We start from the raw sequence: 57,671 nt of genomic DNA, 5'->3' as shown, positions 1-57,671 counted from the left end.
GATGCTGAAGACCCGATCGCGCAGGGGTTCCAAAGCCGCCACCGCCAACACCATCAGAGTTGTGCCACCGCCCAGCAGGGCCGGCATCGCCCACCGTCGCCAAAAGGGAGTGAACCGCACAGACCACCAATAGAGCAGCAAAATTCCCAGCACCGCCAACTCCACCACCAGCCCAATCCAACCGCCTCGGCTGAAGGTGAGCACCAGACAGGTTCCATTCAGCCCCAACAGCACCACGCCTAAGATTTTTTGGATCCAGCCTTTCCAGGCCAAGATCGCTGCCACACTCAGGGGAACCGAGGCTTCTAGGTAACCGGCTAGCAGATTGGGATTGCCCAAATAGCTGTAGACCCGGGTTGTTTTGCTGAGGGGTGATTCTGGATCAACCCAGGTGGCCAGGGCATCGGCTCCAAAGATCCATTGCCGCAGGCCATAGACACTGGTGGCTAAGGCAGCCAGCAGGTAGACAGTGGTGATGATGGCGCGGCCCCGTTCCAGCCGGGTGACCCGTGCCAGAACGCAGAAGAAGACCAGGTACAAAATCAACTTAGTCCAGCCCACGAAAGCGGCAGCCTGGACGGGCGAAAAGGCCACGGCCACGGTGGCGATCGCCCCATAAAGCAACACCAACAGGTGAATGGGGGTGAACAAGCCGGGCTGATCGCCAGCTTCCGCAGCGGCAACGGGGCGATCGGTCACCGTTAGCAACACCCAAAAAGCGCCGGCCGCCAACAGCAACAGCCCCAGCAAATCCGTTTCGGCAAAGGGAGCCAAGCCAAAAACCGTGGCCGCCAACAGGGCCAGCAGGGTTTCGCCCCAATGCAGCAGCCAGCTACTTTGTCGCCAAGCGCTGAGAGCCCCAATCCAACGACCCAGCCAGCTTGTTTGTCGCCACTGGGTTAAGGCGACTCCAGAGAGGGTGAGGGTTTGCCCGATCGTGTCCCAATGGGTCATGCGAGGAGGTGGCGGCGATGCCTGTGTGGAAAACAGCACATTTAGCCTAGGTCGATCGGGGCCCAATGGCTAGCGATCGCGCCGTTGGCGGTTTTCCCGAATTGGCTCAACGATTCGCGCAACCCTTTGCGTGACCACCAGCACCACTACCAGCATCACTCCCTTGGCTAACCCCTAAGACCAAGCCGGATGGCGCATCAGGGCATTCATCACCCGCACGCCCCGCAGTTGATTGGTGGTGGGCAAATGGCCTCGGGGCGCTGCCAAACTCCAGGTAAATTCACCGGGCCAGCGTGTCCAGTGGTTACCCTGTTTCCAGTTAATTTTGGGCCAGAATTTTTCCCAATCTTGCCCCACACCCAACCAAATTTCGCGCTGAATCGAAAAGCCAAATTTCCCTTCGGAATAGGTGCGCCACAGGCCATCAATCACTTGCAGATCGAGGGCGGGGAAGCGATCGACCTCGGTAAAGTACAGCCATTTGCGTTTGACGGCTTCGGGGCCCGCCAGCTCGCACAATTTTTGGATGGTGATTCGATCAGCCTGATCAAAATCTTCCTCAAGCAACGCCGTTTGAATGGGTTGGTAGTCCACGGTGCATTCCCCGGGCAACTCCACCACCCCATCGGGATAGTAGCCTTCAAGGAAGTTGCGAGCCTGGGGCAAGTCGGCCCGGTTCAATAGTTGGCAGATGCGACCCAGCAGCGGATCGATCGTGTCAATGGCCAAGGGCTGGGGCGATCGATCTTTGGCAAAGTCGATCAGCAAGGCCACGCCATCATCCAGGGCCGCTAACGCCGGAAGGGCGGCCAATTGCTTTTTCAGGTTGCCGCTGTTGAGCGCGGTGGCCAGGGAGTCGAGGGCGGTAGACGGATCAATGACGGCGGACGCAGGGGAATCGCTCATGCCAACCTAGGAAGAACCAGCGTTTTCAAGAAATGGTTGTTAAAGGAAAATTGGCCGGAAATGGCGCATTAGGGACTACGGCGCAAACCCCAAAACCACGAACGGATTGATCGGTTTGCCCAGGCTTCGAGATTGCAAATCATGATTACCAATCGTTGAGCGCTGCTCAGGGATTGGCTTGATCTTGCTGCTTAAGCTTCGGGAGCTTTCGGGAGCTTCGGGATCTATGGTACTGGGTTTCGCGGCCCTTGCCCGATCGCCCCGGTATTCCTCAGCAGCGCCTCTATGGGCCCCTGCATGGGGCTGGTTCAGGCCACAAGCGATCGGGCTTCTAAAGATAGCCATGCTCCGCTAAAAAGTCGGGGGTGATGGCATAGCTCTCCCCCGCGCCGCCGTTCAGGGGGCCCGCTCCCGATCGCAGGAGTTTTTCAACATATTTCCCCAACACGTCCCCTTCCAGGTTAACGGCGGCCCCGGGCTGCAAGTCCTGCAAGGTGGTGTGGGCGTAGGTGTGGGGAATGGCGGCCACCTTGAACCAACGGCCATCGTCCGAACAATCGGCAATCGTCAGGCTGATGCCATCGATCGCGATGCTGCCCTTTTGAACGATGTAGCGTGCGACCCGATCGCTCGCCTGAAAACTCAGTTCCCAGGAGGTGGCCGTGGCGATCGCCGATTCAAACCAGCCGGGCCCGTCCACATGCCCCGTCACGAAGTGGCCGCCAATTTTGCTGCCCACCCGCAACGAAGGTTCCAAGTTCACGCGCTGCACTTGCCCCAGGGTGGTGCGATCGATGGTTTCCGGGGACACAGCCGCCACAAACCCATCGGGCAACAGGGTTTCCACCGTCAAGCACACCCCATTCACCGCCACGCTATCACCCAGTTCCAAACCGGGGACAATCGCCCCGATCGCCTCGGGTTCGCAGGTAATCACCACCCGATCGTTCCCCAGTCGTTCCAGGGTTCCCAGTCCTTGCACCAATCCTGTAAACACCGCTGAGTCCTAATGCCTGATGCCGTTAAAAGCCACTGTTCAAAACTACCGATCAGAACCACTGACCAAAGCTGCGAAGCGCCAGGGCTGGTTGTCAAAACGCTAGTGGCGAAATCCGAGTTCAGAATCGCAGCCGCTAAAATCGCAACCGCTGGCGATGGTTGGCCACCGACAGCACCAGCCCGATCGCCACAAAATTGGTGAGCATTGCCGATCGCCCATAGCTCAACCAGGGCAAGGGAATCCCCGTAATGGGAGCCAGGCCGATCGTCATCCCAATGTTGACCGTAATTTGGAAAATCAACATTCCCAGCACGCCAATCGCGATCGCCGAACCAAAGTTATCTTTCGCGGATTGGGCGATCGACACCAACCGCAAGCAAATAATCCAAAACAGGGCCAGCACCACGATCGAGCCAATAAAACCCAGCTCTTCGCCCACCGCCGCAAAGATGAAGTCTGTGTCCTGCTCGGGAATGAAGTTCAACTGGGTTTGGGTTCCTTTGAACAACCCCTGGCCCCAAAGCTCCCCCGCCCCGATCGCGATCCGCGACTGGATCAAGTGATAGCCCCCACCCATCGGATCCTGATCTGGGTTGAGAAACATGGTGATCCGGGCCTTTTGGTATGGCTTCAAAAAGTCCCAAAAGATTTTGCCCAACCCCCCGGAAGTCAGGTTCACCACGATCGCTCCCAAGCTGCCATAGATGCGCCAGGGCAGACTTTTCCAAGCCGCAAAACCCATCAGGGCCACCCAAGCCAACCAAGCGGGCAAGTAAACGTTAAACAACACGGCGGAAATGACCGGCGACACCAGCAGCGCCAGCCAACCGGGATTGGCATTGCCCCAATACAACATGCTCATGCAAATCGACCCCAGCACCAACGTTGATCCCAAGCTGGGCTGCAAGAACACCAGGGCGGCGGGCACGGCCGTCACCGCTAGCACCTGAAACAAGCGCGGCAGGGTGGAAATGCTTTCTTGGTTGATGGCGCTGGCCAGGGTGATGATTAGCCCCACCTTGGCAAACTCCGAAGGCTGAATATTAAAGTTCCCGATCGTCAGCCAACGTTCTGCCCCCAAGGCCGTTGTCCCAAACAGCATCACCGCAATCAACAGCAGGTTAATGCCGCCATAGATCCACCAGCGCCAACGCTCCACTTCCTCATAGCGCGATCGAGCCAGCCAGAGGGCAATGATTAAACCAATGGCTCCCATCACCAGGTGTTGAATCCAGTTCGTGCCCCCGGAGCTGAGTTCGACGCTGCGGATGCTGATGCCACCAATGACGGTCATCACCGTGACCGCCAGCAGCAACACCCAGTCAATATCAGCCCAGGGTTGAATCAGCGATTTGAGATTCCAGCGACTGGAGCGCAACATGGAAGAAGCCATTGAGTGCAAGCAAAGGGCGAGGATTGGATCAAACAGTAGCGGAGCGATGGCCCGATGGTTCACCGCCAGTCGCCGGTAACGCCCAAACTAGTTCAGGCAAACTAGCTCAGGGCCATTACCGAAACCCGTGCCGCCACGGCCTGGGCGATCGCCTTCAGGGCCTGGGCTGAGGCCGAATCCGGAGCCGACACCACAATAGGTACACCCCGATCGCCCCCTTCCCGCACAGGCATTTCCAAGGGCACACAGCCCAGCAGCGGCACTGCTAATTCTTCCGCTGTCTTTTTGCCTCCACCCGAACCAAATAGGTCGTATTGGCGATCGGGCAGATCCGGCGGAATGAAGTAGCTCATATTTTCCACGATCCCCAACACCGGCACACTGAGCTGCTGAAACATCTTCAGCCCGCGCCGCGCATCAATCAGCGACACCGTTTGGGGCGTGGTCACAATCACCGCCCCCGCCATGGGCACGGCTTGGGCCATGGTCAACTGGGCATCCCCCGTTCCAGGCGGCATATCCACAATTAAGTAGTCCAACTCGCCCCAGTCCACTTGGTACAGGAATTGGCGAATGATGCCGTTCAGCATCGGCCCCCGCCAAATTACCGGTTGATCGGGGTCAATCAAGAAGCCCATGGACACCATCTTCACGCCGTGGTTTTCCGCCGGTTCCAAGATGTCTTGTCCTTGCCCCTGCCCTGGCCGCACCATCACTTCCGCCTGGGTTAAACCCAGCATGGTTGGCACGTTGGGCCCATAAATATCAGCATCAATTAGCCCAACTTTGGCCCCCGACTGGGCCAGGGAAACGGCAATATTCACGGCTACGGTGCTTTTGCCCACGCCGCCCTTGCCGCTGGACACGGCCAGGATATTTTTCACGCCGGAAATCCCCGCGCGATCGGGCAAGGATTTTTGTTGCGGCGTTTCAGCCGTCACTTCCACATCCACCGACTCCACGCCGGGCAGGGTTTTCACCGCCCGCTTGCAGTCATCCACAATAAATTCCCGCAAGGGGCAAGCGGGGGTTGTCAGCACCAGGGTGAACCGCACAGCGCCGCCATCGATGCTGACGTTGCGGATCATGTTCAACTCAACGAGGCTTTTGCGCAGTTCCGGATCTTCCACGGGGCGCAAAATCTCAAGCACGGCTTCGGGACTGAGGGCGGTAGCAGTCATGGGTGAGTGGGAATTCGTTGGCGTAGCTGAGTCGAAAGCTGAGTCTTAATCGGAAGCTGAGGCTAAAAGAGATCCCGAACAGATCCCTCAGAGATCCCGAATTCACTGAAGTTTCCAAAGCTCGGACTACGGGGGCCGATGGTTCGGCCATGGCAGCGAGTCGGGGGGATTCAGGAACTTTTGGGTGATTCTAAGGATTTGTACTCAGAGTTTGTATGTTTTGAAATCTTACCGTTTGCCGGTGGGCTGCTACCGATCGAGCAGAAGGCTCCTTATGTTCTGAATGTCCTGATTGTTCTCAGGGCTTGCAAGATCGAGAGTTGGGGAAATCAGGGGAGGCTCGGTGCTCAGGGGTCTGGGTTGGATTCTAGAAGTTGCTTCTCCATCTGTTTGAGTTCTGTTTGGGTATTGTTTGAGTTCTGTTTGGGTATTGATGGGTATTGATTTGAGTATCTGTTTGAGTCGCTCTCATGGCTCTGGGCGCTCATCAATTTCAAGCTGATCCCCACCTTGATCCCAGTCTTGTTAAGGGAAGTTGGCAGGCAGCGGCTTAGGCGATCGGGGGCGATCGAGCGCTCATACCAACGATTAATTCCGACTCAGCAGCAGGATTACAACAAAATTGTTAAGTTCTACGACTGCTTGGCCGGACTTTTAGGGGCCTCCGGTACGCTAGAGGGTCAATAGCAACCGTGGCACTGGTTGTCGTTTGGGTGAGGAAACTGACCCAACCGCCAGAACCTGTTTTCTACCAAGATCGATCGCCGTCCCCCGTCCCAGGCTGAGGGAGTTCCTAAATTTAGGTCGATCGCGGGCGTTTCCTTTTCCTAAAGCTTCCTAACAAACTGCGTTAGACATTAGCTATGACCGCATTCGCAACCCCCGCCAAGTCATCGATCACCCATCCCGAGGCCAACGGCCAGGCCCAACCCATGGTTGCGGGCGCACCGCCAGCCGACTCCCGTGAACGGGTTGGCCAATGGATGCGCCAAATTCAAGATGAAATTTGCCAGGGACTGACGGCCGCCGATGGGGCGGGTCAGTTCCGTGAAGATGCCTGGGAGCGGCCCGAAGGGGGCGGCGGGCGATCGCGCGTCATCACCAACGGCGGCGTATTTGAGCAAGGCGGAGTCAACTTCTCGGAAGTGTGGGGAACCCAATTGCCCCCTTCGATTTTGACCCAGCGCCCGGAAGCGGCCGGCCATGGCTTCTACGCCACCGGTACTTCCATGGTGCTGCACCCCAAAAGTCCCTACATCCCCACGGTTCACCTCAACTACCGCTACTTTGAAGCGGGCCCCGTGTGGTGGTTTGGAGGCGGCATTGACCTCACCCCCTACTACCCCTTTGTGGAAGATGTGGTGCATTTTCACCAAACCCTGAAGGATGCGTGCGATCGCCACAATCCGCACTACTACGACACCTTCAAGCTCTGGTGCGATGAATATTTCTTCCTGAAGCACCGCAATGAAACCCGTGGGGTTGGCGGCATCTTCTTCGATTACCAAGACGGCACCAACGAACTCTATCGCGGCCCCGATGCCCAGGGCCCCGCCGCCCAACACAGCAAGCAAGTGGGCGTGCCGGCTCAGCGCAATTGGGAAGAGTTGTTCGGCTTCGTGCAAGATTGCGGCCGAGCGTTCCTACCGGCCTACGTGCCGATCGTTGAGCGTCGTCAGTCCCAGGAATATGGCGATCGGGAGCGAAATTTCCAGCTTTATCGTCGGGGACGGTACGTTGAGTTTAACTTGGTGTACGATCGCGGCACGATCTTCGGGCTGCAAACCAACGGTCGCACAGAGTCAATTTTGATGTCTTTGCCGCCACTCGTGCGTTGGGAATATGGCTACCAGCCCGACCCCAACACGCGGGAAGCGAGTCTCTATGAGATCTTCCTGAAGCCGCAGGATTGGCTCAATGCACCCCCTCAAGTGCCTGGACTTGCCTAGCAGCTTGGGGAAAACGGCACTCCGAGACCACTTAAGTCTCCTGGGGTGCCGTGATACAATCCGAAGGAGACTTACCTGTCGAGCGCTGCTTCCGATTGCGTGGTGCTCGTAGCCGGTGCGATCAAATCGAAGCATCAAGCCCCCAGCTTTGTTTCGATCTCCGTGTCCTGACCGGGATCGTTCTTTGCACGTCCACTGGCCCCCGAGTTTGGGTATGGTCATGAAGTGCTTGCCGATCCGCCGCTGTCCTCAACACGATCTGTCGGCCAGCCCCCTTCCTAGTCCCCCAAGAGCGAACAATCCATCATGGAGCAGAAGACCCACACGACCAAAGATGGCACGACGGTAATTGTTCTCACCCCTGAAGGACGGCTGGACATTACGACAGCCTGGCAATTTCGCCTCAAACTGCAAGAATGTATTTCTAAGCTGAGTCCTCATATCGTCGTGAATCTCAGCAAGGTCAACTTCATTGACAGTTCTGGCCTCACCTCGCTCGTTGCCGGGATGCGGGATGCCGATAAGGAAAAAGGCAGTTTTCGCCTCTGTCAGGTACACCCCGAAGCCAAGCTGGTTTTCGAGGTCACCATGATGGATTCCGTATTTGAAATTTTTGATAGTGAAGACCAAGCCCTTGAGGGCACTCCTCGCACGATCGCTAGCTAGGCCTTCACCCTAGCGCGCCATCTGCCCGTTGCAATTAGGTTGTTATCAAACAAAAGGGGCGATCGCCTCCTAGGCAGCGCAAGCCCCGGGCTGCCCGATCGGGAACAGCCAACCTTTCAGCTAGCGCATAGCATCACCCACCACAAGCACTGGAAGATGAGTCCTATGGATCTTCCGGTGCTTGCGGTTTATGGGCCGAATTGGGTACTTTTTGCCTCCGGCCACTGCTCGCGCCACTCTTCGCGCCACTATCTGGCAACTATCTGGCAACTATTCACAACCATTGCCATTGCCCACGGTTCCAGAGCTTGACTGAGGCTGCCCAGTGACGTGACGGATTCGATCGACCCGCCCAGTCACGATCCAAGAGCCATGATAAGGGGGATGATCAAATATTGCAGGACAGTCGCAGTCTTTAAGAATTTTTAACGGCCAGACCTGTGCTAAGCCCTCGGGCAAGGATGAGAATAGGTAAAAGTTCAGTATTGCCCGCTACTAAGCAACAGCCATAGATAAATTTGGTGCGTTACAGTAGGGTGCATTTGAATCGAGCCATACCGAACCATCCGAATCGATCGCCAAGAGGGCCTTCTATATGCTGCAAACGAAACTGCGTTACTCGATCGACGAGATCCGAGACGAAGCCCGCCATCTCGTGGAAACGGGAAACGTGGATCGTCATCAGCCCCTCTATGTCCTCTGCCAATTTATTCCGCCTCGGGAATGGACTTGTGTGGAGTTTGAGCTAGAGCGGTGTGACTATCTACTCCGGGACTGCGTGGGAGACCTGCTCAGTCACGAAGAATGGACTAACGATTAAGACCAGCAGCCCCATCAAGCGCACATTAATTGGCTTGCCAAACCCTAAGCGATCGCGTGAGATGACGTGGGCGCTGTTACCCATCAAATTTTCAACTTTCGCTCGCCAGATCAAACAATCAACTGCCGATCGGCTGAGGCACATAAATTCTCCCACTGCGATTCATCCAGACCTATTCGGATTCAGCTTCATTGAGACTCACCCAAAGATCTAAGCAGTCCTAATCAGGTCTAGTTAACTCCGGTTGAATTTATTGCATTGATTAATTTGACTTAATTTATCAATCAATGGATTGAACGGAACATCGATCGATGAATCTCCATGGATATCTGAAACCACGCTGAAGTAATTTAGACTGCCAAACGGCACAACTGTTGACCAGGCAAGGAGCTGACGTTCCTTGCCTGTTTATGTTTAAACTGTTTTACTAAAATATTTTCAGAAAAACTTCTACTACAGCCCTTATCTCGATTACTAAGCACAGTTGTCTGTAGGGTGGGCAGTGCCCACCGAACCGTTGATTCATGGCATTTGCGATATGACGTGCCAATTATTTTAGGTAAAGGCTGTATCTAATTTTAGTTTTTAGATGGCTAAGTTTTTAGATTTTGAAGAGAGCTTAAGCAAGAAAATTTGCAGAAAATAATTTACAGAAAATAATCCATAACAGGAAAATCAAATAAGAAAACAAGGAGCAAAAGCCCCTTGTTTTATCAGCGATCGATCAGTTGTATTTGGTTGTGTATTTAGTTGCTGTGTTGACTTGCTTTTGAGAGTCGAAGGTTTCAGTTTTGAGACTCAAACCGAAGGCTCAGGCAAACGCCTTAAACCACTTGTTCAATTTCGGCAATTTCGGGGATCACTTCCTTCAGACGACGCTCAATGCCCATCCGCAGGGTCATGGCCGAGCTGGGACAAGAACCACAAGCACCTTGGAGACGCAGCTTGACAACGGGCCCGTCAATTTCAACAAGCTGAACGTTGCCGCCGTCAGCCATCAGGTAGGGGCGCAGTTCATCAAGGGTGGTTTCGACGTTTTCAACAGTGAGGGGTAGGGTCATGGCGAGCGTTCTGGATTTAGCAAAACGGATGAGGATTTTCCTTGGAGGGATGACCTCAGGGCGGGCGATGGATAGGTCGCTGGATCGTGCGATCGCCCGTCCTTTAGTGTATCGCCTGACTTGCTTACTTTTACAACAGGCAAGTTGCTAAATCTGGTTCATGCTCCCGAGTCGTGCTCTTGAGTCATGCCCGCAATTTGACAGGATTTCAGTTCATGGAGAATCGCTCACGGCCAGTTGCCCGGGCCGCTCGTTCGTGGCTGTTCGTTCGTGGCTGTTTGCTCGTGGCTGTTAGCGCACCAAAATCGTGAAGGTCAAGGGAGGAAGCTCCGTTTCGCCCACTTGGGCCACGGACAACCGGTAGCGATCGCCCGGTTTGACGTTCCGCATGGACAGGCGCAGGAGGCCTTCCCCAGCCGCTTGCACGGAGGCCTGCGGGCCGTGGAGGGTGGCAGTGCCCGTGCCGGGAAGCCGGAGGGTGAGGTTCAAGGCAGGGCGATCGGCTTGGGGGATGTAGTGGGCCTCAATTCGCAAAGCACCACCGTCAGCTAGCCATTCTTGGGTGACCTGGGGGGTTTTGGCGCTGAGTTCGAGGGTCAGGCGGTTCAGCAGTTCCCGCGCGGCCAACAGGGCAATGGTCATTTGCTGCTGGGGGTTGGCGCGATCATATTCCACATATTCCATGGGAAAACGATTGGCAGCACCGGTACGCACGGCCGTTGCCCAGCGCAACACGACGGAGGCTTGGGCATTCAGCAGGCGATCTTGGTCGGGAAATAGCTCATCCACGGCTTGCATGAGGGCTACGCCTTCTTTGAGAGCCTGGGCGGCAACGGTTTGACAAGCGGCTAAGAGTCGTTCGGCCAAGTCCGCTGGCAGGTTCGTGGGCAGGTTGAGCTGCTGGAACTGCCGTAGCCAGGGATTTTGGGGAACTTGGGCGATCGAGGGCGCGTCCTCGTAAGTGTCGCGATAATCTAGCGCCGCTTCAGACGACTCCCAAGGAAACAGGGGAGGGCGCTGGGAGGCTTCTAGAATCAACCGCTGTTTCAGCAGGGCGTGATAGCGCTGGTCAACGACGGGCATTGCATCAAGTTCGAGCATAGGATTCGCAACCGATAAATCGCTGGGAGATAGCGATCGCGCTGGTGCGGGGTTGATCGCCGGATCCGCAAGGGCAGAAAAGTCACCCTCTAGGAGGTCAGCGGGATCGAAGGCATGGGCAGCGAGGGCCTGTTCGATCGCCTGATCAATCTCGATCGGCTCAAGCTGGGTTGCCCCAAGTTCAATCGGCTCAGGCGATCGGGACTGATCAGGGGTGGTTGTGGGGTCGAGTTCCTTGGCCACATCCAATAACTGGCCCAAGAGCTGCGCTTGCAACGCACCGGGAACGCTATCTAAGTTGCTATTCATCTGTCCCCCTCCTCGTTCCGGACTCTGTGCGATTACGAATTTCCCAAGCGGTTTCCAGCAACTTGAACCATAGCTTTTGCACTTGAGAAGCGCTGATTCCCATCGCTTGGGCTACGGTTCGATCGTCTGATCCCGCGCGTTTTAGCTCCACCAATTTGGTAATTTCCGGGCCCAGTTGATTGAGCAAACTTTCCCATTGACGAGGGGTTAAGCCTAAATCGCGCTCCAAATCCACATCAAGCCACTGGTGAACCAATTCCCAACGGTGGAGCAAGGCAAAGCGAATGAGGTGATATTTGAAACGTTGTTGTAAGTAATCGCGCTGACGAGCATCCAGCCCCAACACCTTTTCAATTTCGCTGGCGGATAAGTCTTTTAATCGCAGCACCAAATAGTTAACGCATTCCTCTTGGTTGCGATCGCGCAGATAAGCAATTAATTCATCCACAACCGCCTGGCGCAGGGCCCCATCCATCACATCGGTGGATTCCTTGGCGCTGATTCGATCGCGCACCTGCTGCACCGATGCATCATCCCAGGAGTAGCCCTCACCGCTATCACTGGCGCTTTCGGCGGCCTGATCCATGTCGATCGAAGTTTCCGGGGGCTGTTGACGGGCAAAGGTTTGGGCCCGCAACACAATTAACTGCTGCGATCGTCCACCGGGCAACGGAATCCGGCGCTTGGCGTAGCGCTCCACAAACGCCATATATTCCGCCAACTCCAGCCGTACCCGAGGGGTGTAGTCCGGGGGCAACTGGTTTTCGCGCCGAAAGGCCCCCAGCGCCTCCACGTAAAATCCCTGGAGGAAATCCTCGATCGCCAACAGCCGCGCTTGATAGCTCGTGCGCGATCGGGCTGGGGAAATGTATCGGTAAATGATGGCGCTGAGGGTACTGTGCAACTCGGCTCGGCCGCGTTGGGATCCCAATTGGTAATAGCGCAAATTCTGTTGCAATCGGTGACGAGCCAGGCTGTGGGCCCAACCCAACACATCCCCGGAAGACTGGATCCGACGACTTTCAGTACAGATGCGATCGACTTCCGCCGCAATTCGATCGGCCACCGCTGTACAAACCGCCTCTGGAGCCGTCGTTCCTGACCGCAACTCCCGCTGCAATAAATCGATCGTCGATTCCACGCCCCTACAACTCTCGTCTGATGCCAACATTACAACCGACCATTGCGACTGATGCCACCCCAAGACTCCGGAGATGTCCTACGGAACGGTTTACCATGACAAGCATAATCGACTCAGCGATGACCACCACGAGCGATTACGCTGCCTGTGCGATCGGTAACCCCAATTAGCCCCCAACAACTTGCCACAAAATCCGCAGGTACAATGCTTGCGGCCGAGCGCAACGATGGTTGTGGCACGAGCGATCGTTGCTAGGACTGTTACTAGGGCGATTGCCAAAGCCGCCGCCCGCCCTGCCTAGCTTGACCGTCATTTTTCGTCTTTTTCATTGAACCTATGGATATTGAAAGCCAAATTCAAATTCTGATCGACAATGCTCCCCAAGACGGTCAAACTCCCGAAATCGTTGCCGCGATCGCCCCAGCATTGATCTACTTCGCCAACCAACTGAGTCGCGAAGACTACTACATCCTACAAACCCTGAATGGCGATTGGGTGCGCGTCACCCTCGGGAACCGCCGCGAACAGGGAATCGAGAAAAATGTGGTCTACGCCTTTCCCACCTTGCAAGACGCAGCCCGCGGCCCCATGCCCACCAAAGATCCCAACTTGATGGCCGCCCCGTTTCCCGTCACGCATATCCTGTTTCAACTGATGGCAATGGAAACGATCGATAGCCTCGTGTTTTTCGACATCCCCGGTGATGTGATGCAGGGCATTGAAGTGACCCGAGAAGCCTTTCAGGAAACCGTTCGCAACCTCTTTTCCCAAGTTCAACAGTGGCAAGAAGGCGACATGATTCCCAATCCGCTGCCCAATAGCGCCACAACGATCCCTTCAGATTTTGCATAGAATTTACATAGAAAGCGTTGAGCCAGTTCTACGATCCAGACTCATCAGTTCACAGTAGTAATTGATGACCATTGATTGGGATTCAGTCCAATCAATCCCCAACGATCACCCGATCAGTCTCTAGTCAATCATGCGATCTTTTGCACTCATCTAGCCCCTTGTTGCCCCTTTCACAGGCATCCTCAAAACAGAAGGAGGATGAGTCTTGACGAAGTAATTGAGTGATCAACATTATTTCTGTCTCTCCTCCACTTCAGGAAAGAGCAGGAGTTACGGCACAAGCAGGCTGGCAATTTCCATTCGAGTCTTAAAAACAACAAGAGTCACCTCAGTGTTAACCATTGAGGTGACTTTCGTATTATTTGTGGCGATTGACTCATTGCCAGCGACTGTGACTCGCAATGACTAACAGTTGTAGTGGCAAGTCATTACTGCGAACGACGATCGCAGACTGTCACTTTAAGAAATCACCATGAATTATTGTTGTGGGTTATCAACAGGCTCAGAAGTCAATCATGACTACGAAGGGCGCAGAAAACTGCTGACTTTACTAACACCAAGCCTGAAGATTACAACACCTTAGACCACTGAGGATGCAGCAAAGGCAACTGCCAAAGTTAGCCCCAGGAATAAGACAGCGGCCCCACCCAGTTGTGCGTAGCGGCGCTGTTCCCAGAAGGTGGGGTAATGCGCGTAGTACATCTTCGGCTCTTTGGCGTAGTTGTTCAGTTGGCCGGTTTCGTTAACGGTGGTGTACATGGCACTGCTCCGAAGGATGTGGGGGCTGTTTGTTGCCCTGTGTTTCACAGTGTAACACTATGTAAACTTTTCTTGCAACATACTTGACGAAAATTATTTTATTTTCCTCATTCGGAGCTAAAAGCCTTGGTGGTCATCAGTCCAGCCCTCGGATCAATCCACATTTCATCGTTTAATCGGCACATGCGTTAATAACGATTTAAAAATCACTACAGATTGCTTGCTTTAGGCCCGATCGCGCCCGGGGGCGGAAACGCAAGGCTATACTCGTTTTTGAGCGGGGATCGTCCTTGTCCAGTTCTTCAGCCCCCGTTCATCGCTTCCTATGTCCTCCCCGATCGCCCCGTGGCCCGATCGCCCTTGCCGCTTTGCCGTCATCAGCGATTTACATGTCGCTTTGCCCCACACGGTTTGGGATCATCCGAGTCGATTTCACTTGGTGGAGGTGGCGATTCCGGCCCTGGAGCAAATCCTGGAGCGACTGGAGCTACTAAATTTAGATTTCCTGTTGTTGCCTGGTGACCTGACTCAACATGGCGAGCCAGAAAATCATCAGTGGTTGGTGCAACGGCTGAAACAGTTGCCCTATCCGGTTTATGTGGTTCCGGGCAACCATGATTTTCCTGCCCAATCGAGTTACCCACGCATCACGACCCTGCCGGAGTTTGTGACGCTGTATCGGGACTTTGGCTATGGGGATTCTCCGCAGCCCTATTACATTCAAGAGTTGTTGCCCGGCCTGAAGCTGATTGGTCTGAATTCCAATCAACTTGCAGAAGATGGCAAGGAAATTGTTGGGGCGATCGATGCGGAGCAAATGGACTGGCTCGATCGCACCCTCGCCCAGCTCAACCCGCAGGATCTGACCCTGGTGATGGTGCATCACAATGTGGTGGAGCATTTGCCGGAACAGGCAACTCACCCCCTGGGCAGTCGCTACATGCTCCAAAATGCGATCGAACTGCGCCAAAAGCTGCGATCGGCCGGGATCCAGTTAGTTTTTACGGGCCATCTCCATGTGCAGGACATTGCCGAAGCTGACGGCCTCTATGACATCACCACCGGCTCCTTAGTCAGTTACCCCCATCCATTCCGCTTGGTCACCTTGCGGCGCGATCGCGCGGGTCATCCTTGGTTGGAGGTGGAATCGGGCCGCGTGAAGTCTGTTCCCGGTTGGGAAGATTTGCCCGCCCTTTCTCGGCAGTGGATGGGCGATCGGAGTCCGCCGTTTATGTTGAAAATGTTGATGTATGGCGGTTTGGGGCTGTCGCAAGACGAAGCGCTCTTGCTGGCTCCCCAGTTACGGAATTTCTGGGCCGATGTGGCCAATGGGGACACACTCTTTGAGTTTCAGCAATTGCCCCCGATCGTACGGGACTATTGCCAACAATTTGGGGCGATCGGCCCCGACGGCTCGATCGCACGCATCGACAACCACATCGCCCTGCGCCTCTAGAAACATCAAACCCAGCCAGCCATCTTCAAGGCAACGGCTCGCCCTGTCCTCATCCCCCAAAAGCAGACCAGGGGCCCACAAAAACAGACAAGGGGCTTAAGCCCCTTGCCCCCGCGCGATCGTTGGCTATTCAATGCCAAATTCCGCGCCCTCAGCTTTTTCATCACTGCAAGCCAATCGCCCCACAGTGCAAATCATGCAGCGCCGGTTACACAGTCTCAGCCACGCCGCAGCGCCGCCGCATCCTAAACCGCAGCCACCAACGGCTCCGAAGCCGACGGCCGACGATTAATCACCTGGTCAATCAGGCCATAGTCCTGGGCTTCTCCAGCCGACATGAAGAAATCACGTTCCGTGTCCTCTTCAATGCGGCTCAGGGGTTGACCCGTGTGATCCGCCAGGCAACGGTTGAGATTGGCCTTGTGATACAGAATTTCCTTAGCTTGGATTTCGATATCCGTTGCTTGGCCCTGTGCGCCGCCCAAGGGTTGGTGAATCATAATTCGGGAGTTCGGCAAGCTCATCCGTTTGCCCTTTTCACCGGCACTGAGCAAAAACGCTCCCATGCTGGCCGCCAGACCAACGCAGATGGTGCAAACGCTCGGGCGGATGTGATTCATCGTGTCATAGATGCCCATGCCAGCCGTCACCGAACCCCCAGGGGAGTTGATGTACAGGTAGATATCCTGTTCGGGATCTTCCGCGTCAAGGAACAGGAGCTGCGCCACGATCGAGTTGGCCACATCCGCATCGATCGCCGTTCCCAAAAACACAATGCGCTCCCGCAGCAACCGGGAATAAATATCAAAAGCGCGTTCGCCGCGGCCAGATTGTTCGATAACAGTCGGGATCATGCGCGTCCTATGGCTTGTGAATGACCTGAAACAACCTTGATTCTAGCGAGTTGCGCCAAATACCTTCTAGGGGTCTCGATACGGGTCTCCGCCCTCAGGTCTGCTCGATCGCGATGGAGCCTAGGCTGAACAGGCTAGTCGCCCATTTCACGCTCTCGATTCTGAGCAAGGTCGATCGACGCTCAATAGGCTGATCCACCATTCCCCGGCGATTTTTCAGCCAGCCAGAGCACAAGATCAGCAACGCTACGCCAAAAACCCAGAGACAAAAAAATCCAGAGACAAAAAAAGGGGTGGTGTGTCAATCACACTCACCCAATGAACCGTTGTCGTAAAAAGAGAGTTAGAGCAGGAAAAGAGAGTTAGAGCAGGGTCTGTGGAGATTGTCAGAGATGTCAGACAGAGATGGCACGCTGCGGAGACCCCAAAGGGGTGACTTTTTTGTTTCGTCCGCAAGCGCGTGAATGCAATGGAGTTTTTAGCCCTTATTGCGTTTTCAGCACTTTCATAACTTTAAGGGTATGCGAAAACCCCTAGCTGTCTGTAAAGCTAGGATGAACTTTCGCCCATTCCGTATGAACCTTTGGTAAAGAATTACTAGGCTCCAAGGACAAGGGCTGAATTGAGTTGGGTTGAGTTGAATGGGGCTGAGAGGTTGACCCAGCATTGCAACTGGTTAAACGACTTCTCGCCCAGCGTTTACCCCATCTGTTTTTTATCCGTGTCTGACTGTCTGACTATCTAACCGTCTGGCTATCTGCTATTCGCGGTCTGCTTTTTTCGTGACTGGCTTATTTTCGGCCAGCTTTACACGCCAAAGCAGAGTTGATCGTTTCCCGCCACTTGGTTCGCCCGTGGAGGTGATCCAACTTTTGGCGATCGGGGCTGACCAGGCGGGGGGATGCCAGTATTTTGCCGGTTGAACTCTGATTTGGAAAGGGCGGGGGTCAGTTTTTTGATCGCCACAGGGCGATCGCCCGGATCACCCCCAGCCCACTCCTCTCGTTGAACTAACTAATTAATTCAATGAGTCGCTCGCAAACGATTCGCGAACTATTCGCTGATGGCTCCTACCGCTCCCGAATAGATGGCTCCGCGCGGTGCATCCAAGGTCACGATCGCCCCGTCACGAATGGCATCGGTAGCCCCATCCACACCCACAATCACGGGAATGCCTAACCGCTGGGCGATAGTGGCGGCGTGCCCCGTCAGGCTGCCATCTTCGGTAATCACGCCACCGGCACGGCGAATCGCTTCAATGCAATCAACACTGGTAGCAGGAGCCACAAGGATTTCGCCCGCTTCCAGGGAGTTGGCATCCATCAGGTTTTTCACCACCCGGGCCCGACCGCTAACGGAGCTTTGGCCAATGCCACGGCCACGGCCCAACACGGAGGTCACCACTTCTACTTTGATCAAGTCTGTGGAACCGGAAATGCCTTGCAACGTACCGGCGGTCATCACCACCAAATCCCCTTCGCGCAGAACGTACTGTTCTTGGGCCAGCCCGATCGCCGCTTGCAGGGTTTGGGTGGGAGATGGCAAATCCAACACCATCAGCGGCCGCACTCCCCACACCAATTGCAATTGGCGGGCGATGTTGACATGGGGCGTAACGGCCAAAATTGGCGTACTAGGACGGAATTTAGAAACGTTGCGGGCGGTGGCTCCGGACTTGGTGAGGGTTACGATCGCCGCTGCATCCAACTGGGCCGCAATGTCCCCAACAGCCTTGGAAATCGCATTCGGGATCGATCGCCCAGCACTTTCCAAATCGAACTGGAATTTCTCCTGTTCAATCCGCACGGCAATCCGAGCCATGGTGGCCACGGCTTCCACGGGATATTGACCCACAGCGGTTTCGTTGGACAGCATCACCGCATCAGTACCGTCCAAAATGGCATTCGCCACGTCGGAAATTTCCGCACGGGTGGGCCGCGGGTTGCTGACCATGCTGTCGAGCATCTGGGTGGCCGTAATGATCGGGATGCCTAGACGATTAGCCGTGCGAATCAAGCGCTTTTGCAGAACGGGCACGTCTTCGGCGGGCAGTTCAACCCCCAGATCGCCCCGCGCCACCATCACCCCGTTACAAAGGGAGAGGATGGCCTCCATCTGCTCGATCGCCTCGTGCTTTTCGATTTTGGCGATCACGGGCACGTTTTTGCCCCGGCTGGCAATCATTTCGCGGATTTCCAGCACGTCTTGGGGATTGCGCACAAAGCTCAACGCCACCCAATCGACCCCTTGATCGAGGCCGAACATCAAATCTTCTTTATCCTTGTCGGTCAAAGCCTTGATCGACAGGTAAACCCCGGGAAAGTTCACGCCCTTGTTGTTCGAGAGGCGGCCGCCAACAATGGTGCGGCAGTGGAGATCGCCCTTGGCTCGATCGACCCGTTCCACGACCATTTCCACGCGCCCATCATCGAGCAAAATCGTGGCATTTTCAGGAACTTCTTCCGCCAGCAAATCGTAAGTGACGGAGCTTGCGTCCTGAGTGCCCACCACTTCCCGGCTGGTGAGCACGAAGGGATCGCCCTTTTGCAACACAATTGACCCTTCAGCAAATTTGCCGAGCCGAATTTTCGGGCCCTGAAGGTCTTGCAGAATCGCCACCGGCTGATTCAGCTCAAAGGAGATTTGCCGAATCAGCTTAATGTTGGACTGGTGGTCGGCATGGCTGCCATGGGAGAAGTTGAGGCGAAGCGTCGTGGCACCGGCTTCAATGAGCGATCGCAACACATCGGGCGTGTTAGTGGCGGGGCCAATGGTGGCGACGATTTTGGTGCGGCGCAAGGGCTGTGGCGAGTCCATGAATGTCTCGAAACGTTGCGGGTACTACGATACCATCGATGGAGTCCTCTCTCTGCTATGGGCCATGCGATCGACCTGGGACTGCTTGCTAGAGAACGTGGGTGAGTGGTACGGCTCCTTTGCCACGGTGGATGACCAAGGACAACTCCTCAGCGATCGCCCCAGCATCACCAGCATTACCCCCCTCGAAGGCGGCAAAACTATCTATCAACGGGTGCGCCAATTTGCCCCCACGGCCGATGGACAGTTTCCCGAAATCGAAACCGCTGCCCCCGTTCAAGATTTAGAACTCACCTACAGCAACCTGGGGCGAGGCTTCTTAGCCCTCGAAACCGGCGCATTTTCCCAAGGTTCCATGCAATTAGGGCCCTTTTCCGAATTTGGGGCCGAGTTGGGATTGGTGGCTCGGCCCTTGCGGGTGCGGGTCGTGATTCGCTACGACAAGGCGGCGCAGTTAATGCCCCTTTCCCTGATTCGGGAAACCCTGGATCCTATGCCAACCCTGCCGCCGGGGGAGCCGCTCACGCCTGAAGCGCTGTTAACCGCGCTGCCAGGGGTTTGGCAAGGACAGTGGGTGACGGTCTATCCCGATTTTCAGCCGGCCCAAACAGGCATGTCGCACTTGGAAGTTCGGCGATCGGGCGATCGGCTGGTGCAAACACTCAAGTTCGGGAATCAGGCGATCGGCTCTGACGCGGCGATCGTGGGGAATCGGCTGGAGTTCCGCGCAGGCAACAGCACAGTGCTCCTGCTGCCCAACGGGATTTCGGCCACCTTTCCCACGCAACTCAATTATCGACAGCCGCTCTTTTTGGAGGCCGGTTGGCTAATCAACCCCAATCTGCGCCAACGACTGATCCGCAGCTACGATGCCCAAGGAGCCTGGGCTAGCCTAACTCTGGTGACTGAAGAGCGCGTCGCCTAAGTTGCCCCAACAACCCTGGCCCAGTGACGAGGCGCGATCGAACGCCATATCTGGCTAGGGCGTTGGTGCAGGGCTGGACTGGGCTGGGCGTTGGGCGGGCCCCTGAGTTCGTTTCAACTCTTCTCGCAAAATTTGACGATAGGCACTGGGCAGCAAACGGGTCATGCGGTTGGTTTCAATGCCGTAGCCCAAACTAGTCCAAGTCCCGGACAAACGGCGCAACACTCGATCGAGCTGGCCCTGGCGCAAGGCCTGACGCAAATCGATCCCCCAAGCAGCCCGATCGTTCAGCCAGCGATAGACTACCCAATCCTGATAAACCGGCTCGAAACTGTAGCGGCCCAAAACGCCCCAACTGTGGCGATCGGGGTGATAGGCCTTCGCCTTTTCAAACCAGGTGCGATCGAGCATTTGATAGCGACCCGCCGCCGTGGAGCAATTGCCCATATTGGGCCCCAGCAAAATCGTCACGCATTCCTGGGGATGCTGGCTCAGGTTCCGAACCCGTCGGCCGCCGTAAAGCATTGCGTAAGGATCACGGCCATTCGCCTCGCTCACGGAAATTGTCCGCATCAAGGCCCGCAGGTAAGGGTCTCCGCCTTGCATGGCCAGAGGTGGAATGGCCACGCCTTCGCTCAGCTTCAAGGCTGGGCCCAAATAATTTGCCCCCGATGGCGACAACTCCGACAGGTTCAAGCCCAACCACAACAGGGTAATGGCACTGCCCGCCGCGATCGCCCCGTTGACCAAAGATCCCCAAAAGGTCGTCGATCCCTCTGCTGGTGAGGGTGCGGGCAACTTGGGTGGCAACTCGGTAGGCGAACTGTTGGCATGGTCAAGCATGGGCCAGAAGCCGGATAGAGCACCGGAGGCAAGGGGGCAAAATTGGGCGATCGGGAAACTGAGCCTGAATCGACGAACGGTCTGGTTTTGATCGATACCTGAGTCCACCGCTCCCCTCAGGCACATTCTAAAGCCCGATCTTCCAGCAGGCTGAGGGGAATCACCCCACAACACCCTTGTCCACCTCAGCTTCATCCATGCAGGAATTGGCGCACTGTGGCTAGGTAAGTTTCCGGATCCTCCAGCATTGGAAAATGCCCCGTGGCTGTCAGCTCGCGGTAGGTAATGCGAGGGTTGAGTGCAGCGGCCTGCTGTCCCAAACGCGGCGGAATAATTTGATCAAACTGTCCCGCCACCAACAGGGTCGGCACAGGCAAGGCCGCAAAGGCAGCGGGCATCTCTTCCACGGCTCGCAGGCTAACGGAGGTGAAGATCGTGCCCAGGGCCGCCGCGCGATCGGCCTGAGTAAAGTCCTCCAGGAAAGCACGCTGCTCCGAGATCGGAATGGAGCGGTGCAAAAATCGCGCCATGAACAGTTGTGGCGCTAGGGGTAAGCGAGACAGCCAAGGGGGGCGAAATTGCACCACATAGCCCCCAAACCGGTAAAAGGCCGCAAAGGCCGCCGCGTCATATTCAAAAATGCCGCTACAGGTCAGGATGGCTTGCCGAATCCGATCGGGCGATTGCCGCATCAGCAACACGGCCACCGAAGCCCCCATTGAGTGGGCATTGAGATACACCGGCTCCGTGATGCCCAGGCGATCGAGCAGCGCGATCAAATCTTCCCCATAGGCTTCCAACCAGTAGTCAGGAGAATCGGCCGGGGGGTGGTCTTGGGGTAAGCGCGATCGACCAAATCCCCGCAGGTCATAAATCAGCGCATCGAAGCGATCGCTCAGGGCCGCCGCAGTCGATCGCCAATAGCGCCCGGAGCCGCCCCAGCCATGCAAAAACACCATAATGGGCCGACCAGTTGGGGTCGTTGCGCCCCCCTGTCGGATCCACTCGTAATAATGCGCTGTTCCGCGCACCTCCACATAGGCCATGGTTGCAGAGCAGCAAAGAAGGTTAATGCAAAAAGGTTAGTAGATCACAAGATCAAACTTCGAGATCGGGTGCCAAGCCCCAAACATCAGGCTCGATCGAGCCATTAGCCCAATGAGCTGAGCTAGTTCCAGTCCTAGGCAGGCTAGGCAGACTCCGGCTTCGGCAGCGACGACGGGTGCAACAACAACTCCGCAGTCGATCGATGCTCCACCATATGCCGCGTAATCAGACAGCGGGTCAAATCCTTCCGCGACGGCACTTCATACATCACATCCAGCATCAGCTCTTCCACAATGCTGCGCAGGGCCCTCGCCCCCGTTCGCCGTCGATAGGCCTCCTGGGCGATCGCCCGCACCGCATCCGGCTCAAACGTCAATTGCACATTATCCATCCGCAGCAGCTTTTGATATTGCTTCACCAGCGCATTACGCGGCTGCGTCAGGATCGCAATCAGCGCCTCCTCATCCAACGGCTCCACCACCGCCAGCACCGGCACCCGCCCAATAAACTCTGGAATCATCCCGAACTTCACCAGATCTTCCGGTTCCAGGTGGCGCAAGGTATCCGCCGTGCGTTGCTCCCGGGATTGGGTTTCGCCCGCTCGCACAAAGCCCATCGACTTCTTGCCCGTGCGCTGCTCCACCACCTTCTCCAAACCAACAAACGCCCCACCGCAAATGAACAAAATATTGCTGGTGTCGATTTGGATGCAGTCCTGGTAAGGATGCTTACGGCCCCCCTGAGGCGGCACATTCGCCACCGTCCCTTCCAACATTTTCAGCAGGGCCTGTTGCACCCCCTCCCCAGATACGTCGCGCGTAATGGAGGGGTTTTCGCTCTTGCGGGCCACCTTATCAATTTCGTCAATGTAGATAATGCCGCGCTGGGCTTCCTCCACGTCAAAATCCGCCACCTGCAACAGACGCAGCAGAATATTTTCCACATCTTCCCCAACGTAGCCCGCCTCCGTCAGGGTTGTGGCATCGGCCACTGCAAAGGGCACATCCAAAATTTTGGCTAAGGTCTGAGCCAGCAGCGTCTTGCCACACCCCGTGGGACCCATCAGCAAAATATTGGACTTTTGGAGTTCCACCCCATCATCCAAAGCGGGCGCACTAGGATTACTGGGGCTTGCTGCGGATCCCTGACCATTTTCGGCTTCCTGCAAGCAGGCTAACCGTTTGTAGTGGTTATAAACCGCCACTGACAAGACTTTTTTGGCTTCGTCTTGGCCAATAACATGGTCATCGAGGTATTTCTTGATTTCCCGGGGCTTCAGCACCCGATGGGGTGTAGTGCGGGGAGTGCGGGTGCGCGTCCGCTCAGCCGGTTCAGGACGAGGCGGCGCTTGGGTTGCCGTGCCACCGTTGAAGAGTTCTTCGTCCAAAATCTCATTGCACAGATCTACGCACTCATCGCAGATATAGACTCCCGGCCCAGCAATAAGCTTGCGGACTTGCTCTTGGGACTTGCCACAAAACGAACACTTGAGATGGGAGTCAAATTTCGACATACAGGTTGCCCCTCGAAGTCGCGCACTCGTTACCGCATTTGCCCATGGCATTGGCTCATGGCAAAGGGGTGCTGCGCTGGTAGTGAATCAAGATCTGGCTGATGGCAGATTTGCAAAGTCCCTGGCTCCACCCGTAAACCGGTGGAACCCTTGACAGAACCTGAGTTCCGCCTCAGGGGCGATCGCACGAACATTTCCGCTGGCCAAGCGCTGGCTTTGGGCGCGTGGTCACCCTAATGGTCACAATGCGAGAGCAAACATCTAACCAGAGGATACCTTTTTCCATTATGCCTCAAGCACTCCGCAAGCCGTTGAAAACCTGGCAAAGGCACGCCGAACGATCGCGCTGCCCTGAAGTTTTCAGGATCCCGATCGCCCCCACCCCCATAATCCCGATCGTCAATGGAAGCACCACACAAGCGCCCCCACCCAGAAAAGCAACCAAAACAAAAGAGCAAGTGCATGGGTAACACTTACTCTTTTGAAAATGGCTTCATTTGGATTGTGCTGGCTCCCACAAACGGGTTCAGCCAAGCACTGTTTCTAAAGTTGCCCTCGAACAAGCTGGGCTAGCCAATCGGAGATTGCTGCCCAGCTTGATTGGCCACTACACCGTCATTTCAACGCGGCAGTGGGGTTGCAACTTAGAACTTGAAGACAGTCCGCAACACGCCCAACACAGCAGTGTCGTTGTCGTTGTCGTTGTTGGGATCGGTCACCACAATCACGCCAGGAGTGATCGAGATGTTGTCGTTAACCGCAAACTTGTACAGAGCTTCGATGTGCCAGGAATTGTCATCATCTTCGCCACCGACAGTGTTGTCGGCGTTGTACAGGTTAGGCTGTTGACCCACAATCAGAGCGCCCACGCTGCCTTCCTTGAACAGGTCGGGGAACGCGAAGGTCAAAGCCCAGTTGAACAGGTCAGCGTTGCCATCGCCGTTGTCTTCAGCGTTAGCAAACGTCCAGCCGGCCCAGCCGCTCAGCACGAAGTTCTTGCTCAGCTTCGCGGTGGTTTGCACGCCCACGTTGTGAGCGGTGGTGGGGTCGCGGAAGGGGTTGTCGCCCAGGAAGCTACCGGTACCACCGGTCAAGCTCGGACGGGTGCGAGCATCGGTGCTGTGGTAAGCGTAGGCATACAGCAGACCGATATCCCAAGTCTTGCTGGGGGAGTAGTACAAGCTCGCAGCAGCGCTGTAGCTACCGTCGAACAAACCAGCACCGGTTTGGGGATCGTTGGCTTCGCTGGCCAGGTAGCTGGCGGCAAAGCGGAAACGTTCGCCCTTGTAGTTCACACCGATACCAGCGCCTTGGGGCTGGCGGAACAAGGGGTTGTAGCGACCGAAGCGCGACAGAGCGCCATCAGCCGAGGATTCCAACAGGGGGTTGGCGGTGTAGTGGATATCGTCGATGTCCAGACCGGTCGTACCCACGAAGGCGCGCCAGGTGTTGGCGCTGTTCAGGGGGAAGCGGTAGTACAACTCATCCAGGATGAAGTTGTTGCTGGTGTTCGATTCCCAAGCCAAACGAGCCATGTTGGTCTCGCTGCTGTAGTAACGAGGCACGTTACCCACTTGCAGACGGGTGCGCAGCAAGTCCTTACCAGTGAAGCTGGTGTTGAAGTTCAAGCGCACGCGGTGCGAGAAGGTGGCGTTGTCTGCTTCGTCGTTGTCGTCATCACCAACAATATCCGACAGGCCAGCAGCCACGGCCATCACCACTTCACCGGTCAGCTTGGTGGTGGTGGAGAATTGGTTAGCTTCCAGCTCGGAGGTGCGGGCTTCGAGAGCATCCACGCGACCGCGCAGGGCAGCCAATTCAGCCGCGAATTCTTCTTGCAGCTTCTGCAGCTTGCGCAGATCTTCCTTGGTGGCCAGGGGATCGGTAGCAGCCTTGATCAGGTCGTTGATCCGATCGAGGCAAGCGTTCAAACCGGCGGCAAACTCGTAGCGGCTCAAGGGGCGGTTGCCCTTGAAGGTGCCGTCCGGATAACCGGCGATGCAACCATAGCGCTCAACCAGCGATTGCAGCGCTTGGAAAGCCCAGTCAGTGGGTTGCACGTCGGACAATTGCGACACGGAGGTCACTTGGTCCATGCTGGCGAGATCGTCTTGCAGGCCAAGCTCGATCGCCGAAGGGCTAGCGTCAATATTGGTTTGGGTCGTTGCTTCACCGGCAAAAGCGCCTTGAGCGAGCAACAGCGAGAGGCCAGCAGCAGCCGGGCTCAGGCGCAGTGCATTCCAGAACAGTTTCATTCGCGTTTCCTCACACCGATACCAGTGAAAGTGTTACTGAGTCAGTACACTTCCTGTGGCGATTATAGATCGAACCGACAAGAGGCGGAACCGAGTCTTGGAAAAGATTCTCGAAAATTACGGTTAAGGAGGGTCTGAAACCCCTGATTTCACGAGCGATCGGGAAGATCAGGAGGATTCGATCAAGTTCGATCAAATCCAGTCAAATTTGATGGCATCTCAAGTTTTTGGCATCTTTTGGATCCAAGCGAACCGGAGAGCTACCCCCCAAAATTGGGTGCAACTAGCAAAAGGGCTGTAAATCTTCGCGGCGAATGGCCACAATTCCCGGTCTGGGCGGTCGGTTGCGATGACCCTCCGGCCAATTGGAGCCGATCGGAACAGTGCGCCGCTGCATAAAAGGCGTACCATCGGTGGCCATCACCGCCAGTTCCACCACTTGAGTGGCATCCTGGCGACGAGTACCGCCAAATTCGCCAGGGTGTTGCACCGAAATCAGTAGGGTGGCGCGATCGGGCAAAAAGCAAGGCCCCGTTAGTTCCGTTTCCATAGGCCCATAGGCAAAGGGAATTGCCAAACCGGCCGCTGGCCCGCGCGTTGGCAACCACCAAAGGGAATTGTTGCCATAGATAGCCCTGAGATTCGATTGGCTCAGGGGCTGGCCTTGGGAGTCGCGGCGATTGGCAGGAACCGGACGATTTTGTTTATCGCCGCTCATGTCCGTCACCATCCAGAGATCGCCCCCCGGGTCAAAGGCCAAATTATCGGGATTGGCAAACCCCAAACCTCCGGCCGCCGGTTCCCCACCTGTGGCGATCAACTGCCAGCGGAAGGTGAGGGCCGCCGGATCCTGATCAGTTTCCACCAGGCGAGCAACCCAGCCATACTCATAGGCTCCTTCCCCTTGGGGCCCCACAAAGACGCGGCGATCGGGGCCACCGTCCAGACTGTTGGTGGAACCGGAGGTGAAGGCAATTAGCACCGAGCCATCGGCCGCCAATTCCGTATCCTCCGGCCGAGCCGTGCAAGTGGCTCCGGCTGCATTGGCTGCAAAGTGGGCATCAATTAAAATTGCGCCTTGGCGTTCTGCGGGTGTGCCTTCATATAGGTCTCCGAGGGTGGCAAATTTCGCCTTGAAGGCTAGGGCCACCGCATCATCTCGCACCCAGGTAATGCCACCCGCCGGCCGCTGGGGCAAGGTGACCATTCCCCCGACGCAATGGCTGGGCAAAACCGGATCCACTGGCGTATCCGGGGCTAAGGGGATCCAACGCCCTGTCCCGTCGGGATCAAACTGGGCCGCGTAAAGCATTCCTTCCTGAAGCAGTTGGGAGTTGCGTTTGTCTTGGGGGTTGCGCACCCGGCCCTGGCTCACGAATTTGTAGATGTGGCCACCCCGTCGATCGCACCCGGAATAGATTGCTAAGGGGCGATCGGGGACAACTCGCAGGGCCACCGCTTCGTGGCGAAACCGTCCCAGCCAGGTGTGTTTGGTTCCGTAGTCCTGAGGTTTTTTGGGGTCAATTTCCACCATCCAGCCATATTTATTGCCCGCCAGACCCAACAGGCTGCCACAGCCCATGAAGTCGTCGGTGTCCATCTTGAATCGGAGTGTTTCAGGGGCAAAGGAACTGCCATCCGCGTGAACTGGCTCCACCACCACGTCTTGAAAGTTTTCTTCGGCGCTGAAAACCGTTCCCCAAGGAGAAGTGCCACCCGCACAGTTGGCAAAAGTGCCAATGATTCGATCGCCCAGTTGGTCGTTGTAGCCCCGCATGGTGGCCTTTCGGAAAATGGCCGTGGCGGGGCCCGTGGCTTGCAGGTAGTGCCCGTCAGTTAGTCCCGAAAGGCCTGTCACTCGCCGTTCTCGGCGGGACGGTTGCCGCCGCCAGCGCCCGGTGCGATCGCGCTGAATACTGATGACCCCGATCCCTAAGTCTTCCAGGGCGGCGGTGGCAATTTGCCGCAGGGCCTCGCGGAGGGGATCTGCGGGGGCCAGTCGCCCCCAATCCAGGCCTTGACCACCGGCATGGGCTAGGGCACGGGTCACCGGCTCGATCGGGAGCGATCGCCCCATCACCGTTTCGTAGGCCTCTAACCAAGGCTTGGCGCAAACATATTCAAAATTGACCACCAAATCTCCCCGATCGGGATCGGTGGCCACGAATCCCAGGTAGTCGTTGTTGTAGCCCACATGGCCGTTTCCAAGGCGATCGCCCCAAACCGCCAACAGGTCATAGGTAAATCCCTCAGGCAGCACCAAATTATCCTGCACCGTAAACGTGCGGTGGCTGGCAATTTGCTCCGCGATCGAGGCTCCTTCAAAATCCAAAGGAATTGCAAAGGGAATGGGCTGAAACTTCGCAGCGATCGCCTGGCGCAATGCACTTGCAGTTCCCGGATTTGCCCAAACTTTTTGCCAGTCCAGGGCCACCGCAGAACCAGCACCCAGGCCCAACAACCCCAGAAAATTCCGCCGCTTCATCGTTTGAAAACGGAGTCTGAAACCCCGCCCTTTAGGACTTGTTAGAATGTAGTTGGCCGCTGGGCTAGCGGTGTCAGTCTGTGGAGTGACCGTAAGACCCGAAAAGCAAGTCTCGGAAGGCGCGTGCTATGAAGCAGAAAACCCAAATCGGGAGACTCGGGAATGCTTGTCCGCTTACGGCGAGAAGGATGACAATTCCCCCCCTATCATTAGCCCCCGAAACAATCTACATGCCTGATTAATCTACTCAATTGCAATTGCACAACAGAATCCGTTGCGAGTGCCACTGTTTCAGGGCAGATGGGCCGTTGCGTTGGAACAATCAACCATTCCCAACGCAAAAACCGAAGGAACAACACAACAAAGCGCTGTCACCTTCGGTAATTGTCGAGTTCTAGAGTTCTGTTCAGCCTAGAAATTACAAAAGCACTGGCATTAATACTAGGGCTTAGTACGCACGCTCACGGGGCCATTCACCAACACCTGGCAAGCCAAACGGTAATTGTCGGGCTTCTTGCGAAGGGTGCGATTTTCAAAATCCGTCCGATCGGACAAATTTTCTATCCCTTCCACAATTTCGACAACGCAGGTGGCACATTGGCCATAGCCACCGCAGTTCATCATTTTGCCGTACAGCTTATAGATATCAATGCCGTTCTCGATCGCCTTGATTCGCAGGTTGGAACCGGTGGCGGCGATTACGTCCTTGTTTTCGTTAACGAAGTGAATAGTGCCCATAGGGTGTTGGGAAAGGGACTCGCTGACAGGGCGTAGCTCAGGGGGAATTGTGGGTCTTTGCTGAAAACTGGGAACTCGTGTGGTGGGCAGGGCGATCGAGAAGGGATAAAAACCACGACCGATGCCACTGCTTTGCCCAAACACAGGTGCAGTGCTGCAAGCAAGGGACACAACAGATGCAGCAACAGATGCAACAAGCGCAATGAAAGCAAAGGCAATCGGTGAAAGATTGCAAGATCATTGCAAGATGTTGCAGTTTGTTGAGCTACCCCAGTTTAATGCGAGTGCCTCAGGAGCAATCGTGGCAGAGAGTCGAAAAAACCGACCTCGGCCCGATCGCCCCCCAAAACGCAAGACCGCTCAAAGCAGGCCATTCTAGTTCGATCAATCCCGGCCGACCAAGCCCCCTACGGAGTAGCAGGGCCCGTCGGTGCATCGACCAGTTCAGGCAGTTGAATCGGTTCCGGAACCGGTTGAATCGTACCCGGCGGCAGGTTGCTGACGGCACGGTTGAGGGCGGCCAACGCGCGGTTGTAGCCAATAATCGCAATCAGCACGTTACCCCGCGCCCGGGTGAGGCGGGTTTCTGCGTTGAGTCGATCGGTCTGTGTGCCCACGCCGGCCTGGAACCGGAGCCGCGCCAAGCGCACTTCCTCTTGGGCTGACTCGATCGCCTTGAGGGAAGTTTGAATGTTTTCGGCGTTGGCTTGCAGGTTGGAGTAGGCCACTTCCACTTCAAACCGAATTCGATCGCGCGCCCGACCCACACCGTTTTCGGCCTGCTCGATCGCCACCGACTCCTGACGCGCCTGGGCCCGCGCCGCGCCGCCATCAAACAGCGTCCATTGCAACTGCAAGCCCGTGGAATAGCCGCTGACCAAGCTGAAGTCGTCATCGGGCTGAATCACATCCAGCAACTCATAGCGAGCAAAGGCACTGAGCTGGGGCCCCAACTGAGACAACCGGGCCCGCCGTTGGGCGCTGTTCAGTTCTCGCTGGGCCAGTTGCTGTTCAATTTCTGCCCGGTTGCGATAGGCCAGCACGATGCTGTCTTCGAGGGGCAGCGTCCATTCACCCGCCTTGGCGATCGGGTCAGCGGTTTGGATGTCGATCGCCTCCGGCAAACTCAACAGCCGGGCCAGTTCCCGGCGGCGCTGGGTTTGTCGATCGCGCGTTTGCACCACCAACTGGCGATCGTTGGCCAATTCCACTTCCGCTTGCAGCACCTCAAACCGCGTTCCCAACCCAGCCTTTTCCAAAGCTTGGGCATCCTTCACGCTTTGCTCCCGAAACTTGACCGCCGATTGGTCAATTTTGAGCTGCTCGTTTTCCTGCTGTAGCCGGTAGTAGCTATCGGTGATGTCGCGCCGCAAATCCTCAAAGGTGGCTTCGAGGGACAACTCAGTGGCTCGCAACTGAGCTTGGGCGGCGGCAATGTTCGCGGGCCGCAGTCCCGAAGTGTAGATGTTGTAGCTCAGTTCCAGAGCGCTGCTCCAGGTGAACTGATCTTGGGTGTCAATATCTACCTGGCCCCCAAAGTTGCCAACACGGCGAGCGGTTCGGTTTTGCAACAACAGATTCAAACGACTGCCGGCCGTGAGCGAATCCGTGAGGGAGGAGGAGAACCGCAATTGGGGATAGTTAGCGGCGATCGCCTGGCGCAGTTGGGCCCGGCTGCTTTCGATGCTGAGGTAGGCCTGGCGCAGGTCTCGGTTATTGCGACGGCCAATTTCTAGGGCCTGCTCAAGGGTAATCGGCTGGGTCAGCAGGATCCGCACTTCTTCCGGCAGGGTGGGAAATTGCAGCGGGTTTGGATCAGATTCCAGCCGTTGGATCACCAGCTCATCCGCTTCTGTGTTGCCTTCAGGCCGATCGCCCAAGGAACCAGGCGCTGAGGGCACATTTCCGAACGGATCGGGATTACTGGAACTATCATTCGCCTGGGCCACGGGAGCTGAGTCTCCCCCGATCGACTCGGAAGCGTCGGCCCTGGGGGAGGCTGCTGCAAGCGCTTGCTCTTGACCGGCTTGCTCTTGACCGGCTTGCTCTTGGCTGGCTGATTCTTGGGCGATCGACTCCTGATGACGCTCGGCAGCGATCGGAACTGCGGTGGCCACCACACCCACAGCCGGCTTGGCCGGTTTAGCTGGCTTCGGCAAATTCAGCGAATTAACAGGCGAATGAGGCGATTCAGCGGATTCAGCAGATTCCGAACCAGTCGCGGCGGCTGAATCCGGTGGCGAAGTAGGGGACTTGTCGGCTATGACATGATCAGCTTCAGCCAAGGTGGCGGCCGCATCCACTTCCACCGACTCGGCGCGGGCGGCATCCGCCCACAGACAACACAACGCGACGGTAACCCCTAAACCCGTGGCGATCGCTCGATGGGCAATCTTCATAACCAAAACTTGCTTCGCTCCTCACGCCTAAAACCGGCTGTTTTGACGGCTGCCACTGGTGCAAAGTTCGTAAATTACTCAATTACTCGCCTATTGCTCGCATCGTCACCAGCAGACGCTGCCAACTCCCGAAAGTTCGGGGCCCGAAAGTTCAGGGATTGATTACTCCCTGTGGGGGTTGCCAGCGTCGGTTGGATGGCCTTGCGCAGTGGATACTCGATCGAACTGAGATCAAACTGAGAATCGACCCAGGATCGAATCGAGGTTGTGCCTCAAAAAGCATACTGGTTAGTCTAGCGGCTGGCCTACAGAATCGGCCGGCTCGCTCCCCCGAGTCCCCAAACTCCTACGCCAGCAAATCACTGGGCGCTTGGGGGGCGATCGCTTGGGGCCAAGCGGCGGCCACCGCTTGTTCAATCACCGCTTCAGCACTGGTGACAATCACGATCGGGACTTGCAGCCGATCGCTCACCTCCTGCACCGTCATATCGTCCAAAAAGCGCTGTTCACCATGGCGCAACATCAGCGACGGCAGCAGCAACGCATCCCCCAAATCTTGGCCCGCCAACTTTTGCACCAAATCCTGGCCCGTCAGCAAGCCGGTAACGGTCATGGTTTGGCCCCAATAATCTGAATTTAGGGCCGCCAATTGCACCGTTAGCCCCGAAATTTGATTGAGCTGGCGCACCAAACCACTGAAGGGCCGCTCCACCGTGTTCCCCACCACCCAGGTGAGGCAACGGGGAAAGGGGGTTTCACGCACCGGGTTCGCCGCCAGGGCCCGCTCAAACTGATCCACAAACAGCCGAATGGAACCCACGCCGTTGTCGATTTGCGGAAAATCTTCGTACTCGACCATTTCCGGCAAATCCTGACCCGCAATCAGAAACCACTCATCGGCTAACCAAACAAAGGTGGAACCGAGGGTTTGGCGAAAGGTTTGTTGGAGCGATCGCACCTGGGCAATAACTTCGCAGGCTTTGGCGGGGGTAACGGGCTGTAGCTCATCATCGGCCGGGCGGAATTGCGTTAGCCCCGCTGGCACGATCGCCACGGAGGTGACCGTTGGGCGATGGGGTTCCACTTCGTCTTGGTCGCCATCTAGATCATCGTCTAGCTCGTTGGGGTCTTGATCATCCCAAGCGGCCCGATCGAACCCATCGGCCCCATCCCACTGATCATCCCCATCGGCCTGATCTTCCTCTGAATCCCAATCCGTCAAGCCCATGGGCTGCGATCGCGGATCGAACACATTTGGATCGAAAACATCTGGATCGACAACATTCGGATTAACAACATTTGGGTCAGACAGATCCGACTCTGCCGCTTCTGAACCGTCGAGGCGATCGATCACCGCCACCCGATCGCGCTCAGATTCGATCGCCCCCAAATCGGCCCCAGGCGATCGCCCCGCCAACAACGTCACATTTTCGGAAATGGCCCAGCCACCCCCGATCGCGGCTTGGTCAGCCAGGGCCGGCATAGCCCGCCGACTGGGCCCGGCTTGGCCCGCAGGCGATCCATAAAAGCCGGCCAAATCATGAATGGTTCGCTCCAAATGCACCCCATCATTAATGCCAGGACAGAGCACCACTTGAGCATGGATTTGCAAGCGCCGATCGCGAAACCAAGCTAACTGGTTCATGATCTCGCCCGCCCGAGGATTTTTCAGCAGGCGCGATCGCACCTCTGGCTCCGTGGAATGCACCGAAACAAACAAAGGCGACAACCGCAGCCGCTCGATGCGATCCCATTCCCGCTGCGTCAAATTGGTGAGGGTGAGATAGGAGCCATAGAGAAAACTCAACCGATAATCATCATCTTTGTAATAAAGCGATGCGCGTTTACCGGGTGGCTGCTGATCAATAAAACAAAAGGGACAGCGGTTATTGCACTGAATCAGTCCATCAAACAGGGCCGCCTCAAATTCCAAGCCCAACTCGTCGTCATAGTCCTTTTCAATTTCAACCAGGTGGGTGCGATCGTGCTGATCCAACACTTCCAACTCCAACACCTCATCGGCACAGAGGAAGTTGTAATCAATCAAATCTCGGGGTTTTTGGCCATTGATGGCCACCAACCGATCGCCCACTTCAAACCCCACCTCCTGGGCAATTGATCCAGGCAACACTCGCGTAATTTTGGCCGGTCGCACCGCTGCTTCGCTCATCCCCACGCTCCTGAATAGACAACTGGCCAGGCGGTCACCAATCGTGTTTTCCTTGGGCACAACCGGCCAAAATACAGACACCCAATGGCGATTGTGCTGGGGCGATCGGGCCTATGCTGTTGATTCCCAAGCCTTGAACCCCACTGGGCAAGGCCAAGGCGGCTTTGGTGGCCGTTGATTGCTCGTAACCACTCTACCAACTGTTGATTAACCCTATGCCCGCCGCATCCGCTTCCGGCATTCAGCCCACTCTGGAATTCATTCCACCCAACTACACCCCTTGGGTGCATCGGTTGGCGCGTTGGATCTTTCCTTGGTTGATTCGCCAACAGGGCATCGCAAAACTCCATACGGAAAATGCTGAAACGTTGGCGGAACTGTTTCGCGACTTCCAGGCGGGCAAACTCCGCTTTATTTTGGCTTTTCGGCATCCCAGCACCAATGACCCGTTCGTGATGTCCCACTTGCTGTGGGAGGCAGTGCCCCAGGCAGCGCGCGATCGGGGCATTCGGCTGCCGGATTGGCCGCACACGCACTTTATCTACGATCGGGGCATTCCCCTTTGGGCGGGGGATGCGGTGGCCTGGATGTTTTCCCACTTGGGCGGCACATCAATGCAGCGGGGCAAGCTCGATCGCCCCGGGCTAAAAACGGCTCGCGATCTGTTGCTGAACGGGCGGTTTCCGCTGGCGGCGGCCCCGGAAGGCGCAACCAACAGCCACAGCGAAGTGGTTAGCCCCCTGGAGCCGGGCGTGGCCCAAATGGCCTTTTGGACGGTGGAGGATTTGCGATCGGCCGGGCGATCGGAACGGGTGGCCATTGTCCCGATCGGGATTCAATACACCTACCTTTCGCCCCCTTGGGCCGAGATCGATCGGCTCATCGACACGATCGAAACCAGCCTTGGCCTCACGAATCCCCTGAAAACCACCGCCCCCACCAGCCCCGAAGAAGGTCGCTACTTGCGGTTATACCTGTTGGGCGATCGGCTTTTGGACTTGGTGGAACAGTTTTATCAAACCTTCTATCAACAAACCCTCCCGATCGTGGACTTGCCCGACCCCAACGAACGCATGGGCCAACGGCTGAAAAATCTCTTGGATACGGCATTACGGGTGGGAGAAGCCTATTTTGGCGTAACCAACACTGGCACGGTTGAAGAGCGTTGCCGGCGGTTGGAACAGGCCGGCTGGGATCGGATCTACTGCGATGATGGGCGATCGCGCTGCCCAGTGGAGCGCGGTTTGGCCAACTGGGTGGCCGCCGAAGCCACCATCCGAATGCAACACATGCGCCTAGTGGAACGGTTCACCGCCGTCACGGGCCGCTATGTGCGCGAAAAACCCACCGCCGAACGGTTTGCGGAAACCCTACTGATTTTGTGGCGCGTCACCACCTGGATTCAGGGAGACGACACCAGCAAGCCCCCGCAACTGGGCAAACAAGCGGTTTGGTTACGGGTTGCTGACCCGATTTGGGTGAGCGATCGCGCAGCGGACTACAAAGCCAATCGCCGCGCCACCCTGCAATCCGTCACCCAGGAAATTCACCAATCCCTCAAAAACCTAATCGCCTAGCCGGGTCACCTTCAACCGGACTTTTCCTGGTTCGCCGCTGTCCGACGAGCCAGGAAGCGTTCGGAAATGACGATCACGGCGAAAATGGCCTCAGATGCCAAGAAATTGCACATCTTCGTATAAGTCCAGCACCGCAATTTCCAAATTCCAGCCCACTATTTGGAATCGATCGGCTGGGCCAAATTGCTCCGTTTCCCAGATGCCGAATGAATTTTTCTGGCGCACTTCCACTTGCATTGGATCTTGGGCAATTAAAAGATAAGTTTTTAGGGTTTCTAGTTGCTGATAGTCTTCAAATTTAGCTCCCCGATCGAACCGCTCCGTGGAAGGGGATAGCACTTCAGCAATCAATGAGGGATAGCACTTCATATATCGATTGTCCCGATCGCGTGGATCGCAAGTAACGAACACATCAGGGTAGTAGAAAAAATCATGATTTCGCCCCACTTTCACGTTGCCTGAGTGGACGAAGCAGCCTTGCCCCTTCAGGCGCGATCGCAGCAGGCTCACCAGCGCTAGGCTGATCAAGTCATGAACATCACTTCCACCGGCCATGGCATATACCAAGCCCGATCGATATTCATGGCGCATGGGGCTATTGGCTTCTAGGTTGAGATATTCCTCGGGGCTGAAGAAAATTGGCATTGGATCAGTTCACTTCGCTGAGTTGGACAGCCCTATTGTGGAGGTCGGGAACTTTTTTGATGCTCTAACTCTTGGATAGCCAACCACCAGTAATAATTCTCAGAATATCTTCCTTCTTTTCCAAAACGCTTCTTTGCAACCAATTTTTCTGCGGCTTGTTCATCACCTTCCAACATCGAGATTAGCTTTCGTTTTAAATTATCACTTGCTTCACCCCTAGTTTGTACTTGCTGAATTAGTTGTGATTTTTCAGATAACAGATTTTTGGCTGGAGATCTTGGTGAAATAACTCGCCTCAGTAGCATTAAAAGAATGATCGCACCGATCATAGTAAGCAGTATCAAGATCATTAGATAGCTCTATGGTTCTTGTTCCAAGGTGCTGAAAATTTCCGCCAAAATGCTGTTAGAAAATAGCAGACCATCCGGTTCTGCAAGAGCAAGCCGATCGCCCGATCGCACCACCCAACCCTCCGCCACAAATCGATCGAGGCATTGCAACACCCGATCGACCCAAACCGTGCCAAATTCTCGGCGCAGGGGTTCCAAGGCCAAACCCTCCGCCAACCGCAACCCCAACATCAGCGTTTCTGCCAATCGATCGGGCGCAGATTGAGGTGAAGCGGGTGGTTCAATTGCGCCGTTGTTCAGCCAATCGTAGTAAGCAGCTCGGGTGCGGGGCCGGCCAAAGCGCTGCCCGGCCACGTAGCTGGTGGCTCCCATCCCAAAACCGTAGTAGGGGCGATTTTCCCAGTAGGTGCGGTTGTGGCGACACTGAAAGCCCGACTGGGCATAGTTGGAAACTTCGTAGTGCTGAAAACCCGCTGCCTGGAGGGTTTGGGAAGCCATCCGATACATTTGAGCCGTTTGTTCATCGGAGGGTAGGGGCCGATCGCCCGGTTGGTAGCGCCGATCGAACACGGTTTGCGGCTCAATGATCAGGTCATAAACCGACAGGTGCGCCGGGCCACAGGCCACAGCCCGATCGAGGGACGCTTGCCACTGATCGATCGACTGATTGGGTAATCCCGAGATCAGATCTAGGCTCCAATTTTTGACCCCCGCCGACTGCAAAAGGGCCACGGCCTGTTCAATATCTTGGACTCCATGCGATCGGCCGCAGGCGGCTAACAATTCCGACTGAAAGGCTTGCACCCCCAGGCTAATGCGGTTGACCCCGGCCGCCAAAAAGCCCGCCAACCAGGCGCGATCGAACGTGCCCGGATCGAGTTCCATGGAAATTTCCACTTGGGGAGCCAACCCAAAGCGGCGATCGAGCAGTTGCAAGAGCCGATCGACCTGTTCGGGGGCCAGCAGGGACGGCGTGCCGCCCCCAAAAAAGACGGTTTCCAAGGGCGGTTGGTCTGCGGCGGCGCGATCGGCCCCAAGGGTGATTTCCCGCTCCAAGGCTGCCAAGTATTCAATGATTTGGGCGCTGTTGCGACCTGTGGCGGGTTCCGGTGGTTGGTCGGGGCGATCGCGGAAGGTTTTGAACTCCCCCACCACGGAAATGGGGAAATCGCAATAAAAGCAACGCCGCCGACAAAAGGGAATGTGCAAATAGGCGGCCCGGGGCGGGGACAGGGCCAGGGCGACGGGATGACTCATGGGATTCTGTCGGCGTTTCGGGTCGGTGTTTTGGGTCGCTGTTGCCGGTTAGCTCGATCGGCTTATGGAAATCGGCTGGCGCGATCGCGTGCCTTAGCTCGTTCGATTCGCTGGCCCGATTTGCTGGCTTGATTTGCTGGCTCGATCGGTTAACCGCCCTGGGTTTCAGCCAAAGCCACCAAGTCACGGGGCTATAATACTCATCAAATTCTGTCAAGAATTGGGCGCAATCGTTCTAAATCGCCGCCCATGGGCGGCCGATCAAGGACTAGCAACCACCGCGACCAATCCCAATTCGACTCAGCCCCCACCCACCGAAGAGCCTGCAATTAGCCACCGCGATCGTTCCTGCATCCACCGCCTGCAAGCAATGCTCTGAGCAATGGTCGCGATGACTCGGGCGATCGTCCACTCGATCGATGACCATGATTGACACCGTAATTATCCTTTCATTTCTGATCGCCGGTGCGGGCATTGGCTTTTTCGGCATTGACTTTTTGCCCGCCCAAACCCTGGCCCAAGTCACCAACCGCGAAGGTCTCAGCTTTGCCACGGGTGGTTTTGGGGCCCTAATTGGCTTGGTGCTGGGACTGGCTTGCCAAACCACCTACCGACGCATTGAAAACCAGGTGCGCCAAATGCCACCCGATCGGCTGCTGACCCGATCGGGTGGGGTGGTGTTGGGGCTGTTGATGGCCAACTTGATGTTGGCTCCTTTATATCTGCTGCCGTTTCCTTGGGAGCTGGCCTTCATCAAACCCCTCGTGGCGGTGTTGGGCAGTGTGCTGTTTGCGGTCACGGGCGTATCGCTGGCCGACACCCACGGGCGATCGTTCCTGCGGTTAATTAACCCCAACAGCGTTGAATCCATCCTGGTCAGTGAAGGAACCCTGGCTCCGGCGGCCGCCAAGGTGGTGGACACCAGTTGCATCATTGACGGCCGGCTGACGGCCCTGCTGGAAACCAAATTCATTGAAGGGCGCTTGATTGTGCCCCAGTTTGTGTTGCAGGAATTGCAGCGCATTGCCGATTCCGCCAGCGACCAAAAGCGATCGCGCGGGCGGCGGGGTCTGGATATTTTGCAGCAAATGCGTGAGGCCTATCCCGATCGGCTCACGATCCATTCCGCCGACTACGAAGACATCACCACCGTTGATGCCAAACTGGTGCGGCTGGCCCAAGAAATCAACGGCGCACTGCTGACCACGGACTACAACCTGAATAAGGTGGCCACGGTGCAAAACGTCCCGGTCTTGAATGTCAATGACCTGGCTGATGCCCTGCGCCCCGCCTACCTGCCCGGCGACAGCATTGAGCTAAAAATTGTTCGGGAAGGCAAGGAACCGGCCCAAGGGGTGGGCTATCTCAGCGATGGGACGATGGTGGTGGTTGAAGATGGCAACTCCTATTTGGGCGGTGAATTGCGGGTGGTGGTCACCAGCGCCCTGCAAACTTCCGCCGGGCGGATGATTTTTGCCAAACCCGAAGCCGCCGTTTCATAGGCATTTCATAGGCCATTGCATCTAGGCCATTGCATCAAGGTTAGGCAGCGGTTCGGATCCAGAACAAAGCAACAAGGAACATGGCAACGTTAACGGATTGGACGGTGGGGCTAACTCGGCGGCGGTTGCTGTGGGCCTTGGGGGGACTGTCGATCGCGGCGATCGGGGGTTGTGGGCGATCGGGCAGCACGGGCGGTGGCGGGCGATCGCAACTGGTCACCAGCATCCTCAGCGAACCCAAAACCTTCAACTACGCCATTAACGAAGAATCGCCCAACATTTTCGGCATCACCTACGAAGGCCTGGTAGAAGAAGATCCAGAAACCGGCAAGGTGGAACCGGCCCTGGCCGCAGGCTGGGAAATGAGCAACAACGGTCAGCGGATCGTTGTCACCCTGCGATCGGGGTTGCGTTGGTCGGACGGTGCACCCCTCACTGCCGATGATGTGTCCTTCACCTTCAATGAAGTCTTCTTCAATGAAGCAATTCCCACGGGTATTCGAGACGTGTTGCGGGTGGGCCAAAGCAATGCGCTGCCCCAAGTGAAAATGCTGGGCCCGCTCCAGGTGGAATTCAGCGTTCCGGAACCCTTTGCTCCCTTTTTGCGGAGTTTGGGCGTGGGCATTTTGCCCGCCCATCGCCTGCGCCCCACTCTCAAAACCAAGGGAACCGACGGCCGTCCGCAATTTTTGACCACTTGGGGCGTGGACACTCCGCCCAGCCAAATTGTTGGCAATGGCCCCTACCGACTCAAGGAATATGTCACCAGTCAACGGCTGGTGTTTGAGCGCAATCCCCACTATTGGCGCAAGGGGCCAAACAATGCGCCCCAGCCCTACATCGAAGAGTGGGTTTGGCAAATTGTGGAATCCCAAGACACCTCCCTCTTGCAGTTTCGATCGGGCGGTTTGGACTCGATCAGCGTCACCGCCGACTATTTTTCCCTGCTGAAGCGGGAGGAAAAACGCGGCAACTTCACGATTTACAACGCTGGCCCCACCTTAACCACTTCGTTTATCTGCTTCAACTTGAACAAAGGCCAACGGGACGGCAAACCTCTCGTTGATCCGGTCAAGTCTGCTTGGTTTAATGATTTGCAATTTCGGCAGGCGGTGGCCCACGGGATCGATCGCCAAACCATGATCGACAGCATCTTTCGGGGGCTGGGGCAACTGCAACATTCCCCGATCGCCAGCCAAAGCCCCTATTACCTCTCGCCGGAACAGGGGCTGCTGACCTATGGTTTCAACCCGGAGCGATCGCGCCAACTGCTGACCGAGGCCGGCTTCCAAAATCGCAACGGTGAATTATTCGACTCGGCCGGCAACCGAGTGCGCTTCACCCTGATCACCAACGCAGGCAACAAAATTCGCGAAGCCATGGGCGCACAAATCGCCCAAGACCTAGCCAAACTGGGAATGAAGGTTGATCTTCAGCCGATCGCCTTTGGCAGCTTGGTTTCCAAACTCTCCGATAGTTTGGATTGGGAATGCCATTTGCTGGGATTTACCGGCGGTGTTGAACCCCACGGCGGTTCCAATGTGTGGCGGGTCACGGGCCGGCTCCATGCCTTTAACCAAACGCCGGATCCCGGTAAGCAACTGGTGGGTCAGGAATTTGCCCCCTGGGAATTGGAGATCGATCGCCTCTATGCCCAAGCCTCCCAGGAGCTAGATGAAACCAAGCGCCGCGCCCTTTACGCCCGCACCCAGCAGTTAACCCAGCAATATCTTCCCTTCATCCACCTGATCACGCCCTATTCTCTGGTGGCCGTGCGAAACACGCTCCAAGGGCTAAAGGTGAATGCCCTCGGCGGCGCATTCTGGAATATTCACGAGTTGCAGCTCGATCGGGAAGCTTGAGCAGGTCTCTGAGCAGCCGCAACTAGCCACCCTGTGTGCCCCAGCGATCAACGCAGACAAACGCAGACAAACACAGACAAGGAGCTAAAGCCCCTTGCCCCCACGACTGATGATTGGACTGATGATTGGGGTGCTTGGGCCAAAGCCCCCTGGTTTTCACGCATCAGCCACCCAAGTCCACCGTAATCGGTGAATCCTGGCGCACGGTGGCTGCTTCTCGATGCATCAGGGCCTCCCCTTCTCCGGGCGGCTCCAGCCCGATCGCCCGCAGATCCGCATCCACCATGATCTTGACCAATTCCTCAAAGGTCACTGACGGTTCCCAGCCCAGCTTTTCCTTCGCCCGGCCCGCATCCCCAATCAACAGATCCACTTCAGCCGGCCGCAAGTAGCGCGGGTCAAACTCCACAAACTGCTGCCAGTCCAAATTCACATAGCCAAAGGCCACATCCAAAAACTCCCGGATCGAGTGGGTTTCATTGGTGGCCACCACATAGTCATCGGGTTGTTCCTGCTGCAACATCAGCCACATGGCCCGCACGTAGTCCTTGGCATAGCCCCAATCGCGCTTGGAATCGAGATTACCCATAAAGATTTTCTTTTGGGTTCCGGCCAAAATTCGCGATAGGGCCCGCGTAATCTTGCGGGTCACGAAGGTTTCACCCCGACGAGGCGACTCGTGGTTAAACAAAATGCCATTGCAGGCAAACAGCCCGTAGGACTCGCGGTAGTTCACCGTTTGCCAATGGGCATAGACCTTGGCGCAGGCGTAGGGACTGCGGGGATAAAACGGGGTTGTTTCCTTTTGGGGAACCTCCAGCACCTTGCCGAACATTTCGGAAGAGCCAGCTTGGTAATAGCGAATTTCTTGGCCGGTGCGTTGTTGGGTTTCGCGCAAGGCCTCCAAAATTCGCAAGGTTCCCAGCCCTACGGCATCCACGGTATATTCCGGCTCGTCAAAGCTCACCCGCACATGGGACTGGGCCCCCAGGTTATAGACTTCGTGGGGCTGAATTTTGTCGAGGATCCGGCGGAGGGTGGAGCCATCGCACAGATCGCCGTAGTGCAGAAACAGCCGCACACCTTCGTTGTGGGGATCTTCGTAGAGGTGATCGATCCGATCGGTGTTGAAGGTGGAGGTGCGGCGGATGATGCCGTGAACTTCATAGCCCTTTTGGAGCAGCAGTTCCGACAGATAGGAGCCGTCTTGGCCGGTAATGCCGGTGATTAGGGCGCGCTTGGGTTGCGTCATTAGGGACAGGGTTTACGACTGAAGGGAGGTTGGGATCGTCTGGGCTGGGCGATCGAACCTGAAGGGAGAACAGCACCGCAACCCAAGCGCGATCGAACCGTCGCCATTATCCATGACGATCGAGCAAGGCCGCCACCAACCGCAGGGCATCGTTGCGGGCGATCGTTGCGGGCGATCGTTGCGGGTCATTGCTCATGGATCGAGGACGCTAGGGCCTAGTAAGCGCCGTTCTCCTTGGTGGCCACCACCACCCAGAGGGTCTTTAACACGATCCAAGTATCAAGCCAAAGGTTCCGAGCGCTGGCATAGTACACATCGATCGAAATGCGGCGATCGTAGGGAATATCGTTGCGTCCCGACACTTGCCATAGTCCAGTAATTCCCGGCTTCACGGTCAGCACCTTATGGATGTGACGACCATACATGGGCAATTCTTCGGGAACCAACGGCCGCGGCCCCACCACACTCATATCCCCCAGCAATACATTTAAAAACTGGGGGAACTCGTCCAAGCTGGTCACCCGCAAAAAGCGACCAATCCAGGTGATGCGGGGGTCGCGCTTGAGCTTGCAGGTGGCGGCATATTCGGCCTGCAGGGCGGGATCTTTGGCAATCATGGCGGCTAGCATTTCATCGGCGTTCACCACCATGGTGCGAAATTTGATGCACCGAAAACGGCGAAAGTTTTTGCCGACGCGACTTTGGGTATAAAAAACGGGGCCGGGCGAACTGAAGGCCACAAGGGCAATCAGCAGCAGATACAGCGGCGAAAAAACAATCAGTACAAACAGGGAAAAAACGATGTCAAACAGTCGTTTAACAAAGTCCGCATTCAGGTTGCTGATAACGGCAGGCCCGAGGCTTCGACGGGAGGTCGATCGCCCGGCCCGGCTGGCAACGGAAGGACTCTTAGCCAGCATGACACTCCTTCAAGTTTGTTCACACCACACCTGAGCCTAATGATAAGGCTTGGTTCCGAAAGTCCGGCCCGGACAATACGCTTCAAGAACTGACTACCGGGGCGATCGAGCCAATTCCGGCGGCTAATTCTCGGCAGCCAGGGCCGCCAACCAGGGCTGAATCTGCAAGTCATATTGGCCTGCCTGTTCCGGGGGATACCAACCCTGTTCGATTTTGGCCAGAATTTGCGGCAGGGCGGCTAAAAATTCGGGCGATCGGAGGTTGGGATGCACCGTCCAAGCATCGGTGGACGGCAGCACCGCCCGCCACCAGGGGCCCAGTTCCAGCCGTTTGGAAACCATTAATTCCCAGGAATCCAGGCGACCGCGCCCGGTGGTTCCATACAAGGCAGTGCGCAGGGCGGTGGGGAGCTGATCGAACCAGGGCCGGGGCGATCGATGCCACAAAATGGGCCAGGGCAAGAGTTGGTCAAACCGGCGGCGATCGATCAAAAAGGCGCGGCTGCTGAAGAATTTGAAGCGATAAAACCCATCGGGGTCTTGGGTGAAGGGTTTGACCTGATGCATGGCATCGGCCGGCGGCCCCGTCAGTGGCCGCACAGACATCACATCGGGCCGAGCCTTGAGCAGTTCCACCCCTTCGGAAATCCAATCATGGCCGGGCTTTTGATAAAGCATCATGTCGCTGTCGAAGTGCAGCAGGTAGTCACCCGCGATCGCTTCGAGGGCGTAGAGGCTGCCAAAAATGGGGTAGCCCTTCCAATTGTGGGTGTGGGGCAGGGGCCAACCGAAGTGCTTGCGGTAAACCTGGGGCCGTTGGCCATAGTCCATGTCTGCGAGCCGATCGACAATGCCGCGATCGAGCAGTTCTTGGCAGGCGGCCCGCAATTGCTCGATCGTCCCCAGGCCCGGCCGCTGCACCTTATCGCCAGACAGGGGAGCCGTATCCACAAACAGCACCCGCTCCACAAAGGGAAAGTTGCAACTCCGAACCAGGTGCGGAATGGTGTGCATCATGAATGGCAAGTCCGTGCGGGCCACCATGATCGACAGGGAACAAGAGGGAACAGCCACCGCGATCGCAACTCCTCAGCTCAAGGTTATGAATTCAATTGATGAATTCAATCTATGAATTCGGCCAATTCCACCCTACTTCGATCGCCCCGGCCGTCAATCAGCCGACTTTCTGCAACTGATCCAGCCGTTCCAACACTTCCGCGCTGTGAACCACCGGCCGCACCTTCAAGAATCGATCGCGCAGCATCCCTTCCGGGTCGATCAGATAGGTATGGCGCATGGACATGGGATTCATCCAGGAACCATAGGCCCGGCTGACGGCCCCGTCGGTGTCTGCCAACAGGGGAAAACGCAACCCCTCCGCATCACAGAATTCCGCGTGGCTGTCCACATCATCGGCGCTGACTCCCAAAATTTGGGTGTTACGGGCTTGATATTGGGGCAAGTCGCGCTGGAACCGCTGGGCCTCGATCGTGCAGCCGGAGGTGAAATCCTTGGGGTAGAAATACAACACCACCCACTGACCTCGGTAATCTTGCAGCGAAATCATGCCATCGCCGCTGTTGCTGGGCAGGGTGAAATCGGGAGCCGGGGCATTCAAGGCCGGCTGAGGGCCACCCAAGGCCCAGGCGGCATTGGGGCCAACAAACCACAGCACCAGGGCGATCGCCCCAGCCAAGCAACCCACCAACGCGCGATCGAGCCAATGGCGCACCCGAGCCAAAGACCCCGAGGGAGCCAAACGGTGTGAAAGCAACATCAAACAAGCCTCCTCAGACCTGAGTTTCGGAATTGGGGTTAATCAATGGTTTTGATGCTTGGGGTCGATCGCAGTTTTGGACTAAACCTCAAACTCCGCGCCCCTGATGGCCAAGTCGCTGGTGGTGCGACGCACGGCCACGTAGCTGCCCAAGAGGCCCACGGAACAGCCAAACCCTACCAAAATCGAAAGCAACAATAGCAAGTCAGAACCCGTGAGGGGCAAGTCTCGGGCCAGCAGTTGCACCAATCCCAAGCGGCTGTTCAGCAAGGAACCGAGGGCCTGTTGCAAGGCCATGACGGCCAAACTGGCGATCGAGGCTCCCTGGACTCCAAAAACGGCCCCTTGGAGAATAAAGGGTAGATAGATCCACACAGGGGTTGCCCCCACCAGTTGAGCAATTTCAATTTCCTGACGACGGGCGGCCACCACCAACCGAATGGCGGTGATGATCGTGGCGATCGCAGCGGAAACCAACAGGACGATCGTACCCGTGGCCACCACCTTCAGCCCCCAGTCCAGTTCCCGCAGCCGCACCACCACTTCCGCCGCATACCGGGCCGCATCTACGCCGGGCAATTGGGCAATGGTGGCCGCCAGTTGGGGAGTCAGCTCGGCCTGGGCTGCTTGGGCTTTTAGCTCGTCGGTGAGGGGGTTGCCTTCCAACTGTTGGGTGGCGCGGGCAATATCCGAAATGCCCAAATCCCGAACCAGGTCTTGCCAGGCCTGATCTTTCGGAATCACTTGCACGGCCACCACGCCTTCGAGCTGGGCGATCGATCGGGCAACGGCGGCGGTTTGGGCCCCGGGTTGCAAATACACGCAAATTTCGAGCTGGCTCCCCAGTTTGGCCAGGGCCCGATCGAGATACCAAGTGCCCTGCAAGCTAATGCCAAACAAAAACAAGGACACCGCCACCGTACCCACGGCGGCCCAGTTCATCCAGCCGCCCCGTCGCAGGCCTTGCCGGGTTTCTTGCCACAGATACAGCCAAGGGATGGCCGTCCGATCGCCCATGGGGGTTGCCTTCGCCTCCGACTCGCCTCTGAACCATCATAATCAGAGAAATGGCGGTCTCGACTCCTGGCCAGACTTCTGGCCCCATTCATTTCACACCCTCGAAAGTTGCCCGTGACCCACTCTGCGCCCCAATCCACACCCAACTCCACACCAAACACGCCCAAGCACACCCCAGCTACCGCTATGACCAACGCCGCTGATTCTGAACTCCAGTCCCAAAACCAGCCTGCGGCCGAGTTGGGTACAGGGGAAAATGGGCGATCGATCCTGATTTGCCAAAACGTTCACTGCTACCGCAATCGATCGGGAGCCGTGCTGGCCGCTTTCCAGAGCGCCGCCTTGCCAGCAGGGGTCACCGTCACCGCCAGCGATTGCCATGGCCAGTGCCACTTGGGCCCCAGTGTGCGAATTGTGCCCGATGAAACTTGGTATGCCCGGGTCGAGCCAGCGGATGTGTCCAGGATTGTGGAGGAACATCTGCGGCAAAATCACCCGGTCTCAGATTTGCTGAATCCTCGCTTACATATGGATTACAGCGCCTATTACGGCCAAGCAAGCTACGGTCAAACCGAGGCCGCCTCCTGAGCGTTGGTCAAAGGGCCCATTCCAAATCACGATCAAAAAATTCACCCCCCAACTCTCCAAGCAAACAGGGGAGAAGGGAGGTGAAGGTTAATCAACGGTCTGAAGGGACTTCAAGTCCTTAATTACAGCAATTACAGCGACTGGCGCACCAAAACTCAATCGTTTCAGCCTCGCGCCAGCCGATGGCGACGACCCCTAGGCTTCAGCCGGAGGCAGATCCAACCGCAACGAATCCAAAACGCTTTGGACATTGCTGGTGGCATAGCCCACTTCGAGGGGGAACTTGGCTTGCAAAACGGCAAGCACCCGATCGAGCTGACCTTCAAGCTGGCGATCGTTGCGAATCAGCTTCCGCAGCCGATCCTTAACGGCCGGCAGAATCGGCCCCGTGTCTTTACCCTCAGAGGCTTCGAGGGCATGGGTACGGAACAGATCCAGGCGATCGATCTTTTGCGTCCGCAACAGGTCTTGCAATTCATAGCAAGCCCGATCGGTAAACTCTTGGGTCACATATTCCAAGACCACCGGTTGCAAGCCAAACATGGCCCCACCGGCCGCGCCACGCTCAATCAGCGATCGCCGGCCCAGGGATTCCAACGCTTCGATTAATTCCGGTTGCGAGAACGGAATCGAAATTTTGTCGCGCAGTTGGCTCAAAGACAGAGGTTGCTGTTCGATCGCCAACCAATAAACAATCGCCCGTTCAATATCCGACAGGCGATCAAACTGGCGTTGCAACAAATCGCGAATATCCCCAAACACCAGGGTCGATTGCTTCAAAAATTCCGACACCCGACCGCCAAACAGTTCTTGAATCGTGGTCGAAGCAATCTTCAAGGTGAGCGGGTTTCCCCGATACAAATCAATCAACTCCTTCCAGAGTTTTTCCTCTTGCAAGCCCTTGTCGCGGAAAATTTCACCCGCTTCATCGGGGCCCAACGCGCCCAACTGCGACACCCGCACCGGCAGCGTATTGCCCTCTAGGCGAGCCACCTCACGGGGCTTTTCGGAACTGGTGAGCAGCAAGCAGCTTTGGTGCGACTCTTCGCCCACCCGGCGCAGCAATTCACCATAGTCCTCAAACCCGTCGCGGTACTGTCCGGAGATATCCCCTTGGCGCAGTACCGACTCCACCCCATCCAGCACCAACAAGCAGCGGTGTTGACGCAGATAGTCAATCAACAACGTAATGCGGTTGTGGGCACTGTCGGGCAAATAGGTTTGGCGCTTGCGAGACAGGGTTTGCACCAACCGGCCAATCACCTCGCGGGGCGAAACCCCATGGCGGAGCGATCGCCAAATGATGAACTCAAACTCGTCTTGCTCTTCGAGCGATCGAGCCAAACGTACCGCCAACGCCGTCTTACCGATCCCCGCGATCCCCAGCAAGGCCACCACACGGCAGTGATCTTGAGAAATCCAGGTTTGCAGGGCAGTCAGCTCCTGCGCACGACCATAGAAAGCCGAAATATCCGGCGCTTCTCCCCAGTCATACTGCGGCGGCAACTCGCCCACTTCCACTTCGGGGGTGACCGGAATTGCCACGATCGGCCCTTGCGTTTGGCGGGTTTGATACTGAGACACCAAAATCTGCTGAAGCTTGGCCAATTTTCCTGGCCCAGCACCAGCAATATGAAACTTTTTATACACTTCACCCAAGCGCTTACGGGCCGCTTCTGGGCGGATTCCTAGGCGTTGGGCAATGGCATTCATCGGCTCACCATTGATGGCTGCGGCCAGCACATCCAGCTCGGTATTCGAGACACTATGCTCCTTCGCAATTTGTCTCAAAAAGTCTTGAGGAATCAATTCACCAATCTCTCTGTACTAAACAATCTTCGGCCTTCATCTTAGCCTCGAAAATGTATTTCTTATATGAATATTTTCTAGACATGAGTTCGTAGCTATCAGGGGAGAGTGGGATAAGCTCTCGCATCTCGCACGGTGGAATATTGCGTTTTCAAGATACTTGTGCCTCCCAGGCAGGTTTTACCCTGCTCTGGCCAAGGAGTCTTGGAATTCAGGGTTTTCTGAACATGAGTTTATGGGCATTCACTACAAGGGTGGATGGGGTCGCAATCACTCTGCAAATAGCAGGCAGGGAGGCACCCCAAACACCACCCCAAACCCGACTCAGAAATGAACGAAGATCGACGGCGCACCCTGCGCCCAAAAACTTGCCCGGGAACTCGCCCAAGAACTTGCCCGAAAACTTGCCCGAGAACGCGCCCGAAAACTTGCCCGAAAACTTGCCCGGGAACGCGCCCGAGAACTTGCCTCAAAATTTGCCCGAAAATTTGACCCGACTGGGATCCCTAAGCTCGATAGAATGGGGGGTGCTAGCAACGCCGCTGTGTTTCGCCGAGTTTTCAGGTCTTTGCGTGGATCTAGATCGAGTCTTTAAACATCCTAAGCCAATCATTGGAGTCGTCCATTTGTTGCCGCTGCCGAGTTCTGCGCGGTGGGGACTGAGCCTGAAGGCAGTTATTGAGCGCGCTGAACAGGAAGCAGTGGCGCTGGCTGCCGGTGGGGTGAATGCGATTTTGGTGGAAAATTTTTTTGATGCCCCTTTTCCGAAAGATGCGGTTGATCCGGCGGTGGTGAGTGCCATGACGCTGGTGGTTCACCATTTACAAAATTTGGTGACTTTACCGATCGGGGTAAATGTGTTGCGCAATGATGCCCATTCGGCCATTGCGATCGCATCTTGCGCCGGGGCGCACTTCATTCGGGTCAATGTGCTGTCGGGGGTGATGGCCACCGATCAGGGATTGATTGAAGGCCAGGCCCACCAGCTCCTGCGTTACCGGCGAGAACTGGGCAGTGATGTCAAGATTTTGGCGGATGTGTTGGTGAAACATGCTCGCCCGATCGGGTCGCCCAACTTAACGGTGGCGGTGCAGGACACGATCGAACGTGGCTTGGCCGATGGGGCCATTTTGTCGGGCTGGGCCACTGGTAGCCCGCCAAACATCGAAGATTTGGAATTAGCCAAGGCTGCGGCGGGAGATACGCCGATCTTTGTGGGCAGCGGGGCTAATTATGACAATGTGGCGCAACTGCTGGAAGTGGCGGATGGGGTGATTGTGGCCAGCTCCCTGAAGCGGCGAGGCCGGCGGGATTTGCCGATCGACCCGAACCGGGTTAGCCAGTTTGTGGAGGTGGCGCGGCGGGGCCGACCGGCTCCGGCGATCGTTGTCCCTACGCCTACACCCATGAGCTGATGAGTTGCACCCATGAGTTAGCACCCATGGGTACTAACTCAAAGGCTCAAGCCTAATTAATCGGTACTAATCAGTTAATCAGTCCAGGGTTATGGCTTGGGCGGCAATGCAATGGCGGGGGCCAGTTGAAACCCGGCGATCGCCCCTTGCAAAATGGCTTGGCGCGATCGCTGGCGCAAGCTTTCCACTGCAATGAGATACGTATCCTGGCCTTCGGTGGTGGCTGCCACCTGCACCGGGCTTTGGGGACTGGCATAAAGCTGCCAAGTGCGCCCGCCCACCTGCCGAGATCCTTGGGCGGTCAAGGGCACGGTCAGCCCCAACCGTCGCAAGGCTTGGGGGCCGGTTTCGCCCACCACCCACATGAAGCTGATTCGGCCTTCATTCGGTTCTGTTTCGGGCGATCGCCACAGGTTGGTCAAGATCGAATCTCGCTGCCAGCCCAAGGGGACGAGCGATCGAACTCGAGTGCCCCACACCGCGATCGCGTGCAGGGCAGGAATCATCGGCACTTGGGGCATAAATTGCACCTGAGCCGCACAACGCCCATCGGGAGCTTGGTTTGGATCGCGCAAAAAATCGCGAACCAGGCGGTTGGCGCAATCACTGCTGGCAAAGGCCCCATGGCCCAACCCGGGAAAGGTGTAGTGATAGGCGTGGGACAGGCTGGCTGCCACCTGATTGCCAAAGGGTGGTGGCGTGACCGGATCTAAGTTGCCCGACAGCAACAGGGTGGGAATGTTGGTGCGCACGGGGCGGTTGGCTTCGGGGCCCAAGGTGGGGACTGGCCAGAGGCGGCAACTGTCTAGAAATTCTTGTGGATCGGTGCTGAGGGAGCGCAATTCCGGCAGAATGCTGCCCAAGTCGGTGGTTCCGGGGGTGGTGAATCCGGCTTCTTCAGCACAAAGCACCGATTGTTGCATTCCGTCGGCTAGGGGGCTGAACCAATCGGACGCTAGCTCCGTGAGGGAAGACCAGTCGCCCGATCGCATTTCGCGCAGCCATTCCGGGAGTTGCGGAATTAGGCTGCTGTCGTAGAGCGCTGAAATGACCAGGTTAACCAGCCCATCGCCGTCGATCGCCACGGTGCGCCAAAATTGCTCACCATTGGCGGCCAGGCCTCGGCCCGATCGCCCCGCTTGCAATTGCGCATCCACATAGGCGATCGCGTCAAAGCCTTCGGTGGTGATGGGCTGGCGCTCCAGTTGGGCCACCACGGCTTGGAAGGTTTCTTGCAGGCGGGGATATTCCCGCTGGCAAACGGGCGATCGTCGGCATTGTTCAAACAGTTGCCGCAGGGCCCGATCGTGACTGCGCAAGGATTCAGTGATGTAGTTGGTGTTTAGGGGAACCACCGCATCTAAGATCACGCTTCGCAGTCGATCGGGATGGCGCTTCATCAGGTGTTGACCCAGCATTGTCCCGTAGGACACCCCATAGAAATTGAAGCGGCCATAGCCCAGGGCAGACATCACCAGCGGAATATCGTCAGCATTTTCCCAACTGTTATAGGCTCCCAGGTCTATCCCCTGGCCCAAGAGTCGATCGCGACAGGCTCCATAGGCCGCCAAGGTTTTTTGGTTGATGGTTTCCTCACTGAGCTGGGGCAGTTGGGGCGCAATCTGTCGATCGACCTCGTAGATTTCTTGGCAAAACAAATAGGGCTGGGAAAATTGCGTGCCCCGTTGCTCAATCAGCACCAAGTCCCGATCGCTCAGGCCCGGCGTGGCGGCGATGGCTTCCCACCAAGGTTCCAGCAGCATCAGGGTGGAACCACCGGGCCCCCCTTGGGCCATCACCAGCGGATCCGGTTGGGCCTGGGGGCGATCGCTGCGAATTTGGGCCACGGCCAGGCGAATCGTGGGCCCCGTGGGGTTGGCGTGGCGCTCCGGCACGGTCACAAAGCCACAGCGCAACCGATCGCCCAACCGAGCCAAGGCCTCGGTGCGCAGCAGCGATGGGCAAGGGGCCGCTTCAAATTGACCGATGGGCAAGGGGGGTGACGTAAGGGCAAGGGCAACCGATGGGGAAGGGGGGCGGTTTCCGGCCACAACGCCCAGGGGCAACCCCGTGGAAAAACCATCCCCCAAAAGGGTTACCGCCATGGCACAGCCTGTCACCATCACCCACCGTTGCCACCAACGCCCCCTCCGCCCGATGACCATCACAGTTTCTTAAGAAAAATAAAAATTTTGTAGCAAGGTGCGATCGATAGCTTAACCGATGGTGGGCGATCGACATATCCCTTTACAGATCCGGGTTTTGGGCGTTGAAACGGGTGTAAAACAAATCCCGACTTTTTTAATCGGGATTGTTTGCAGGCCCCTTGTAACCCGTGATACGCTTTCTGCATTCGATGGGATACTCCCTAATCCCGTTGCCGCAAAACAGGAGCGAAACCGCCCCATGACTGGAGTTCTCGATACCCGCCGCACCGCCACCGAATCGCCCGATCATCAGCACAGCCACCCAGCCGATGGCCACCATAGCCACAGCGGCCACTTTACGCACCTGAAGTGCAAAGAATGTGGTGCTGAATACGAAGCCACCGCCATGCATGTGTGCGAGTTGTGCTTTGGCCCGCTGGAAGTGAAGTATGACTACGAGGCGATCGCCCGCAACGTATCGCGCGAAAAGATCGCGGCCGGCCCGAACTCCATCTGGCGCTACAAAGATTTTCTGCCCGTAGGCAGCGACCCGATCGACGTGGGCACGGGCATGACTCCCCTTGTGAAGGCTAACCGCCTGGCTCGTCGTTTGGGTCTCAAGAACCTCTATATCAAGAACGACGCGGTGAACATGCCCACCTTGAGTTTCAAGGATCGGGTGGTGTCCGTGGCCCTGACCCGCGCTCGCGAGCTGGGCTTCACTACGGTTTCCTGCGCCAGCACCGGCAACTTGGCTAACTCCACAGCGGCGATCGCAGCCCACGCGGGTTTGGAATGCTGCGTGTTCATTCCCGCTGACCTGGAATCGGGCAAGGTGTTGGGCACGTTGATCTATAACCCCACCGTGATGGCGGTGCGTGGTAACTATGACCAAGTGAACCGTCTTTGCTCGGAAGTGGCCAACAGCTACGGCTGGGGCTTCGTGAACATCAACTTGCGTCCTTACTACTCCGAAGGCTCCAAGACCTTGGGCTTTGAGGTGGCGGAACAGTTGGGTTGGCAACTGCCGGATCACATTGTGGCTCCGTTGGCTTCTGGCTCCCTGTTCACGAAAATCCATAAGGGCTTCCAAGAGCTGATCGCCACGGGCTTGGTGGAATCGAAGCCCGTGAAGTGTAGCGGGGCCCAGGCGGAGGGTTGCAACCCGATCGCCACGGCCTTCAAGGAAGAGCGGGACTTTATTGCCCCCGTGAAACCCAACACGATCGCCAAGTCGATCGCGATCGGGAACCCCGCTGATGGGATCTATGCGGTGGAGCAAGCCCGCAAAACCGGCGGCCACATTGAAACCGCCACCGACGAGGAAATCGTGGAAGGCATCAAGCTGCTGGCGGAAACCGAAGGCATCTTCACGGAAACCGCTGGCGGTACGACGATCGCCGTCTTGAAGAAATTGGTGGAAGCGGGCAAGATTAACCCCGACGAAACCACGGTGGTCTACATCACCGGCAACGGTCTGAAAACCCAAGAGGCGGTTCAAAGCCATGCGGGTCAACCGTTGGAAATTGATCCGAAGCTGGATAGCTTTGAGCGTGCTTGGGATCGGGCCCGCACGCTCGATCGCCTGGAGTGGCAACAGGTTTTGGTCTAGGGATTTTCCCAAAAACCGGGTGATTCGCGGCTTGGGTTGTGAATCACCCCCACCGCGCGGGAGTTGGTCACGCGCTCATGGCTCTTGCCCATGGGGAGCCTGTCCACTGACCGGGCCAGCCCAAGCGGCGGCCGACCGAACCCCACCACCGAATCCCACTGGGGTGAGGTTAGGAGGCTAGGGCCAATCTCGGGCGATTCGTGCCTACTGTTGGCGGGCTTGCTTTTGACTGTTGTTGATTGTTCGCAATCACGATTCGCCGTCACGATTCGCAATCACGATTCGATGATTGATTCGATCGCCTGCCCTTTTTTTTGCGTTGTTCTGAGTTTCTGAATCTGCACGACCATGGCCATTAAAGTTTTGATTCCTACCCCGCTGCAAAAATTCACCGAGGATCGGGCCGAAATCGAATGCAGCGGCGACACGATCGACGCGCTGATCAATTCCCTGGAAGAAAGCTGTCCAGGAATTAAGGAGCGCATTTGCGATGAGCAAGGCAAACTCCGCCGCTTCCTGAATGTCTACGTGAACAGCGAAGACATCCGCTTCCTGGATGGCCAAGCCACCAGCCTGGCCGACGGCGATGAGGTGAGCATCGTGCCGGCCGTCGCGGGCGGTTGAACCAAGGCTGCGGTTGATTCCTCGGAATTCCCGTTGGCAGCTTCCTAGCTTTTCAGTTTTTTCAGTCTTTGGAGAAAGTCGGGCGATCGCCCTAGCGCATCAATTGGGGCGATCGGGATCCGATAGACTTCACTAAATTTGCGGCAACACGAGGGAACCCTAGCGGTATCCTCGTTTTTTCTTTTGGTTTGGCTGGGGGTCAGGCGCTGAACCTGCCCCCCAATCGATCGCCCCAATATCGCCCCCATTTAGGAAATTAGGGACTCATGGGGCAAGACTTACCCGATCGAGACCGTTTCCGTTTGGGGATTGCGCTTCCCTTCCGTTTGCAGGGCCGCCGCCAACCGGTTGAGGGCGCTGACGTAGGCTTGGGCGGAAGCCACCACGATATCGGTGTTGGCCGAATGGCCCGAAAACACCGTGTCCGCGTGGCGAATCCGGATCGTGACTTCGCCCATCGCATCGATCCCTTCCGTCACCGACTGCACCGAGAATTCGATCAAGTCGTTGTCGATTTGGGCGATCCGGCTGATGGCGCGGTAAACCGCATCCACGGGGCCCGTGCCGGTAGCCGCATCGGTGCGATCGCTCCCGTCGGGCATCCGCACCGTGACCGTGGCCGTGGGGCAGGACTTATCGCCGCAGGACACTTGCACATGCTCCAGGCGGTAGAGTTCCGGCACTTGGCGGATTTCGTCGTTGACGATCGCCTCCAAATCCCGATCGCTCACTTCCTTTTTCTTGTCCGCCACGTCCTTGAACCGCACAAAGGCCTTGTTCAATTCCGTTTCGGTCAGCTCAAAGCCCAACTCCTTCAGGCGCGTGGCGAAGGCATTGCGACCCGACAGCTTGCCGAGGACAATTTGATTTTCCGTCCGCCCGATCGTTTGGGCATCGATGATTTCGTAGGTCAGCTTGTTCTTCAGCATCCCGTCTTGGTGAATGCCCGACTGGTGCGAGAAGGCGTTGGCCCCGACGATCGCCTTGTTCGGTTGGACGATCATCCCCGTCAGTTGCGACACCATCCGCGAAGTGCGGTAGATCTCCTTCAGGTTCACGCCGGTCAAGGGTTCTTCCGATTCCGGAGTGCGACCAAAGAATGGGTTATAGAATGATCGCCGCACATGCAGCGCCATCACCAACTCTTCCAGGGAGGCATTGCCCGCCCGTTCACCGATGCCGTTCAGGGTGCATTCCAACTGGCGTGCGCCGTTTTGGACTGCCGCCAGGAAGTTGGCCACCGCCAAGCCCAAGTCGTTGTGACCATGGACGGAAATCACCGCCTGATCAATGTTCGGCACGTTTTCCTTGATGCCGCGAATCAGCGCGCCAAATTCATCAGGGGTGGTGTAGCCCACAGTATCGGGAATGTTCACCGTGGTCGCCCCAGCGGCGATCGCCCGTTCCAGCACTTCATAAAGAAATTCCGGATCGCTGCGACCCGCATCCTCCGGCGAAAATTCCACATCATTGGTGAAGCTCTTGGCGTAGGCCACCATTTCTTCAGCGATCGCCACCACTTCCGGCCGCTCTTTTTTGAGCTTGTACTTCATGTGGATGTCGGACGTGGCGATGAAGGTGTGGATCCGCCACTTCGACGCTTCTTTCAGAGCTGCGGCCGCCGTTTGGATGTCTTCCTTGCGGGCGCGGGCCAAGCCGCAAATGGTCGGGCCGTTGGGGGTTCCCACTTCGGCGGCAATCCGCTGCACGGCATCGAAGTCCCCGGGGCTGGAGAAGGGAAAACCGGCTTCGATGATGTCCACTTGCAGTCGAGCTAGCTGGCGGGCGATCGTTAGCTTTTCTTCGACGTTCAGCGATGCGCCGGGCGACTGTTCGCCATCACGCAGGGTGGTGTCAAAAATCAAAACGCGATCGGGATTAATTACCGGGCCAGCAGACTGAGCGGTCATGAAATTACCTCCGAGGAATCGGCCGCGACCAATGCGGACAACTGTTCATAAGGGACAACCAAAAATGCAAAAGCGCAACGCTAAATTTAGGTTGCGCCCATGGGGTTTATTCTAACGATTTTGGTTGCCGATCGCGCAAGGGGCGATCGAGATTGTAATCAGTCAATGGGATGGGCGTACCGAGTCCACCCCTCAAAGCTCTGGACAATTCAACCGGGTAGGGGCGCACCGCCGTGCGCCCACAGTTAGTGATCGCTGAAGTTCCGATGAATAGTCATCGGTTAATAATCCGACTTTTCGATTTTGCGGCGGATGTCGTTCAGGTCAATGTAGCGATCGGTTGCATTGCGCAGTTCCCGGGCGATCATTCCTTCGGTGGAAACCACGGTGATATGGGTGTTTTTGGAGCGCAACAGCTCGATCGCCCGCTCAAAGTCCCCATCCCCACTAAACAACACCACTGCATCATATTGATCCACGGTGTTGAACATATCAATCACGATTTCAATGTCCAGGTTCGCCTTTTGGGAATAGCGCTCAGACTTGTCGTCGTAATATTCCTTCAGCAATTTGGTGCGAACCGTATAGCCCAGATTAATCAATGCATCCCGAAATCCCCGTTGATCCTGAGGATCCTTCAGCCCCGTATACCAAAAGGCATTAATCAATTGCACATTAGCTGGTTCGGTGAAATATTCAAGAACCCGCCGAGGATCGAAAAACCAGCCATTCTTTTGCTGGGCATAAAACATATTGTTGCCATCCACAAAAATGGATAGACGGGCGGTATTAATTGTCATAGAGAAGGAAGCCTAGCTGGTTGATTCAGATGTTTTGAGAAGTGTTTAGGGATTTAGACGCTAGCGTATGGCAGCTTGGTCTAACGAAGGGGCTGGCTGAGGGTTAGGGTTGGCTGATGCTTGAGACCCCGATACAGCGGGAGCGATCGCGCCGTGAGCTGCCTAATTTGAGCCTAGCACTTCATAATATTCCTTAACTTTTACATATTCCTTAACTTTTACACAAACCGCCGAGGGGCCGAATCGCCCGATCGCCCCCACAAGCAATCCTTTGGGGCCACCGCTGAGAACACCGCGCCCCGAAACTGACTCACCACGATCGCGGCTGGTCATGGCTCCCTGAAAACAAAAAAATTGAAACTGTTCCCAAAACCCTTCACAGAATCAAAAAAACTCTGCTACTATGTAGCTCGCGTTGTCAACACAGCGCCTTCTGGAGAGATGGCTGAGTGGTCGAAAGCGGCAGATTGCTAATCTGTTGAGGGTCGTTTAGACTCTCCGAGGGTTCGAATCCCTCTCTCTCCGTTCTGAACAGGCTTTGAGCTAGGGTCTGGGTTCAAGGCCGAACCATCAAGGCCGAGCCATTATCAATAGAATGGCAAATAGCTGCCAATGACTGTTCAAGCGCGATCAGGATAGTCATCACTCGCAGATATTTTAAAAATATTTTTAAAAATATTCCTAAAAATCCATCAGCCTGAGCGGATCTTCGATCGGCCAAATCTGAACAGCCAAATCTAAACAGCCAAAATTAATCCGTGGTCGATCGACGGAGCTAGAGGGCTGCAATGCCTGGCATCCACGATTATGGGTGCTTTGCCAGTCTCCAAAGATACTTTTCAGACATCCCTCAGGGGCAATCATTGAGATGCATGAGCGCATGGAACACTCATGGATTGCAGAGATGAGTTCTAGAGATGAATTCTAGGGATCAGTTTCAGAGATCGAGCCGGAATATTAGATTGAGAGATTAAATCCGCCTGGGCTTCAAACCGGCCCCTGATTTGATCAAC

Annotated in this window: 46 protein-coding genes, 1 tRNA gene and 2 pseudogenes (1 of these 49 running past the window's edge); 16 read left to right on the top strand and 33 right to left on the bottom strand. The window is 56.4% G+C overall.

Annotation, left to right across the window (positions count from 1 at the left end):
• The 5 genes from ACZA91_RS09815 to ACZA91_RS09795 all read right to left on the bottom strand — a co-directional run.
• Positions 1-954, bottom strand: partial view of an IctB family putative bicarbonate transporter gene (locus tag ACZA91_RS09815; RefSeq protein ID WP_190355609.1) — the 5' portion only. It extends 495 nt beyond the left edge of the window; 954 of the gene's 1,449 nt are visible here — the first part of the coding sequence; it begins with the start codon at positions 952-954; the stop codon falls past the left edge of the window.
• A 174-nt stretch (positions 955-1,128) separates the two neighbouring features.
• Positions 1,129-1,860, bottom strand: coding sequence for a GUN4 N-terminal ARM-like repeat domain-containing protein (locus ACZA91_RS09810; protein ID WP_463182147.1), 732 nt, complete (start codon positions 1,858-1,860; stop codon positions 1,129-1,131).
• A 331-nt stretch (positions 1,861-2,191) separates the two neighbouring features.
• A complete protein-coding gene (locus tag ACZA91_RS09805) occupies positions 2,192-2,857 on the bottom strand; it encodes a riboflavin synthase (protein WP_190534367.1) in 666 nt (221 codons plus the stop codon).
• 136 nt (positions 2,858-2,993) lie between these two features.
• Entirely contained in the window at positions 2,994-4,253 is a 1,260-nt protein-coding gene (rodA, locus tag ACZA91_RS09800; RefSeq protein ID WP_242026199.1) for a rod shape-determining protein RodA, read from the bottom strand.
• A gap of 101 nt (positions 4,254-4,354) precedes the next feature.
• On the bottom strand, positions 4,355-5,434 hold the full coding sequence (locus ACZA91_RS09795) for an Mrp/NBP35 family ATP-binding protein (protein ID WP_099531576.1): 1,080 nt from the start codon (positions 5,432-5,434) through the stop codon (positions 4,355-4,357).
• Between the two features lie 932 nt (positions 5,435-6,366).
• On the opposite strand from ACZA91_RS09795, the gene hemF reads away from it, so the two are divergent.
• The 3 genes from hemF to ACZA91_RS09780 all read left to right on the top strand — a co-directional run bounded on the left by hemF (position 6,367) and on the right by ACZA91_RS09780 (position 8,869).
• Positions 6,367-7,383 carry an oxygen-dependent coproporphyrinogen oxidase gene (hemF, locus tag ACZA91_RS09790; RefSeq protein ID WP_234406460.1) on the top strand — a complete coding sequence of 339 codons (1,017 nt, stop codon included), beginning with the start codon at positions 6,367-6,369 and terminating at the stop codon, positions 7,381-7,383.
• Positions 7,384-7,689: 306 nt separating this feature from the next.
• Positions 7,690-8,049, top strand: coding sequence for an STAS domain-containing protein (locus tag ACZA91_RS09785; protein ID WP_099531579.1), 360 nt, complete (start codon positions 7,690-7,692; stop codon positions 8,047-8,049).
• Positions 8,050-8,644: 595 nt separating this feature from the next.
• Entirely contained in the window at positions 8,645-8,869 is a 225-nt protein-coding gene (locus tag ACZA91_RS09780) for a DUF4327 family protein (protein WP_099531580.1), read from the top strand.
• A gap of 824 nt (positions 8,870-9,693) precedes the next feature.
• Here the strand turns inward: ACZA91_RS09780 and ACZA91_RS09775 are convergent.
• The 3 genes from ACZA91_RS09775 to hetZ form a co-directional block, all read right to left on the bottom strand.
• Entirely contained in the window at positions 9,694-9,930 is a 237-nt protein-coding gene (locus ACZA91_RS09775) for a NifU family protein (protein ID WP_099531583.1), read from the bottom strand.
• A 291-nt stretch (positions 9,931-10,221) separates the two neighbouring features.
• Positions 10,222-11,340 (bottom strand): hypothetical protein, encoded by a 1,119-nt coding sequence (locus tag ACZA91_RS09770; RefSeq protein WP_463182139.1) that lies wholly within the window; start codon positions 11,338-11,340, stop codon positions 10,222-10,224.
• A complete protein-coding gene (hetZ, locus tag ACZA91_RS09765) occupies positions 11,333-12,511 on the bottom strand; it encodes a heterocyst differentiation protein HetZ (protein ID WP_099531585.1) in 1,179 nt (392 codons plus the stop codon). Before hetZ ends, ACZA91_RS09770 begins: the two co-directional genes overlap by 8 nt.
• Positions 12,512-12,817: 306 nt before the next feature.
• On the opposite strand from hetZ, the gene ACZA91_RS09760 reads away from it, so the two are divergent.
• Positions 12,818-13,333 (top strand): hypothetical protein, encoded by a 516-nt coding sequence (locus ACZA91_RS09760; protein ID WP_190355580.1) that lies wholly within the window; start codon positions 12,818-12,820, stop codon positions 13,331-13,333.
• 579 nt (positions 13,334-13,912) lie between these two features.
• Here ACZA91_RS09760 and psb34 read toward each other — a convergent pair.
• The gene (gene psb34, locus ACZA91_RS09755) at positions 13,913-14,092 is read right to left on the bottom strand and encodes a photosystem II assembly protein Psb34 (protein WP_099531587.1); all 180 of its coding nucleotides are present in this window, start codon (positions 14,090-14,092) and stop codon (positions 13,913-13,915) included.
• A 325-nt stretch (positions 14,093-14,417) separates the two neighbouring features.
• Between psb34 and ACZA91_RS09750 the strand changes: the two genes are divergently transcribed.
• Complete coding sequence (locus ACZA91_RS09750; protein ID WP_463182135.1) at positions 14,418-15,548, top strand: metallophosphoesterase family protein; 1,131 nt, start codon at positions 14,418-14,420, stop codon at positions 15,546-15,548.
• A gap of 245 nt (positions 15,549-15,793) precedes the next feature.
• Here the strand turns inward: ACZA91_RS09750 and clpP are convergent, their stop codons facing one another.
• Positions 15,794-16,402 (bottom strand): ATP-dependent Clp endopeptidase proteolytic subunit ClpP, encoded by a 609-nt coding sequence (gene clpP, locus ACZA91_RS09745; RefSeq protein WP_099531589.1) that lies wholly within the window; start codon positions 16,400-16,402, stop codon positions 15,794-15,796.
• 1,053 nt (positions 16,403-17,455) lie between these two features.
• Positions 17,456-19,219, bottom strand: coding sequence for a pyruvate kinase (gene pyk, locus ACZA91_RS09740; RefSeq protein ID WP_190534350.1), 1,764 nt, complete (start codon positions 19,217-19,219; stop codon positions 17,456-17,458).
• Here pyk and ACZA91_RS09735 point away from each other — a divergent pair.
• Positions 19,173-20,144 carry a DUF3598 family protein gene (locus ACZA91_RS09735; RefSeq protein WP_242037340.1) on the top strand — a complete coding sequence of 324 codons (972 nt, stop codon included), beginning with the start codon at positions 19,173-19,175 and terminating at the stop codon, positions 20,142-20,144. The two genes, pyk and ACZA91_RS09735, sit on opposite strands and share 47 nt — an antisense overlap.
• Positions 20,145-20,198: 54 nt before the next feature.
• On the opposite strand, the gene ACZA91_RS09730 is transcribed toward ACZA91_RS09735, so the two are convergent.
• The 9 genes and pseudogenes from ACZA91_RS09730 to ACZA91_RS09690 all read right to left on the bottom strand — a co-directional run.
• Positions 20,199-20,987 (bottom strand): glycoside hydrolase family protein, encoded by a 789-nt coding sequence (locus ACZA91_RS09730; protein ID WP_190526794.1) that lies wholly within the window; start codon positions 20,985-20,987, stop codon positions 20,199-20,201.
• A 191-nt stretch (positions 20,988-21,178) separates the two neighbouring features.
• Entirely contained in the window at positions 21,179-22,033 is an 855-nt protein-coding gene (locus ACZA91_RS09725; protein ID WP_099531591.1) for an alpha/beta fold hydrolase, read from the bottom strand.
• Between the two features lie 143 nt (positions 22,034-22,176).
• Positions 22,177-23,547, bottom strand: a complete 1,371-nt coding sequence (gene clpX / locus ACZA91_RS09720) for an ATP-dependent protease ATP-binding subunit ClpX (RefSeq protein ID WP_463182130.1) — start codon at positions 23,545-23,547, stop codon at positions 22,177-22,179.
• A 644-nt stretch (positions 23,548-24,191) separates the two neighbouring features.
• Entirely contained in the window at positions 24,192-25,745 is a 1,554-nt protein-coding gene (locus ACZA91_RS09715) for an iron uptake porin (protein WP_463182129.1), read from the bottom strand.
• A gap of 340 nt (positions 25,746-26,085) precedes the next feature.
• Positions 26,086-28,287 (bottom strand): PhoX family protein, encoded by a 2,202-nt coding sequence (locus tag ACZA91_RS09710; RefSeq protein WP_463182127.1) that lies wholly within the window; start codon positions 28,285-28,287, stop codon positions 26,086-26,088.
• A gap of 441 nt (positions 28,288-28,728) precedes the next feature.
• Entirely contained in the window at positions 28,729-29,025 is a 297-nt protein-coding gene (locus tag ACZA91_RS09705; RefSeq protein WP_099531595.1) for a 2Fe-2S iron-sulfur cluster-binding protein, read from the bottom strand.
• A gap of 407 nt (positions 29,026-29,432) precedes the next feature.
• Positions 29,433-31,424: a TolC family protein gene (locus ACZA91_RS09700; RefSeq protein WP_463186358.1), complete on the bottom strand. Its 1,992-nt coding sequence runs from the start codon at positions 31,422-31,424 to the stop codon at positions 29,433-29,435.
• A 346-nt stretch (positions 31,425-31,770) separates the two neighbouring features.
• Positions 31,771-32,409, bottom strand: a pseudogene (locus ACZA91_RS09695) (DUF512 domain-containing protein); the annotation flags it as partial.
• 537 nt (positions 32,410-32,946) lie between these two features.
• A pseudogene (locus tag ACZA91_RS09690) lies at positions 32,947-33,594 on the bottom strand (PDZ domain-containing protein); the annotation flags it as partial.
• Positions 33,595-33,637: 43 nt separating this feature from the next.
• On the opposite strand from ACZA91_RS09690, the gene ACZA91_RS09685 reads away from it, so the two are divergent.
• Both ACZA91_RS09685 and ACZA91_RS09680 read left to right on the top strand, forming a co-directional pair.
• Positions 33,638-33,772 (top strand): hypothetical protein, encoded by a 135-nt coding sequence (locus ACZA91_RS09685; protein ID WP_463186356.1) that lies wholly within the window; start codon positions 33,638-33,640, stop codon positions 33,770-33,772.
• 37 nt (positions 33,773-33,809) lie between these two features.
• Positions 33,810-35,171 carry a lysophospholipid acyltransferase family protein gene (locus ACZA91_RS09680; protein WP_099531597.1) on the top strand — a complete coding sequence of 454 codons (1,362 nt, stop codon included), beginning with the start codon at positions 33,810-33,812 and terminating at the stop codon, positions 35,169-35,171.
• 90 nt (positions 35,172-35,261) lie between these two features.
• Here the strand turns inward: ACZA91_RS09680 and ACZA91_RS09675 are convergent, their stop codons facing one another.
• The 3 genes from ACZA91_RS09675 to hemW are packed head-to-tail and all read right to left on the bottom strand — an operon-like array spanning position 35,262 to position 37,423.
• Entirely contained in the window at positions 35,262-35,816 is a 555-nt protein-coding gene (locus tag ACZA91_RS09675; protein ID WP_463186353.1) for a Uma2 family endonuclease, read from the bottom strand.
• 32 nt (positions 35,817-35,848) lie between these two features.
• Positions 35,849-36,145 carry a hypothetical protein gene (locus tag ACZA91_RS09670; RefSeq protein ID WP_463186352.1) on the bottom strand — a complete coding sequence of 99 codons (297 nt, stop codon included), beginning with the start codon at positions 36,143-36,145 and terminating at the stop codon, positions 35,849-35,851.
• Positions 36,146-36,175: 30 nt separating this feature from the next.
• Entirely contained in the window at positions 36,176-37,423 is a 1,248-nt protein-coding gene (hemW, locus tag ACZA91_RS09665; protein ID WP_463186349.1) for a radical SAM family heme chaperone HemW, read from the bottom strand.
• Between hemW and ACZA91_RS09660 the strand changes: the two genes are divergently transcribed.
• The 3 genes from ACZA91_RS09660 (at position 37,415) to ACZA91_RS09650 (ending at position 40,787) form a co-directional block, all read left to right on the top strand.
• Positions 37,415-37,555 carry a hypothetical protein gene (locus tag ACZA91_RS09660; protein ID WP_463186347.1) on the top strand — a complete coding sequence of 47 codons (141 nt, stop codon included), beginning with the start codon at positions 37,415-37,417 and terminating at the stop codon, positions 37,553-37,555. The genes hemW and ACZA91_RS09660 overlap by 9 nt on opposite strands.
• A gap of 293 nt (positions 37,556-37,848) precedes the next feature.
• Positions 37,849-38,925, top strand: coding sequence for a PIN/TRAM domain-containing protein (locus ACZA91_RS09655; RefSeq protein ID WP_190355591.1), 1,077 nt, complete (start codon positions 37,849-37,851; stop codon positions 38,923-38,925).
• An 80-nt stretch (positions 38,926-39,005) separates the two neighbouring features.
• Complete coding sequence (locus ACZA91_RS09650) at positions 39,006-40,787, top strand: ABC transporter substrate-binding protein (protein ID WP_463186344.1); 1,782 nt, start codon at positions 39,006-39,008, stop codon at positions 40,785-40,787.
• Positions 40,788-40,950: 163 nt separating this feature from the next.
• On the opposite strand, the gene gmd is transcribed toward ACZA91_RS09650, so the two are convergent.
• From gmd to ACZA91_RS09625, 5 genes are all read right to left on the bottom strand, one after another.
• Complete coding sequence (gene gmd / locus ACZA91_RS09645; protein ID WP_099531601.1) at positions 40,951-42,039, bottom strand: GDP-mannose 4,6-dehydratase; 1,089 nt, start codon at positions 42,037-42,039, stop codon at positions 40,951-40,953.
• A gap of 215 nt (positions 42,040-42,254) precedes the next feature.
• Entirely contained in the window at positions 42,255-42,959 is a 705-nt protein-coding gene (locus ACZA91_RS09640) for an undecaprenyl-phosphate galactose phosphotransferase family protein (protein ID WP_463186342.1), read from the bottom strand.
• A 123-nt stretch (positions 42,960-43,082) separates the two neighbouring features.
• Positions 43,083-44,033, bottom strand: a complete 951-nt coding sequence (locus ACZA91_RS09635; protein WP_190534322.1) for a hypothetical protein — start codon at positions 44,031-44,033, stop codon at positions 43,083-43,085.
• Positions 44,034-44,133: 100 nt separating this feature from the next.
• Positions 44,134-44,736 (bottom strand): peroxiredoxin, encoded by a 603-nt coding sequence (locus tag ACZA91_RS09630; RefSeq protein ID WP_463186339.1) that lies wholly within the window; start codon positions 44,734-44,736, stop codon positions 44,134-44,136.
• Positions 44,737-44,817: 81 nt separating this feature from the next.
• On the bottom strand, positions 44,818-45,753 hold the full coding sequence (locus tag ACZA91_RS09625) for a cell division protein FtsX (RefSeq protein WP_099531605.1): 936 nt from the start codon (positions 45,751-45,753) through the stop codon (positions 44,818-44,820).
• Positions 45,754-45,939: 186 nt separating this feature from the next.
• Here ACZA91_RS09625 and ACZA91_RS09620 point away from each other — a divergent pair, with 186 nt between their 5' ends.
• On the top strand, positions 45,940-46,341 hold the full coding sequence (locus ACZA91_RS09620; protein WP_199291600.1) for a (2Fe-2S) ferredoxin domain-containing protein: 402 nt from the start codon (positions 45,940-45,942) through the stop codon (positions 46,339-46,341).
• A gap of 195 nt (positions 46,342-46,536) precedes the next feature.
• On the opposite strand, the gene ACZA91_RS09615 is transcribed toward ACZA91_RS09620, so the two are convergent.
• Positions 46,537-48,150, bottom strand: coding sequence for an NB-ARC domain-containing protein (locus ACZA91_RS09615; protein ID WP_463186336.1), 1,614 nt, complete (start codon positions 48,148-48,150; stop codon positions 46,537-46,539).
• 572 nt (positions 48,151-48,722) lie between these two features.
• On the opposite strand from ACZA91_RS09615, the gene btpA reads away from it, so the two are divergent.
• A complete protein-coding gene (gene btpA / locus ACZA91_RS09610) occupies positions 48,723-49,565 on the top strand; it encodes a photosystem I biogenesis protein BtpA (RefSeq protein ID WP_463186334.1) in 843 nt (280 codons plus the stop codon).
• An 89-nt stretch (positions 49,566-49,654) separates the two neighbouring features.
• Here btpA and ACZA91_RS09605 read toward each other — a convergent pair whose 3' ends face one another.
• Positions 49,655-51,730 carry an alpha/beta hydrolase gene (locus ACZA91_RS09605; RefSeq protein ID WP_463186332.1) on the bottom strand — a complete coding sequence of 692 codons (2,076 nt, stop codon included), beginning with the start codon at positions 51,728-51,730 and terminating at the stop codon, positions 49,655-49,657.
• A 241-nt stretch (positions 51,731-51,971) separates the two neighbouring features.
• Between ACZA91_RS09605 and thrC the strand changes: the two genes are divergently transcribed.
• The gene (thrC, locus tag ACZA91_RS09600; protein ID WP_463186331.1) at positions 51,972-53,324 is read left to right on the top strand and encodes a threonine synthase; all 1,353 of its coding nucleotides are present in this window, start codon (positions 51,972-51,974) and stop codon (positions 53,322-53,324) included.
• A gap of 348 nt (positions 53,325-53,672) precedes the next feature.
• Positions 53,673-53,948 (top strand): MoaD/ThiS family protein, encoded by a 276-nt coding sequence (locus ACZA91_RS09595; RefSeq protein WP_463186329.1) that lies wholly within the window; start codon positions 53,673-53,675, stop codon positions 53,946-53,948.
• A 278-nt stretch (positions 53,949-54,226) separates the two neighbouring features.
• Here the strand turns inward: ACZA91_RS09595 and ACZA91_RS09590 are convergent, their stop codons facing one another.
• From ACZA91_RS09590 to ACZA91_RS09580, 3 genes are all read right to left on the bottom strand, one after another.
• Positions 54,227-55,858 carry a 2-isopropylmalate synthase gene (locus ACZA91_RS09590; protein WP_463186327.1) on the bottom strand — a complete coding sequence of 544 codons (1,632 nt, stop codon included), beginning with the start codon at positions 55,856-55,858 and terminating at the stop codon, positions 54,227-54,229.
• Positions 55,859-56,139: 281 nt separating this feature from the next.
• Positions 56,140-56,658, bottom strand: a complete 519-nt coding sequence (gene labA, locus ACZA91_RS09585) for a low amplitude/bright protein LabA (RefSeq protein WP_099531612.1) — start codon at positions 56,656-56,658, stop codon at positions 56,140-56,142.
• Positions 56,659-56,820: 162 nt separating this feature from the next.
• Positions 56,821-56,991, bottom strand: coding sequence for a hypothetical protein (locus ACZA91_RS09580; RefSeq protein WP_463186325.1), 171 nt, complete (start codon positions 56,989-56,991; stop codon positions 56,821-56,823).
• A gap of 102 nt (positions 56,992-57,093) precedes the next feature.
• Between ACZA91_RS09580 and ACZA91_RS09575 the strand changes: the two genes are divergently transcribed.
• Positions 57,094-57,183 (top strand) — tRNA-Ser (locus tag ACZA91_RS09575).
• Positions 57,184-57,671: the final 488 nt, after the last annotated feature.

Source organism: Limnothrix sp. CMB-01 (assembly GCF_055193175.1).
Note: the sequence above shows the minus strand (reverse complement) of the source record. Positions and strands in the feature narration are given on the sequence as shown.

What these genes read in the sequence shown, in the direction of transcription:
- ACZA91_RS09590 (WP_463186327.1), bottom strand. Translation starts at nt 55,858, where the DNA reads ATGACCGCTCAGTCTGCTGGCCCGGTAATTAATCCCGATCGCGTTTTG.
- ACZA91_RS09710 (WP_463182127.1), bottom strand. Translation starts at nt 28,287, where the DNA reads ATGAAGCGGCGGAATTTTCTGGGGTTGTTGGGCCTGGGTGCTGGTTCT.
- ACZA91_RS09700 (WP_463186358.1), bottom strand. Translation starts at nt 31,424, where the DNA reads ATGAAGATTGCCCATCGAGCGATCGCCACGGGTTTAGGGGTTACCGTC.
- gmd (WP_099531601.1), bottom strand. Translation starts at nt 42,039, where the DNA reads ATGACGCAACCCAAGCGCGCCCTAATCACCGGCATTACCGGCCAAGAC.
- ACZA91_RS09775 (WP_099531583.1), bottom strand. Translation starts at nt 9,930, where the DNA reads ATGACCCTACCCCTCACTGTTGAAAACGTCGAAACCACCCTTGATGAA.
- ACZA91_RS09675 (WP_463186353.1), bottom strand. Translation starts at nt 35,816, where the DNA reads ATGCCAATTTTCTTCAGCCCCGAGGAATATCTCAACCTAGAAGCCAAT.
- ACZA91_RS09795 (WP_099531576.1), bottom strand. Translation starts at nt 5,434, where the DNA reads ATGACTGCTACCGCCCTCAGTCCCGAAGCCGTGCTTGAGATTTTGCGC.
- ACZA91_RS09750 (WP_463182135.1), top strand. Translation starts at nt 14,418, where the DNA reads ATGTCCTCCCCGATCGCCCCGTGGCCCGATCGCCCTTGCCGCTTTGCC.
- ACZA91_RS09580 (WP_463186325.1), bottom strand. Translation starts at nt 56,991, where the DNA reads ATGACCAGCCGCGATCGTGGTGAGTCAGTTTCGGGGCGCGGTGTTCTC.
- ACZA91_RS09705 (WP_099531595.1), bottom strand. Translation starts at nt 29,025, where the DNA reads ATGGGCACTATTCACTTCGTTAACGAAAACAAGGACGTAATCGCCGCC.
- psb34 (WP_099531587.1), bottom strand. Translation starts at nt 14,092, where the DNA reads ATGTACACCACCGTTAACGAAACCGGCCAACTGAACAACTACGCCAAA.
- ACZA91_RS09760 (WP_190355580.1), top strand. Translation starts at nt 12,818, where the DNA reads ATGGATATTGAAAGCCAAATTCAAATTCTGATCGACAATGCTCCCCAA.
- ACZA91_RS09660 (WP_463186347.1), top strand. Translation starts at nt 37,415, where the DNA reads ATGACTCATGGGATTCTGTCGGCGTTTCGGGTCGGTGTTTTGGGTCGC.
- ACZA91_RS09605 (WP_463186332.1), bottom strand. Translation starts at nt 51,730, where the DNA reads ATGGTCATCGGGCGGAGGGGGCGTTGGTGGCAACGGTGGGTGATGGTG.
- ACZA91_RS09735 (WP_242037340.1), top strand. Translation starts at nt 19,173, where the DNA reads ATGGTGGCGACGATTTTGGTGCGGCGCAAGGGCTGTGGCGAGTCCATG.
- clpP (WP_099531589.1), bottom strand. Translation starts at nt 16,402, where the DNA reads ATGATCCCGACTGTTATCGAACAATCTGGCCGCGGCGAACGCGCTTTT.
- ACZA91_RS09625 (WP_099531605.1), bottom strand. Translation starts at nt 45,753, where the DNA reads ATGGGCGATCGGACGGCCATCCCTTGGCTGTATCTGTGGCAAGAAACC.
- hemW (WP_463186349.1), bottom strand. Translation starts at nt 37,423, where the DNA reads ATGAGTCATCCCGTCGCCCTGGCCCTGTCCCCGCCCCGGGCCGCCTAT.
- ACZA91_RS09725 (WP_099531591.1), bottom strand. Translation starts at nt 22,033, where the DNA reads ATGGCCTATGTGGAGGTGCGCGGAACAGCGCATTATTACGAGTGGATC.
- ACZA91_RS09810 (WP_463182147.1), bottom strand. Translation starts at nt 1,860, where the DNA reads ATGAGCGATTCCCCTGCGTCCGCCGTCATTGATCCGTCTACCGCCCTC.
- ACZA91_RS09785 (WP_099531579.1), top strand. Translation starts at nt 7,690, where the DNA reads ATGGAGCAGAAGACCCACACGACCAAAGATGGCACGACGGTAATTGTT.
- ACZA91_RS09670 (WP_463186352.1), bottom strand. Translation starts at nt 36,145, where the DNA reads ATGATCGGTGCGATCATTCTTTTAATGCTACTGAGGCGAGTTATTTCA.
- hetZ (WP_099531585.1), bottom strand. Translation starts at nt 12,511, where the DNA reads ATGTTGGCATCAGACGAGAGTTGTAGGGGCGTGGAATCGACGATCGAT.
- ACZA91_RS09630 (WP_463186339.1), bottom strand. Translation starts at nt 44,736, where the DNA reads ATGTTGCTTTCACACCGTTTGGCTCCCTCGGGGTCTTTGGCTCGGGTG.
- pyk (WP_190534350.1), bottom strand. Translation starts at nt 19,219, where the DNA reads ATGGACTCGCCACAGCCCTTGCGCCGCACCAAAATCGTCGCCACCATT.
- ACZA91_RS09780 (WP_099531580.1), top strand. Translation starts at nt 8,645, where the DNA reads ATGCTGCAAACGAAACTGCGTTACTCGATCGACGAGATCCGAGACGAA.
- labA (WP_099531612.1), bottom strand. Translation starts at nt 56,658, where the DNA reads ATGACAATTAATACCGCCCGTCTATCCATTTTTGTGGATGGCAACAAT.
- hemF (WP_234406460.1), top strand. Translation starts at nt 6,367, where the DNA reads ATGGTTGCGGGCGCACCGCCAGCCGACTCCCGTGAACGGGTTGGCCAA.
- ACZA91_RS09655 (WP_190355591.1), top strand. Translation starts at nt 37,849, where the DNA reads ATGATTGACACCGTAATTATCCTTTCATTTCTGATCGCCGGTGCGGGC.
- ACZA91_RS09680 (WP_099531597.1), top strand. Translation starts at nt 33,810, where the DNA reads ATGCCCGCCGCATCCGCTTCCGGCATTCAGCCCACTCTGGAATTCATT.
- clpX (WP_463182130.1), bottom strand. Translation starts at nt 23,547, where the DNA reads ATGTCGAAATTTGACTCCCATCTCAAGTGTTCGTTTTGTGGCAAGTCC.
- thrC (WP_463186331.1), top strand. Translation starts at nt 51,972, where the DNA reads ATGACTGGAGTTCTCGATACCCGCCGCACCGCCACCGAATCGCCCGAT.
- ACZA91_RS09620 (WP_199291600.1), top strand. Translation starts at nt 45,940, where the DNA reads ATGACCAACGCCGCTGATTCTGAACTCCAGTCCCAAAACCAGCCTGCG.
- ACZA91_RS09595 (WP_463186329.1), top strand. Translation starts at nt 53,673, where the DNA reads ATGGCCATTAAAGTTTTGATTCCTACCCCGCTGCAAAAATTCACCGAG.
- ACZA91_RS09640 (WP_463186342.1), bottom strand. Translation starts at nt 42,959, where the DNA reads ATGCTGGCTAAGAGTCCTTCCGTTGCCAGCCGGGCCGGGCGATCGACC.
- ACZA91_RS09650 (WP_463186344.1), top strand. Translation starts at nt 39,006, where the DNA reads ATGGCAACGTTAACGGATTGGACGGTGGGGCTAACTCGGCGGCGGTTG.
- ACZA91_RS09770 (WP_463182139.1), bottom strand. Translation starts at nt 11,340, where the DNA reads ATGAATAGCAACTTAGATAGCGTTCCCGGTGCGTTGCAAGCGCAGCTC.
- rodA (WP_242026199.1), bottom strand. Translation starts at nt 4,253, where the DNA reads ATGGCTTCTTCCATGTTGCGCTCCAGTCGCTGGAATCTCAAATCGCTG.
- ACZA91_RS09730 (WP_190526794.1), bottom strand. Translation starts at nt 20,987, where the DNA reads ATGCTTGACCATGCCAACAGTTCGCCTACCGAGTTGCCACCCAAGTTG.